General features: G+C 72.1%; 57 protein-coding genes and 1 pseudogene. 29 read left to right on the plus strand and 29 right to left on the minus strand.

Features of this window, described 5'->3' with window-relative positions:
* The first annotated feature begins 114 nt into the window (after positions 1-114).
* Positions 115-1,272 carry a lactate 2-monooxygenase gene (locus tag AB0O28_RS15795; RefSeq protein WP_363640559.1) on the plus strand — a complete coding sequence of 386 codons (1,158 nt, stop codon included), beginning with the start codon at positions 115-117 and terminating at the stop codon, positions 1,270-1,272.
* A gap of 175 nt (positions 1,273-1,447) precedes the next feature.
* Here AB0O28_RS15795 and AB0O28_RS15800 read toward each other — a convergent pair whose 3' ends face one another.
* The 4 genes from AB0O28_RS15800 to AB0O28_RS15815 form a co-directional block, all read right to left on the minus strand.
* The gene (locus AB0O28_RS15800) at positions 1,448-1,852 is read right to left on the minus strand and encodes an STAS domain-containing protein (RefSeq protein ID WP_363640561.1); all 405 of its coding nucleotides are present in this window, start codon (positions 1,850-1,852) and stop codon (positions 1,448-1,450) included.
* A gap of 199 nt (positions 1,853-2,051) precedes the next feature.
* The gene (locus AB0O28_RS15805; RefSeq protein ID WP_363640563.1) at positions 2,052-3,329 is read right to left on the minus strand and encodes an MFS transporter; all 1,278 of its coding nucleotides are present in this window, start codon (positions 3,327-3,329) and stop codon (positions 2,052-2,054) included.
* Between the two features lie 39 nt (positions 3,330-3,368).
* A complete protein-coding gene (locus tag AB0O28_RS15810) occupies positions 3,369-3,830 on the minus strand; it encodes a MarR family winged helix-turn-helix transcriptional regulator (protein ID WP_363640565.1) in 462 nt (153 codons plus the stop codon).
* 161 nt (positions 3,831-3,991) lie between these two features.
* Positions 3,992-4,417 carry a nuclear transport factor 2 family protein gene (locus tag AB0O28_RS15815; RefSeq protein ID WP_363640567.1) on the minus strand — a complete coding sequence of 142 codons (426 nt, stop codon included), beginning with the start codon at positions 4,415-4,417 and terminating at the stop codon, positions 3,992-3,994.
* A 144-nt stretch (positions 4,418-4,561) separates the two neighbouring features.
* On the opposite strand from AB0O28_RS15815, the gene AB0O28_RS15820 reads away from it, so the two are divergent.
* A complete protein-coding gene (locus AB0O28_RS15820) occupies positions 4,562-5,668 on the plus strand; it encodes a hypothetical protein (RefSeq protein ID WP_363640569.1) in 1,107 nt (368 codons plus the stop codon).
* 91 nt (positions 5,669-5,759) lie between these two features.
* Here AB0O28_RS15820 and AB0O28_RS15825 read toward each other — a convergent pair whose 3' ends face one another.
* Both AB0O28_RS15825 and AB0O28_RS15830 read right to left on the minus strand, forming a co-directional pair.
* The gene (locus AB0O28_RS15825; protein WP_363640571.1) at positions 5,760-6,062 is read right to left on the minus strand and encodes a DUF6401 family natural product biosynthesis protein; all 303 of its coding nucleotides are present in this window, start codon (positions 6,060-6,062) and stop codon (positions 5,760-5,762) included.
* Between the two features lie 374 nt (positions 6,063-6,436).
* Positions 6,437-7,456, minus strand: a complete 1,020-nt coding sequence (locus AB0O28_RS15830; RefSeq protein WP_363640573.1) for a LacI family DNA-binding transcriptional regulator — start codon at positions 7,454-7,456, stop codon at positions 6,437-6,439.
* A gap of 398 nt (positions 7,457-7,854) precedes the next feature.
* Here AB0O28_RS15830 and AB0O28_RS15835 point away from each other — a divergent pair, with 398 nt between their 5' ends.
* The gene (locus AB0O28_RS15835; RefSeq protein ID WP_363640575.1) at positions 7,855-9,327 is read left to right on the plus strand and encodes a GH1 family beta-glucosidase; all 1,473 of its coding nucleotides are present in this window, start codon (positions 7,855-7,857) and stop codon (positions 9,325-9,327) included.
* Positions 9,328-9,466: 139 nt separating this feature from the next.
* Entirely contained in the window at positions 9,467-10,270 is an 804-nt protein-coding gene (locus AB0O28_RS15840) for an SAM-dependent methyltransferase (RefSeq protein ID WP_363640577.1), read from the plus strand.
* Positions 10,271-10,331: 61 nt separating this feature from the next.
* Here the strand turns inward: AB0O28_RS15840 and AB0O28_RS15845 are convergent, their stop codons facing one another.
* The gene (locus AB0O28_RS15845) at positions 10,332-11,516 is read right to left on the minus strand and encodes a globin domain-containing protein (protein WP_363640579.1); all 1,185 of its coding nucleotides are present in this window, start codon (positions 11,514-11,516) and stop codon (positions 10,332-10,334) included.
* Between the two features lie 73 nt (positions 11,517-11,589).
* The gene (locus tag AB0O28_RS15850) at positions 11,590-12,018 is read right to left on the minus strand and encodes an Rrf2 family transcriptional regulator (RefSeq protein WP_363640581.1); all 429 of its coding nucleotides are present in this window, start codon (positions 12,016-12,018) and stop codon (positions 11,590-11,592) included.
* Positions 12,019-12,142: 124 nt separating this feature from the next.
* On the opposite strand from AB0O28_RS15850, the gene AB0O28_RS15855 reads away from it, so the two are divergent.
* A complete protein-coding gene (locus AB0O28_RS15855; RefSeq protein ID WP_363640583.1) occupies positions 12,143-12,709 on the plus strand; it encodes a cysteine hydrolase family protein in 567 nt (188 codons plus the stop codon).
* A 93-nt stretch (positions 12,710-12,802) separates the two neighbouring features.
* Complete coding sequence (locus AB0O28_RS15860; protein ID WP_363640585.1) at positions 12,803-13,450, plus strand: protein-L-isoaspartate(D-aspartate) O-methyltransferase; 648 nt, start codon at positions 12,803-12,805, stop codon at positions 13,448-13,450.
* Between the two features lie 96 nt (positions 13,451-13,546).
* On the opposite strand, the gene AB0O28_RS15865 is transcribed toward AB0O28_RS15860, so the two are convergent.
* The gene (locus AB0O28_RS15865; RefSeq protein WP_363640967.1) at positions 13,547-15,145 is read right to left on the minus strand and encodes a fatty acyl-CoA synthetase; all 1,599 of its coding nucleotides are present in this window, start codon (positions 15,143-15,145) and stop codon (positions 13,547-13,549) included.
* A 71-nt stretch (positions 15,146-15,216) separates the two neighbouring features.
* On the opposite strand from AB0O28_RS15865, the gene AB0O28_RS15870 reads away from it, so the two are divergent.
* Entirely contained in the window at positions 15,217-16,011 is a 795-nt protein-coding gene (locus AB0O28_RS15870) for an inositol monophosphatase family protein (protein ID WP_363640586.1), read from the plus strand.
* A gap of 221 nt (positions 16,012-16,232) precedes the next feature.
* Here the strand turns inward: AB0O28_RS15870 and AB0O28_RS15875 are convergent, their stop codons facing one another.
* The gene (locus tag AB0O28_RS15875; protein ID WP_363640588.1) at positions 16,233-16,376 is read right to left on the minus strand and encodes a hypothetical protein; all 144 of its coding nucleotides are present in this window, start codon (positions 16,374-16,376) and stop codon (positions 16,233-16,235) included.
* Between the two features lie 242 nt (positions 16,377-16,618).
* Here AB0O28_RS15875 and AB0O28_RS15880 point away from each other — a divergent pair, with 242 nt between their 5' ends.
* Complete coding sequence (locus AB0O28_RS15880) at positions 16,619-17,482, plus strand: aldo/keto reductase (RefSeq protein WP_363640590.1); 864 nt, start codon at positions 16,619-16,621, stop codon at positions 17,480-17,482.
* 7 nt (positions 17,483-17,489) lie between these two features.
* Here AB0O28_RS15880 and AB0O28_RS15885 read toward each other — a convergent pair whose 3' ends face one another.
* The gene (locus tag AB0O28_RS15885) at positions 17,490-18,389 is read right to left on the minus strand and encodes a hypothetical protein (protein WP_363640592.1); all 900 of its coding nucleotides are present in this window, start codon (positions 18,387-18,389) and stop codon (positions 17,490-17,492) included.
* 100 nt (positions 18,390-18,489) lie between these two features.
* A complete protein-coding gene (locus AB0O28_RS15890; protein WP_363640594.1) occupies positions 18,490-18,879 on the minus strand; it encodes a VOC family protein in 390 nt (129 codons plus the stop codon).
* 117 nt (positions 18,880-18,996) lie between these two features.
* Here AB0O28_RS15890 and AB0O28_RS15895 point away from each other — a divergent pair.
* Positions 18,997-19,356, plus strand: a pseudogene (locus AB0O28_RS15895) (SAM-dependent methyltransferase); the annotation flags it as partial.
* A gap of 120 nt (positions 19,357-19,476) precedes the next feature.
* Here AB0O28_RS15895 and AB0O28_RS15900 read toward each other — a convergent pair.
* From AB0O28_RS15900 to AB0O28_RS15930, 7 genes are all read right to left on the minus strand, one after another.
* Positions 19,477-20,280, minus strand: coding sequence for an ABC transporter permease (locus AB0O28_RS15900; protein ID WP_363640597.1), 804 nt, complete (start codon positions 20,278-20,280; stop codon positions 19,477-19,479).
* A complete protein-coding gene (locus AB0O28_RS15905; protein WP_363640599.1) occupies positions 20,277-21,251 on the minus strand; it encodes an ATP-binding cassette domain-containing protein in 975 nt (324 codons plus the stop codon). Before AB0O28_RS15905 ends, AB0O28_RS15900 begins: the two co-directional genes overlap by 4 nt.
* Positions 21,252-21,278: 27 nt before the next feature.
* Positions 21,279-22,124: a DUF4097 family beta strand repeat-containing protein gene (locus tag AB0O28_RS15910; protein WP_363640601.1), complete on the minus strand. Its 846-nt coding sequence runs from the start codon at positions 22,122-22,124 to the stop codon at positions 21,279-21,281.
* A 91-nt stretch (positions 22,125-22,215) separates the two neighbouring features.
* Entirely contained in the window at positions 22,216-22,773 is a 558-nt protein-coding gene (locus AB0O28_RS15915) for a toxin-antitoxin system HicB family antitoxin (RefSeq protein ID WP_363640603.1), read from the minus strand.
* A gap of 198 nt (positions 22,774-22,971) precedes the next feature.
* Positions 22,972-23,595 carry a helix-turn-helix domain-containing protein gene (locus AB0O28_RS15920; protein WP_363640605.1) on the minus strand — a complete coding sequence of 208 codons (624 nt, stop codon included), beginning with the start codon at positions 23,593-23,595 and terminating at the stop codon, positions 22,972-22,974.
* Positions 23,596-23,612: 17 nt separating this feature from the next.
* On the minus strand, positions 23,613-25,229 hold the full coding sequence (locus AB0O28_RS15925) for an MFS transporter (protein WP_363640607.1): 1,617 nt from the start codon (positions 25,227-25,229) through the stop codon (positions 23,613-23,615).
* Positions 25,230-25,299: 70 nt separating this feature from the next.
* Entirely contained in the window at positions 25,300-26,253 is a 954-nt protein-coding gene (locus AB0O28_RS15930; protein ID WP_363640609.1) for an ATP-dependent DNA ligase, read from the minus strand.
* Positions 26,254-26,372: 119 nt separating this feature from the next.
* Between AB0O28_RS15930 and AB0O28_RS15935 the strand changes: the two genes are divergently transcribed.
* The 4 genes from AB0O28_RS15935 (at position 26,373) to AB0O28_RS15950 (ending at position 29,746) form a co-directional block, all read left to right on the plus strand.
* Positions 26,373-27,185 (plus strand): methyltransferase domain-containing protein, encoded by an 813-nt coding sequence (locus tag AB0O28_RS15935; protein WP_363640611.1) that lies wholly within the window; start codon positions 26,373-26,375, stop codon positions 27,183-27,185.
* Positions 27,186-27,276: 91 nt separating this feature from the next.
* Entirely contained in the window at positions 27,277-28,020 is a 744-nt protein-coding gene (locus tag AB0O28_RS15940; RefSeq protein ID WP_363640613.1) for a hypothetical protein, read from the plus strand.
* A complete protein-coding gene (locus AB0O28_RS15945; RefSeq protein ID WP_363640615.1) occupies positions 27,993-29,129 on the plus strand; it encodes a CapA family protein in 1,137 nt (378 codons plus the stop codon). The genes AB0O28_RS15940 and AB0O28_RS15945 overlap by 28 nt, the downstream gene beginning before the upstream one ends.
* Before the next feature lie 11 nt (positions 29,130-29,140).
* Complete coding sequence (locus AB0O28_RS15950) at positions 29,141-29,746, plus strand: CBS domain-containing protein (RefSeq protein WP_363640617.1); 606 nt, start codon at positions 29,141-29,143, stop codon at positions 29,744-29,746.
* Between the two features lie 129 nt (positions 29,747-29,875).
* On the opposite strand, the gene AB0O28_RS15955 is transcribed toward AB0O28_RS15950, so the two are convergent.
* A complete protein-coding gene (locus AB0O28_RS15955; protein ID WP_363640619.1) occupies positions 29,876-30,367 on the minus strand; it encodes a cupin domain-containing protein in 492 nt (163 codons plus the stop codon).
* A 133-nt stretch (positions 30,368-30,500) separates the two neighbouring features.
* Complete coding sequence (locus AB0O28_RS15960) at positions 30,501-30,953, minus strand: MarR family transcriptional regulator (protein WP_363640621.1); 453 nt, start codon at positions 30,951-30,953, stop codon at positions 30,501-30,503.
* A gap of 96 nt (positions 30,954-31,049) precedes the next feature.
* Between AB0O28_RS15960 and AB0O28_RS15965 the strand changes: the two genes are divergently transcribed.
* The 3 genes from AB0O28_RS15965 to AB0O28_RS15975 are packed head-to-tail and all read left to right on the plus strand — an operon-like array spanning position 31,050 to position 33,168.
* On the plus strand, positions 31,050-31,820 hold the full coding sequence (locus AB0O28_RS15965) for a pirin family protein (protein ID WP_363640623.1): 771 nt from the start codon (positions 31,050-31,052) through the stop codon (positions 31,818-31,820).
* Between the two features lie 20 nt (positions 31,821-31,840).
* Entirely contained in the window at positions 31,841-32,176 is a 336-nt protein-coding gene (locus AB0O28_RS15970) for a GNAT family N-acetyltransferase (RefSeq protein WP_363640625.1), read from the plus strand.
* On the plus strand, positions 32,173-33,168 hold the full coding sequence (locus tag AB0O28_RS15975; protein WP_363640627.1) for a pirin family protein: 996 nt from the start codon (positions 32,173-32,175) through the stop codon (positions 33,166-33,168). Before AB0O28_RS15970 ends, AB0O28_RS15975 begins: the two co-directional genes overlap by 4 nt.
* A 118-nt stretch (positions 33,169-33,286) precedes the next feature.
* On the opposite strand, the gene AB0O28_RS15980 is transcribed toward AB0O28_RS15975, so the two are convergent.
* The 3 genes from AB0O28_RS15980 to AB0O28_RS15990 all read right to left on the minus strand — a co-directional run bounded on the left by AB0O28_RS15980 (position 33,287) and on the right by AB0O28_RS15990 (position 34,660).
* On the minus strand, positions 33,287-33,700 hold the full coding sequence (locus AB0O28_RS15980; RefSeq protein ID WP_363640629.1) for a Uma2 family endonuclease: 414 nt from the start codon (positions 33,698-33,700) through the stop codon (positions 33,287-33,289).
* A complete protein-coding gene (locus tag AB0O28_RS15985; RefSeq protein WP_363640631.1) occupies positions 33,697-33,912 on the minus strand; it encodes a hypothetical protein in 216 nt (71 codons plus the stop codon). Before AB0O28_RS15985 ends, AB0O28_RS15980 begins: the two co-directional genes overlap by 4 nt.
* Positions 33,913-34,024: 112 nt before the next feature.
* Positions 34,025-34,660 carry a TetR/AcrR family transcriptional regulator gene (locus AB0O28_RS15990; RefSeq protein WP_363640633.1) on the minus strand — a complete coding sequence of 212 codons (636 nt, stop codon included), beginning with the start codon at positions 34,658-34,660 and terminating at the stop codon, positions 34,025-34,027.
* A 74-nt stretch (positions 34,661-34,734) separates the two neighbouring features.
* Between AB0O28_RS15990 and AB0O28_RS15995 the strand changes: the two genes are divergently transcribed.
* The 11 genes from AB0O28_RS15995 to AB0O28_RS16045 all read left to right on the plus strand — a co-directional run bounded on the left by AB0O28_RS15995 (position 34,735) and on the right by AB0O28_RS16045 (position 47,332).
* The gene (locus tag AB0O28_RS15995; protein ID WP_363640635.1) at positions 34,735-35,718 is read left to right on the plus strand and encodes an ATP-binding cassette domain-containing protein; all 984 of its coding nucleotides are present in this window, start codon (positions 34,735-34,737) and stop codon (positions 35,716-35,718) included.
* On the plus strand, positions 35,715-36,578 hold the full coding sequence (locus tag AB0O28_RS16000; protein ID WP_363640637.1) for an ABC transporter permease: 864 nt from the start codon (positions 35,715-35,717) through the stop codon (positions 36,576-36,578). Before AB0O28_RS15995 ends, AB0O28_RS16000 begins: the two co-directional genes overlap by 4 nt.
* Before the next feature lie 277 nt (positions 36,579-36,855).
* Positions 36,856-38,061, plus strand: a complete 1,206-nt coding sequence (locus AB0O28_RS16005; RefSeq protein ID WP_363640639.1) for a Cmx/CmrA family chloramphenicol efflux MFS transporter — start codon at positions 36,856-36,858, stop codon at positions 38,059-38,061.
* Positions 38,062-38,173: 112 nt separating this feature from the next.
* The gene (locus AB0O28_RS16010) at positions 38,174-39,250 is read left to right on the plus strand and encodes a polyprenyl synthetase family protein (RefSeq protein WP_363640641.1); all 1,077 of its coding nucleotides are present in this window, start codon (positions 38,174-38,176) and stop codon (positions 39,248-39,250) included.
* A 252-nt stretch (positions 39,251-39,502) separates the two neighbouring features.
* Positions 39,503-40,891 (plus strand): family 2B encapsulin nanocompartment shell protein, encoded by a 1,389-nt coding sequence (locus tag AB0O28_RS16015; protein ID WP_363640643.1) that lies wholly within the window; start codon positions 39,503-39,505, stop codon positions 40,889-40,891.
* Positions 40,891-43,194, plus strand: coding sequence for a germacradienol/geosmin synthase (locus AB0O28_RS16020; protein WP_363640645.1), 2,304 nt, complete (start codon positions 40,891-40,893; stop codon positions 43,192-43,194). The genes AB0O28_RS16015 and AB0O28_RS16020 overlap by 1 nt, the downstream gene beginning before the upstream one ends.
* Positions 43,191-44,543, plus strand: coding sequence for a family 2B encapsulin nanocompartment shell protein (locus AB0O28_RS16025; protein WP_363640647.1), 1,353 nt, complete (start codon positions 43,191-43,193; stop codon positions 44,541-44,543). Before AB0O28_RS16020 ends, AB0O28_RS16025 begins: the two co-directional genes overlap by 4 nt.
* A 121-nt stretch (positions 44,544-44,664) precedes the next feature.
* The gene (locus AB0O28_RS16030; protein ID WP_363640649.1) at positions 44,665-44,805 is read left to right on the plus strand and encodes a hypothetical protein; all 141 of its coding nucleotides are present in this window, start codon (positions 44,665-44,667) and stop codon (positions 44,803-44,805) included.
* Positions 44,806-44,986: 181 nt separating this feature from the next.
* On the plus strand, positions 44,987-45,778 hold the full coding sequence (locus AB0O28_RS16035) for an IclR family transcriptional regulator (RefSeq protein WP_363640651.1): 792 nt from the start codon (positions 44,987-44,989) through the stop codon (positions 45,776-45,778).
* Between the two features lie 127 nt (positions 45,779-45,905).
* Entirely contained in the window at positions 45,906-46,457 is a 552-nt protein-coding gene (locus AB0O28_RS16040; RefSeq protein ID WP_363640653.1) for a hypothetical protein, read from the plus strand.
* 20 nt (positions 46,458-46,477) lie between these two features.
* Positions 46,478-47,332, plus strand: a complete 855-nt coding sequence (locus AB0O28_RS16045; protein WP_363640655.1) for a LysR family transcriptional regulator — start codon at positions 46,478-46,480, stop codon at positions 47,330-47,332.
* 140 nt (positions 47,333-47,472) lie between these two features.
* On the opposite strand, the gene AB0O28_RS16050 is transcribed toward AB0O28_RS16045, so the two are convergent.
* Entirely contained in the window at positions 47,473-47,751 is a 279-nt protein-coding gene (locus tag AB0O28_RS16050; RefSeq protein WP_363640657.1) for a hypothetical protein, read from the minus strand.
* Positions 47,752-47,839: 88 nt separating this feature from the next.
* Here AB0O28_RS16050 and AB0O28_RS16055 point away from each other — a divergent pair, with 88 nt between their 5' ends.
* A complete protein-coding gene (locus AB0O28_RS16055; RefSeq protein WP_363640659.1) occupies positions 47,840-48,133 on the plus strand; it encodes a LysE family transporter in 294 nt (97 codons plus the stop codon).
* Here the strand turns inward: AB0O28_RS16055 and AB0O28_RS16060 are convergent.
* The 4 genes from AB0O28_RS16060 to AB0O28_RS16075 all read right to left on the minus strand — a co-directional run bounded on the left by AB0O28_RS16060 (position 48,128) and on the right by AB0O28_RS16075 (position 53,208).
* A complete protein-coding gene (locus AB0O28_RS16060) occupies positions 48,128-49,501 on the minus strand; it encodes a condensation domain-containing protein (protein WP_363640661.1) in 1,374 nt (457 codons plus the stop codon). The genes AB0O28_RS16055 and AB0O28_RS16060 overlap by 6 nt on opposite strands.
* On the minus strand, positions 49,495-49,800 hold the full coding sequence (locus tag AB0O28_RS16065) for an acyl carrier protein (RefSeq protein ID WP_363640663.1): 306 nt from the start codon (positions 49,798-49,800) through the stop codon (positions 49,495-49,497). The genes AB0O28_RS16060 and AB0O28_RS16065 overlap by 7 nt, the downstream gene beginning before the upstream one ends.
* Entirely contained in the window at positions 49,797-52,616 is a 2,820-nt protein-coding gene (locus AB0O28_RS16070) for an AMP-binding protein (protein ID WP_363640665.1), read from the minus strand. Before AB0O28_RS16070 ends, AB0O28_RS16065 begins: the two co-directional genes overlap by 4 nt.
* 322 nt (positions 52,617-52,938) lie before the next feature.
* The gene (locus tag AB0O28_RS16075) at positions 52,939-53,208 is read right to left on the minus strand and encodes a DUF6191 domain-containing protein (RefSeq protein ID WP_363640667.1); all 270 of its coding nucleotides are present in this window, start codon (positions 53,206-53,208) and stop codon (positions 52,939-52,941) included.
* A 124-nt stretch (positions 53,209-53,332) separates the two neighbouring features.
* Here AB0O28_RS16075 and AB0O28_RS16080 point away from each other — a divergent pair, with 124 nt between their 5' ends.
* Entirely contained in the window at positions 53,333-54,247 is a 915-nt protein-coding gene (locus tag AB0O28_RS16080) for a hypothetical protein (protein WP_363640669.1), read from the plus strand.
* Positions 54,248-54,312: the final 65 nt, after the last annotated feature.

Genomic DNA, 54,312 nt, shown 5'->3' on the forward strand with positions numbered 1-54,312 from the left:
GGCCGAAGTCGTGGGAGGAACGGCGCGCGAGGTCCGGTGATCGGTTCCCGATAATGTGTTCGCCAGGAGCCGCCGGGGCTGTGGCCGGGTGGAAGCGGAGCGAGGGCGAGCGCGATGAGCTGGGCGGACTTCCAGTACGAGATCTATCTCAACGGCATGACGGGGACCGTGCCCCGGTTGCCGACCGACCTGACCCGGCTTGAGGAGATGGCCGAGCGGAGGCTCGGCCCGGGCGCGGTGGGCTACGTCGCCGGGAGCGCGGGCAGCGGGCGCACCGAGCGCGCCAACCGTGAGGCGCTCGACCGCTGGCGGATCGTGCCGCGCATGCTCCGCGACGTGCGCGAACGTGACATGTCGGTGACCGTGCTCGGCAGAAGGCTGCCCGCGCCGCTGGCGCTGGCGCCGATCGGCGTGTTGTCGATCATGCATCCCGAGGCCGAGCGGGCCGCCGCCCGGGCGGCGGCCGCGGTGGGCGTGCCCTTCGCCTTGTCGTCGGCGTCCAGCACGCCGATGGAGGACGTGGCGGCGGCCATGGGGGAGGGCGAGCGCTGGTTCCAGCTCTACTGGGGCAAGGACCGCGAGGTCACTCTCAGCTTTCTCGCGCGGGCCAAGGCGGCGGGGTTCACCGTGCTCGTCGTCACCCTCGACACCCCGCTGCTGGCCTGGCGGCCCCGCGACCTCGACCAGGCGTATCTGCCGTTCCTGCGCGGTGTCGGCACCGCCAACTACTTCACCGACCCGGCGTTCCAGGCCGGGCTCGCCCGGCCCGTGCACGAGGACCCGAACGCCGCCGTCCTGCACTTCGTGGGGATGTTCGGCGACCCGGGCAAGACGTGGCCCGACCTCGCGCTGCTCCGCGAGCACTGGGACGGCCCGATCGTGTTGAAAGGCGTCCTGCACCCCGACGACGCCCGCCTGGCCGCCGACGCGGGAATGGACGGCGTCGTCGTCTCCAACCACGGCGGACGCCAGGTCAACGGCTCGATCGGGGCGGCCGACGCCCTGCCGGCCGTGGCCGACGCCGTGGCCGACCGGCTGACCGTGCTGTTCGACGGCGGCGTCCGCACCGGGGACGACGTCGTCAAGGCGCTCGCGCTCGGCGCGAGGACCGTGCTGCTCGGGCGTCCGTACGCGTACGGACTGGGCCTGGACGGCCAGGCGGGGGTGGAGCACGTGATCCGCTGCCTCCTGGCGGAAACCGATCTCACCCTGGCGCTGTCCGGGTGCGCCGGCGTCGCCGCGCTCACCCCCGACCTGCTCACCCGGCTCTGACGCGGCCCTCGCGCGACCGAGCCCCATGGTGCCCGGAAATTCCGCTGCCCCGGCGCTCCCCGTCAGAGCATGACGGCGTCATGATGCGGGCAACCAAACTGGTGGAGGTCGCCGAGTATCTGGTCGACACCGGGGAGCTGCGTACGCGTGGAGACCGGTGACCGGGGCCCGACGGTCAGCGGTGACAGCGGGGCGAGTCCGGCGGCGCCGCGGCCAGGCCGAAGGTCTCGAGCAGGCCGACGATCTCCAGGATTCTGCGGGCCATGCGGCCCGGCTCGACCACCGTGAGCCGGCATCCCACCTTGGCCGCGGCGGCCCGGCTCTTGAGCAGCGCGCGTACGCCGGACGCGTCGAGGAAGGTGACTCCCGCGAGGTCGATCTCGATGCGGTCCGGCCGCTGCCGCCGCAGGACGTCGAGAACGCCTCCGTGGAGGCGGCCGGCCGTGCACATGTCGATCTCCCCGCACGCGATGATCCGCGTCAGTCCGGTCCACGGGCTCGCGGCGGCTCCGCCGTGGGGTGCTTCCTGCCGGGGTGGCTCGTGCCCGGACGCGAAGGCGGGGGGAACTTCGGGACCCATTCGGTAGTCCCGTCGTTGCGGCCGACCGCATCCCCTCACTTCTGAAGGCCACGACCAGCCCAGACATGAGTAACCACAACCGGGCGGGCCAAGCCATTCCCGCGCCGGCGGCAAAACGATCGGGAGATCCGCACGGGTGGTGCCCGCGCGCCGGAAGCGGCGACGGGGGCCGCCGCCGCTTCCGCGTCCGGCGCGTCGATCAGGTGGCCGAGCCGATGTCCTCGGCCAGGGCCTCCTCCTCCAGTTCCTCCCGCCGCGCCGTGGCCGGGTCGGCGGCGGCCATCTCGGCCGCCTGCGCGCGCTCGGCCTCGCCGAGCTGCCGGTGCGCGGCGGTGAGGATCACCGCGCCGAGGAGCACGGCGGCGGCCCCCATGTAGAAAGGCGCGTGCTGACTGTCGAAGTGCTCGGCGAGCTTGCCCGCGACGAAGGGCGCGAGGCCGCCGCCGATGAAGCGGATGAAGCCGTACGCCGCGGAGGCGACCGGCCGCTCCACGGGGGAGACGGTCATGACCGCCTGAGTGGTGACGGTGTTGTTGACGCCGATGAAGATCCCCGCCACGATCACGCCGCAGATCACGACGACCCGGTTGTCGGTGAACAACGCGATCATCAGGATGTCGAGGCTGAACAGCACCAGGTTGGCGTACAGCGTGCGGGCGATGCCGAAACGGGCCTGCAACCGCGGGGCGCCGAAGACCGAGAAGATCGCGACGAGGATTCCCCAGGCGGTGAAGACGAGGCCGAGCTGGTGCTCGTCGAGCTCCATCGGGTACGGCGCGTAGCCCAGCACGGTGAAGAAGCCCCAGTTGTAGCAGAGCGCGGTCAGGCCCAGGATGAGCAGACCGCGGTGGCGCAGGGCCTTGATCGGGTCGGCGACGCTGGTCCTCCTCGCCGGCGTGGGCAGGGGACGGACCAGGACCACGGTGGCGATCAGGGCGATCGCCATCAGGACGGCCACGCCGTAGAACGGGCCGCGCCAGCTGATGCCGCCGAGGGTGCCGCCGAGCAGCGGGCCGACCGCGATGCCGACGCCGAGCGCGGTCTCGTACAGGATGATCGCCCCGGCGAAGCCGCCGCTGCTGGACGCGACGATGACGGCGAGTGAGGTGGCGATGAACAAGGCGTTGCCGAGGCCCCAGCCGGCCCGGAAGCCGACGATGCCGCCGATCCCGCCGGACGCACCGGCCAGCGCGGCGAACACCACGATCAGGGCGAGACCCGCGATGAGCGTGCGCTTGGCGCCGATCCGGCTGGAGACCCAGCCGGTGATCAGCATGGCCACCGCGGTGACGACCAGGTAGCTCGTGAACAGCAGCGACACCTGGCTGGGCGTGGCGTGCAGCTTCTCGCTGAGGGCCGGCAGGATCGGGTCCACCAGCCCGATCCCCATGAAGGAGATCACGCAGGCGAAGGCGACGGCCCAGACCGCCTTCGGCTGCTTGAAGGGATTGGAGACGGGGGCATGAGCAGAGCTCACCGGACCTCCTGGTAGTAGCGAGGGGGAGCCGACCGGCCCCTACTCCTGGGGCGCGCTCTGGAGGAGACGCCGGAGCAGGGGGAGGAACTCGCCGGCGACCCGCGTCAGCTCGCGCAGTTCGCCGGGGGGCAGCGTGCCGAGCATCTCGTCGAGCCGCTCTCTGCGCCGGCGGCGCCGTTCGGCCAGCAGCGCGCGGCCCGCGTCGGTGACGCCGACCAGCACCGCCCGGCCGTCCTGAGCGTCGACGCCGCGGCTCACCAGCCCTTCGCGTTCCAGGCGCTGCACGAGCTGGGTCATCGACGGCTGGGTGACGCCCTGCTCCGCGGCGAGCGCGCTGAGCCGTGCCGGGCCGTTCCGGTCCAGGTACGACAGGGTCGTCGCGGCCGTGAGGCTGATCTCACGCGTGGACAGCCGTCGTACGGCGAGCACCGCGAGGTCGTCCAGGACGGCCGAGACCGCGTGCGAATCCTCGGAGTGATCGGCGCTCGGGGTGACGGACACAGGTGTTCCTCCGGACGGGACCGAATTTACATAGGAAGCCTATACAACTTCCCGGAACGCGGTACATCGCCCCCCTCGAACGTGACGAGTGCCCCCGGGGACGCCGCCCGCCCGGCGCGGGCGGGGGTCCTCACTACCGAACCGGTGAACGGCCCTCGGCGTCAGCCGCGCGTGGCCCGCGGCCAGCCGTGGCCCCAGCCGCCCTGTGCCATCGTCTGGAACGCCCACCCCTCCGGGGTGCGTACCAGTAGATCGCCGTAGTGCATGCTCTCCCTCCGGCCCTCGACCGTCATCGTCGCCACGGTCTCCACGAACACGAGGTTGGGGCTGAGAAAGTGCGGCGTCCGCACCGATTCCATGCCGAGCCCCGCCGTGCCGCCGCCCATGGCCTCCCGCATCGCCTCGACGTACTCCTCGCGCGTCCACTGCCGAACGGCGGCGAAGCCGCCCGGCACGTCGGTGGCGAGGTTCATCGGGAAGACCGCGAGGCCGGCCAGCTTCTCGATCTCGCCCCGCTCGGCGAGCGCGTCGTACTGGGCGAACCAGTCCTCGACGCTCTTCAGTTCCTCGTCGCTCGGCTTGTACACGAATACGCCCTCTCGTTGTCGTATTTCGTACCGTACATCATACGGAAGTCACGTGATCCGGATTTGTTCTCGGGGGCATGGGGCGTGGATCACCGGGTAGCCGTGGGTCCTGTACGTCGTGGAAGGCTCTGAACAGGAGGACCCATGGCCGCTCCGGTCGACTGGGGAAGAGGAGCGGCTGACGCCTGGTCGTCGGTCGCCACGTTCGTCCCCAAATTCCTCGCATTCGTCGTCGTCCTCGCGGTGGGCTGGCTGGTCGCCAAGGCGCTGCGCAAGGCGGTCGACGCCGTGCTCGACCGCGTCGGGTTCGACCGGTGGGCCGAGCGCGGCTGGGCGGGGCGGGCGCTGGCACGCGGCAAGTACGACGCGTCCGGCCTGCTCGCGACACTGGTCTACTACGGGATCCTGCTGATCACGCTGCAGATCGCCTTCTCCGTCTTCGGGCCCAACCCCGTCAGCGACCTGCTCGCCGGAGTGGTGGCGTGGCTGCCCAAGGCCGCCGTGGCGATCGTCATCATCGTGGTCGCCACCGCCATCGCCAGGGCCGTCAAGGACATCGTCACCGCCGCTCTGGGCTCCCTGTCGTACGGCCGGGCGCTGGCCACGATCGCGTCGGTGTTCATCGTCGGCCTCGGCGTCATCGCCGCGCTCAACCAGATCGAGGTCGCGACCACCGTCACCACTCCGGTGCTGATCGCGATCCTGGCCACCCTGGCCGGCATCCTCATCGTGGGCGTCGGCGGCGGCCTGGTCCGGCCGATGCAGCAGCGCTGGGAGCACTGGCTGAATCGGGCGGAGGCCGAGACCGACACCATCCGCGCCCAGGCCGCGGCCTACAGCAGGGGCCGCGCCGACGCGATGGAGACGGTCGACGTACGGCGTGCCGAGCAGCCCCGGCAGCAGCGGGTGGGAGCCTTCGCCCAGCCGCCCTCCACGGCGTACCCGCAGGGCGCCGCCCAGCCGCACAACGCCGGGGGCGCACAGAACATCGCAGGCGAGCAGAACATCGGGGGCGAGCCGGTGGCCCGGCCCGCGTATCCCGAGAGCACCCCGCCGGCCGCTCCGGGCGCCCCGACGACCCCCGTACCTCCGGCGGGCGCGGTCCCTCCGGCGGGCGCGGTCCCTCCGGCAAGCGCGGCCCCTCCGGCGGGAGCGGGTGACCGGATGCCGCAGGACGCGCCGGATGAGGTGGCGCGGCCCACCTCCTCCCGGCCGAATCCCCCGGAGGAGCCTCCGTCGCCGCGCCGGTGAGTCCGCCGCTGTTCGTCACAGTTCGCCGCGGGGCGTCCCCCTCTTGGGAGGGGCGCCCCGCCGCTGTGCCGGAAGGGAAGCGGCGCGGAGGTCAGACGGCTTCGGCGACGTCGAGCATCAGGCAGACGGCGCTCATGCGCAGGGCGGCGAAGTCGAGCGGCTGGTCCGGCCCGGGCGCCCGCCAGCCCTTCTCGCGGGCGCCGTCCCAGTAGCCGATCAGGTAGGCGAGCAGGGAGGCGGGCCCGACACGCTCGCCCAGCTCCGCGATGGCGTGCTTGACGGCGGTCATGTGCTGGTCCAGCGAGGCGAGAACCCCGGGATGCTGGTGCCGCAGGTCCAGCACGCGCTGCGCGAAGTCGGCGCGAATGCGGACAGGCCAGGACTGCTCGGACACAGAAGTCCCCCGGGGGATCAAGGGTGATGGGTGCCCCATCACGATAAGCGCCTCCGGGAGCACGGCGCTGCACAACGCGGTGCTCCGAACACCGTGCTCCACAACGAGGACGGATCGTCGGGCGAGCTCATGCCCGGAGCGGCCCGGCGGGCAGAGCCGCTGGAGTGAGCAGCATCACATCCGGGCGGGCAGCACCAGGACCGGCGGCCCCTGGCTCTCGCCGGAACCTCGAAAACGCCAAGCGTGGCGGTGAGCGGGTGGACGGGAACGCGTATCCCGGGCCGTTCCCCTTCAGGGCGGCACCGGTGTCGCCTCCCGCCCCGATTCGGGGAGCGCGAGCCTGCGGCGGCTACCCGAACGGCGCTCGCATCCGATCAGAGTTCGGGTGACGTGGTGCTGGAGCCGCGGACGACGAGCGTGGTCGGCAGGATCCGGGGCGGCGGGGCGTCCGCGCCGTCGATCATGGAGACCACCGCCTCCGCGGCGGCGGTGCCGAACCCGGCCATGTCCTGGGCGACGGTGGTCAGCCCCGGCGGCACGAGCGCGGCCACCTCGATGTCGTCGAACCCGACCAGGGCGATGTCCTCGGGCACCTTGAGGCCGGCCTCGCCGATCGCGCGCAGCGCGCCGACGGCCATCTCGTCGCCCGCGACGAACACGGCGTCGGGCCGCTCGTCCGCCTCCAGCAGGCGGCGCATGGCGGCGTGGCCGCCCGACAGGTAGAAGTCGCCCTCGACCACGAACTCGGGCCGGTACGGCAGCCCCAGCCGGGTCAGTTCGTCCTGGTAGCCCTGCAGGCGCTCGGCGCCCGGCCGCGTGTGCGCCGGGCCGGTGATCGTGGCGATCGCCCGCCGTCCCCGCTCGTGCAGGTGCCGTACGGCCAGGCGGGCGCCGCCGACGTTGTCCGAGGTCACGTAGGTGGTGCGGGGGCCCTGTACCGGACGGTCGAGGCTGACGCAGGGGACGCCCGATTCGGCCAGCCGGCGCAGGGAGGGATCCCAGGTTCCACTGTCGATCATGACGACGCCGTCGAGGTTGTGCCTGCGCACGGCGCGCACGTGGGCGTCGTCGGTCCCCTCTCCGCTCGTGGCCAGCATGAGCAGGTGATATCCGCGCCCGCTGAGCGCCGTCTTCAGGCCGATGAGGATCTCCTGGAAGAACGGGTGCCGCCAGCCGGGACGGCGGTGGTCGGTGTCCCACACCAGGCCGACCATGAAGGACTTCTTGGTGGCCAGGGTGCGGGCGGACTCGTTGGGCAGGTAGCCGATCTGGCGCGCCGTCCGCAGGACCTGCTCCCTGGTCTTCGCGTTCACAACCTCCGGGTTGTTGAACGCGCGGGAGACGGTCGCGGGAGACACGCCGCACAGGCGCGCCAGCTCTCTGATCGTTGCCACGGATCAAACGCTATCGCATCTCGCTGTAACCGGTTTCATGTAACCGGTTTCTCCAAAATAGGCAACCCCTATCGGTGTCGTCAACCAATAATCGGAATTTCCTCCGGTGACGTTTCCGTGACTTGACAACAACCCGCCTCCTTCTGTGTGATTACGGGCACCGGCCGGCGCTTTCTCGTTGCCACGGGCTCGGCCGCCGTCGTGTCTCGCAGCCGCTTCCCTTTTCTCCTGCGAGGGAGTTCAGGTGTCCGCTGCGGAACTCCGTCTGCCCGCGTGTGTGCCCGCCGTACGGCTCGGCGGGTCCCGCGGCTGCCGGGGGACGGCCCATCGCCCGTACGGCCTGCCGCCGTGTCCGGGCTGTTCATCCGAGCGGGCACGGAACCTGGAGTGAACAGGGAATGACGGCGACCGACGAACGCCTCGCGATGCCGCGGACCTTCCCCGCCGGCTTCGTGTGGGGCACGGCCACCGCGGCGTACCAGATCGAGGGGGCCGTCGACATCGACGGCCGGGGGCCCTCGATTTGGGACACCTTCTGCCGGGTGCCCGGCGCGGTGGCACGGGGCGAGTCGGGCGAGTTCGCCTGCGACCACTATCACCGCTGGCAAGGGGATGTCGATCTCATGAAGGACCTGGGGGCGGGGGCCTACCGATTCTCTGTGGCATGGCCCAGGGTGCTGCCCGACGGCCGCGGACCGGTGAACCGGCGCGGGCTGGACTTCTACCGGCGGCTCGTGGACGCCCTGCGCGAGGGCGGCATAGAGCCCTATGTGACCCTCTATCACTGGGACCTGCCCCAGGCGCTGGAGGACCGCGGGGGCTGGCGGGTCCGCGACACCGCCGAGCGCTTCGCCGACTACGCCGAGGTGATGTACGACGCCCTCGGCGAGTCGGTCTCGAACTGGATCACGCTGAACGAGCCGTACTGCTCGGCCATCGTCGGCTACGGCGAGGGGCGGCACGCGCCGGGCGCCACGGAGGGGCACGGTGCGCTGGCCGCGGCGCACCACCTGCTGCTCGGTCACGGCCTGGCCGTCGCGCGTCTGCGCGAGATGGCCAGGCCGGGTCAGCAGGTCGGGGTGACGCTCAACATGTCGCCGACGGTGCCGGTGACCGCCGTGCCTCAGGACGTCCAGGCCGCACGCCGGATGGACCTGCTGGTCAACCGGCAGTTCACCGAGCCGCTCTTCGGCGGGGGCTACGCCGCCGACATGGCCGAGACGTTCGGCCGGATCACCGACTTCTCCTTCCGCCGGGACGGCGACCTGGAGATCATCGGCACGCCGGTGGACTTCCTCGGGGTGAACTACTACTACCGCCTGCACGTGGAGGCGGCGCCGTACGACGAGCCCGACCCGTCCCGGCGCTCGGCGTTCGACCTGGGCGCGCGGACCGTGACGCCGGAGCACGCGCGCACCAGCGGGCTGGGCTGGGTGGTGGAGCCGGAGGGGCTGTACGAGACCCTGGTCGGGCTGACCTCCCGCTATCCGGACCTGCCGCCCGTCTACATCACGGAGAACGGGTACGGCGACGACGGCGCGCTCGAGGACGCCGGGCGCGTCGACTACCTGCGCGACCACCTGGCCGCGACCCACGACGCGATGACGGCGGGCGCGGACGTGCGGGGCTACTTCTGCTGGTCGCTGATGGACAACTTCGAGTGGGCGCGGGGCTACTCCGCCAGGTTCGGCCTGGTGCACGTGGACTACGCCACCCAGGAGCGCACGCCGAAGGCCAGCTTCCACTGGATGCGCGACTTCATCGCCGATCCGGTCGTCACGGCCCCTGTCACCGCCAGTCCCGTCACCACCGAGCCGGTCGACATCCTGGTCGCCGGCACTCCCAGGGGTGATCGTCCGGCGGGAGACTGAGGGCCGGAACCGACGCGGTGACCGAGTTGACCGGTGTGCGTGGAGTATGCCGGTCAATTCCCCCTTTGGTGCGCCGAATCCCGATTAATCAGCTACGTTGTGATCAACGTACGAGCGCACCAGGGCAGGACAGATGAACATGGAGCAGGGTCCGCCGGGAATCGATGTGACGGTTCCGAGCGTCGCCCGGATCTACGACTACCTCCTCGGCGGCAAGGACAACTTCGCCGTCGACCGGGCGGCGGCCGAGAAGCTCATCGAGCTGACTCCGAACGCGCGAGAGGGTGTGCAGACCAACAGGCGCTTCATCCGCCGGGCGGTCACCCTCATGGCCCGGGAGGGCATCCGCCAGTTCCTCGACATCGGCGCCGGGCTGCCGACGCAGGAGAACGTCCACCAGGTCGCGCTCCGCGAAGCTCCGGACTCGCGGGTCGTCTACGTCGACAACGACCCGATCGTGCTCGCCCACGGCAGGGCCCTGCTGGCCGACAACGGGCAGACGATCGTCGTGGACGGCGACCTGCGCGAGCCCGAGGCGATCCTCGACGACCCCCGGATCAACGAGCACATCGACTTCGGCAAGCCGGTGGGCCTGCTCATGGTGGCCGTGCTGCACTTCGTCCCCGGCACCGAGGACGCCGAGCGCGTCGTCGCCGCGCTGCGCGACCGGCTGGCCCCCGGCAGCGCGATGGCCATCAGCCACCTGTCGTACGGCGACCTCGACGAGGAGAAGATCCGCGAGGGACGCGAGCTGTACAAGAACACCTCCGCCGGGGCGGTCACCCCGCGGACCCACGCCGAACTGCTGCGGTTCTTCGACGGGTTCGAGCTGGTGAAGCCGGGCCTGGTCGTGACCGAGGAGTGGCGTCCCGAGCCCGACGAGCCGAAGCTGCCGAGGATTCCCGGCGTGGACGGCTACGCCGGCGTCGGCCTGCTGCGCTGACCGGGCCGCGCCGGGCGGCGCAGACGGCCCGCCGCGGGCGAGCGGCGGGCCGGTCGCCCGATCAGGCGGCCGCGATCCACAGGTCGGGGCCGAACACCTCGTAGTGGACGCCGGAGGCGGGCACACCGCGCTCGACCAGCTGCGCGCGTACGGCCCGCATGAACGGCAGCGGCCCGCAGAGGCAGGCCACGACGTCGCCGGGCAGGTCGATCGCCGACAGATCGGCCCGGCCCGCGGCGACGGCCGGGTCGTCAGCGAGCCGCGCGGGCAGCTCCTCGTACCACCGGTGCAGGGTGGCGCCGGGCAGCGCCGCGACCAGGTCCGCGAGTTCCTCGCGGTGCACGTGGGCCTCGGGGGAGCGGTCGGCGTGCACGACCACCACTCGCCGGTCCGACCCGGTGGCGGCGAGGTGATCGAGCATCGACAGCACCGGGGTGACCCCGATCCCCGCCGAGGCGAGCAGCAGCGGGCCGTCGCCTCCGGGCAGGGTCAGGTCGCCGAAGGGCGCGGAGACCGCGAGCACGTCACCGGCCCGGACATGGTCGTGCAGCCAGGCGGAGACCTCGCCCTCGGGGGCGCCCTCGCCGCGCACCCGCTTCACCGTGATCCGCCAGTCGCCGCGCTCCGGGGCGTTCGACAGGCTGTACTGCCGGATCTGCCGCGCCCCGTCGGGCAGCGTCACCTGGACGCTGACGTACTGCCCCGGCAGGAAGGACATCGGGGTGTACGGGCGCAGGAGGAGGGAGACCACCTCCGCCGTCTCGTCGCGCCGCTCGATCACCGTGGCGCGGGTCCAGCCCTGGCCCGCCTCGCGGTAGAGGTCGCGCTCCAGGCCGATCAGCGTCTCGGCCATGAGCCAGTAGACCTCGTCCCACGCCTGGCCGACCTCGGGCGTGACGGCGTCGCCCAGCACCTCGCCGATCGCGCCGAACAGATACTTGTGCACCACGGCGTACTGCTCCTCGGTGACGCCGAGGGAGGCGTGCTTGTTGGCGATCCTGGACAGCATCGTGCCGGGCAGCTCGCCGGGGCGCTCCACCAGCGCGGTCGCGAACGCGGCGATCGAGCCCGCCAGCGCCACGCGCTGCTCGCCGTTGGCCTGGTTACCCCGGTTGAACAGGTCGCGCAGCAGCTCGGGGTTGTCGGCGAACAACGTGTCGTAGAAGCGGGCGGTGATGTCCGTGATCGCGCCCGCGATCACGGGCAGGGTGGCGCGGACGGTCGTGGCCGACTCCGGGGAGAGCACAGGATCCTCCAAATTGGTATCTATGATGCGAATTTAACGCCGTGGACGTGGCGTCTTCTCCTGGTTGCGACGTTCAGATGAGAGTGAGCAGCACCGGCCTCGACGGCGAGGAGACCAGCTGGTCCACGGTGATCGGGTCGAGGGAGGCGTAGAAGGCCTGCTGCGCCGCACGCAGCGCGCCGCGAAGGCTGCAGGCGGCCCGCAACGGGCAGGGGGTCTCCCCCTCGCAGGTCACGACCTCCTCCTCTCCTTCCAGCTCGCGGACCAGCCAGCCGATCGAGGCCGTACGGCCGAACCCGGTCAGCTCCAGGCCGCCCCCGCGCCCCCGGCGGGCCTCCACGACGCCGAGATGCTGCAGGCGGGCGATGGCCTTGGCGGTGTGGTTGTAGGGGATCGCCATCGCCTCGGCCACCTGGCGGGTGGTGAGCGACGCCCCCGGTTCCAGGACCGCCAGGCGCATGGTGACACGGAGGGCCAGGTCCGTGAACTTCGTCAACCGCACACATCGACGCTAGCAAATCGGTATTTGTCACTCCAATTTGGGGTGCTCGTACGCGGGCCGAAGTTTGTCGGTGGGCGGTTCTAGGGTGGGGCGGCACAGGATCCGCGACGAGAACGGGAACGCCATGACGACCCTTACCGATCGTCCGAACACCGCCCTGCTGGTCATCGACGTGCAGAACGGAGTGATGGCGGGCGCCCTCAGCCGCGACGCGGTGATCGCGAACATCGACACCCTGGTCGGCAAGGCGCGCGCGGAGGACGTGCCGGTGATCTGGGTGCAGCACTCCGACGACCACGAGCTCAAGCGGGACAGCGAGAACTGGCAGTACGTGCCGGAGCTGGTCCGTCGCGGCGCGGAGCCGCTCGTCCACAAGAGGTACGGCGACTCGTTCGAGGACACCGAGCTGGAGGCGCTGCTCGCCGAGCGCGGGGTGGGCAGGCTCGTCGTCACCGGCGCCCAGACGGACGCGTGCGTTCGCTCGACCCTCCACGGAGCCTTCGTCCGCGGGTACGACGTGACGCTGGTCGGCGACGCGCACACCACCGAGGACCTCACCGCATACGGAGCGCCGGCCCCGGAACAGGTGATCGCGCACACGAACCTCTACTGGCAGTGGCAGAGCGCCCCAGGCCGCCGTGCGGGGACCGTCCCCACGGCCGAGGTGACCTTCGCGGCCGACGCGGACTGAGCCGTCGCCGAGGTTCCGGCGCGGCTGAGGGGGCATCACCCGGGGTGAGCGGGCCGCCTGCGGGGGACGGCGCCGCCGTCGAACGTGAGTGTGGTGAACGTGACCGCAGCCGCCTGTCCCGAGGACCTCGTCCGGGCCGTCCGGGCGGCGGGCGTCCGCGACGAGCGGCTGGTCCAGGCCGTGCGCTCGACCCCGCGGGCCGGTTTCGTCCCCGTCGAGCACGTCGCCCACGCGTACGAGGACGTGCCGATCCCCATCGCGCACGGGCAGGTGACCACCCAGCCGTCGCTGTCGGCGACGATGATCGAGGGACTGGGACTCACCGGCCGGGAACACGTGCTGGAGGTCGGCAGCGGCCTCGGGTACCAGACCGCGCTGCTCGCCCGCATGGCCGCCGACGTGGTCAGCGTCGAGCTGTGGCCCGACCTCGTGCGGGGGGCCCGGCGCAACCTCGCCAGGCAGGGAATCCGCAACGCGGAAGTGCGCGTCGGCGACGGCGGCCAGGGGGTGGCCGAGCACGCGCCCTACGACGCCGTCATCGTCTCGGCCGCCTTCCCCACGGTCCCCGCGCCCCTGGTCGAGCAGTTGCGGCTCGGCGGCCGTCTCGTGCAGCCGATCGGCAGCGGCGGACGGGAGGAGGTCGTGCTGTTCGAGCGCACCGTCATCGGACTCGAACCGCGCCAGGTCCTCACGCTGGCCCGCTTCGTCCGCCTCCACGGCCGCTACGGCTACCCCTCCTGACCGTACGGCCGATCTCCCGCGACGGTTCGACAGGGCGCGGTCACACGGCCCGTTCACACGGCCCCTTCACAGGGCCCGTCCACAGGGCGCGACGGCTCAGCGGGTGCCGGGGATACGGTCGGCGAGGGCGGCGTGGCGGTCCCGGAGCTCACGCTTGAGGATCTTGCCGCTCGGGTTCTTCGGCAGCGCGTCCACGAACGCGACGGCCTTGGGCACCTTGAACGCGGCGAGCCGCGCCCGGACGTGGGCCCGCAGCTCCTCCTCGGTGACGCTCACGCCCGGCTTGGTCACCACGATCGCGACGACGGCCTCGATCCAGCTCGGGTGGCGGACCCCGACGACGGCCACCTCCGCGACCGCGGGGTGCTCGTAGACGACCTCCTCCACCTCGCGGCCGGCGACGTTCTCCCCACCGGTTTTGATCATGTCCTTGATCCGGTCGACGACCGTCAGGTAGCCCTCCTCGTCCATCACCCCGAGGTCGCCGGAGTGGAACCAGCCGCCGCGGAACGCCTCGGCGGTCTTCTCGGGGTCGTCCAGATAACCGAGGATCGCGTGCGGGCTGCGGTGCACGATCTCGCCGATCTCCCCGGCAGGGACGTCGTCGCCGTCGGCGTCCACGACCCGGGTCTCGACGTTCAGGGCGGCCCGGCCTGCCGAGCCCGCCTTGCGGATCTGGTCCTCCGGCTGGAGCATCACCGCGACCGGCGCCATCTCGGTCTGGCCGTAGAAGTTCCACAGGCGCACGTCCGGCAGCCGCTCGCCGATCTCCCTCAGCACCTCGACCGGCATGATCGCCGCGCCGTAGTAGCCCTTGCGCAGCGAGGACAGGTCGCGCCGGTCGAAGTCCGGGTGGCGCAGCAGCGAGATCCAGACCGTGGGCGGCGCGAAGAACTTGGTCACCCCGTGGCGCTCGATCGCCTCCAGCACGGCGGCGGGGTCGGCCCCGGGGAGGATGTGGCTGGAGGCGCCGAGCTGGATGTCCGGCACCAGGAAGCAGTGCTGCTGGGCGCAGTGGAACAACGGCATCGCGTGCAGCTCGACGTCGTCGCGGGTCATGCCGCCGTCGATGACGCAGCTCGCGTACTGCGCGATCAGTGCGGCGTGGGACAGCACGGCGCCCTTCGGGCGTGACTCCGTGCCCGAGGTGTAGAGGATCTGCGCGGGATCATCGGGCCCGATCGGCACGACCGGCTCGGCCACGTCCTCCTGAAGCAGGGCGTCGAACGGCTCCCAGCCCTCCCGCGGTGCCGGGCCGTACACCATGCGCAGCCGCAGCCCGCCGGCCTGCTCGGCCGCGTCCCGCGCCACCGGCAGCAGCGCGTCCTGAGCGATCAGCGCGACCGCGCCGGAGTGGGACAGCACGTAGGCGATCTCGTCGGCCCCGAGCATGAAGTTGACCGGCACGAGGACGGCCCCGGCGCGGGCCACGCCGAAGATGGTCCGCACGTAGTCCACGCTGTTGCGCGACAGCACCGCCACGCGGTCTCCGGGACGCACTCCGCGGGCGGCCAGCGCGCCCGCCACCCGTGTCACGTCCTCGTCGAGCCCGCCATACGTACGGGACCGGGCCGTTCGGGATTGGGCCGCGTCCGCCACGGCCAGGCGGCCGGGGTGGCGCCGGGCCGAGCGCCGGAGCAGGTCCGCGAGTGAGTGACGGCGGGCGAGTGCGACATCCGGCGAGGCGGGGGACATGAGCGGCTCCAGCACCAGAACAGAGGAAACTTCTGGATCAGCCTAGTCGGGGGCGTGATAGTCGTGTTCGCATGTCGATCACGGATGAGGAACTGGCCCTGACGGCGGCGCAGGCCGGAGCCGCCGTCGTGCGCGCCATGTACGGAGCGTCGCTGACCCGCGTCGCGAAGTCCGCGGGCGACTTCGCCACGGCCGCGGACATCGAAGCGGAGAAGGCCATCCTCGACGTCATCCGCGCGGCGCGTCCGGACGACGCCGTGACGGGGGAGGAGAGCGGACGCACCGGGCGGAACGGCGCGGAGCGGATGTGGCTGGTCGATCCCCTGTGCGGCACGCTGAACTACGCCGCCCGCAGCATGCTCGTCGCGGTGAACGTCGCCCTGCGCATCGGCCCGGCGGTCACGGCGGCGGCCTGCGCCGATCCGTTCGCCGATGAGGTGTTCTGGACGGACGGCGTTCACACGTACGTCCGCCGCGAAGGCGTGGACGAACGGCTCACGCCGTCGGCGGACTCGCGACTGGTGGACGTCAACCTCGATCCGCCGTTTCCGAACGCGCCGGCTTTCCGGGCCGCCCGCCTCCTCGCCGACCCGGGTTTCGCCGAGCGCTTCCGCCCGCGAGTCGTCTCCACCACTCTCGCGGTGACGTGGGTCGCCGCCGGACGTCGCGCCGCGTACGTCACCGACGGTCATCTGCGCGACAGCGTGCACTTCGCGAGCGGGATCGCGCTGTGCGAGGCCGCCGGGTGTGTGGTGACCGGCATCCGGGGCGAGCCGCTGCACACCGGCGCGGGCGGACTGGTCGTGGCGGCCGACCGGCGGACGCACACCGCTTTGCTGGAAATCATCGCCCGCGGCGGTCGGTGAGCACGTCTTTCAAGCGGTCATCGTCCGCGGTGGTCGGTGAGTACGCCTTCAGGCGGTCGTCGCCCGCGCTGGTCGGTGTGAAGCGGAACATCGGCACGGCCACCCGTGTCAGTGCCATGACCGCGCCCGCCGGCAGCGCCGCCCAGACGGGGAAGCTTCGGGGAGCCCGAGCCGCCCGTGTCCCGAGCCGCCCGGATGCGGGCGGCCGGTGTCCGGGTGGGTCAGATGCTCTCGGGCTCGCCCTCGTCCACCCGGTAGGTCGTCTCCCAGGAGGCGCCGCAGTGGCAGCTGCTCAGCTCCAGCAACTGCCCGTCCTCGCTGACGGCGTAACCGTCGTTGAGGCGGACGTGGACGTGAACGCTCATGGGGCCGCCTTTGCCGTCGATGGTTTCCGAGTAGCCCGGGCACCAGAGGGCCGATAGGGCGTACAGAGAACTATGTAATGATTTGACTGATTTGGGCAAGACGAAGACGCCCTGGGTTCGTAGCGGCCGGGCTGGAGGGGCCGCGGCATCCCGCACGGCGCGATCCTCTGTTGGACGGCATGACGTCGGGCCCGCAGGATAGGACAAAGACTCTGATCCGTGTACTCGAAGGAGGACTTTCCATGCGGACTCGCCGCATCGGCGACGTGCAGGTCGGCGCGATCGGTCTCGGGGGCATGCCGATGTCCATCGAGGGGCGGCCCGACGAGCAGCGCTCCATCGCGACCATCCACGCGGCGCTGGACGCCGGGGTGACGCTGATCGACACGGCCGACGCCTATCACCTGCACGCTGACGAGGTGGGCCACAACGAGTCGCTGATCGCCAAGGCCCTGGCGAGCTACGGCGGGGACGCCTCGGACGTGCTGGTCGCCACCAAGGGCGGGCACCTGCGCCCGGGTGACGGCTCGTGGACGCTCGACGGCTCGCCCGACCACCTCAAGCAGGCCTGCGAAGCCTCGCTCAAGCGGCTCGGCGTCGACGCGATCGGCCTCTACCAGTTCCACCGGCCCGACCCGCGGGTGCCGTACGAGGACTCGGTCGGGGCGATCCGCGACCTGCTGGACGCGGGCAAGATCCGCTACGCCGGCATCTCGAACGCGAACCCCGAGCAGATCCGCCAGGCGGGCGACATCCTCGGCGGCCGCCTGGTCAGCGTGCAGAACCAGTTCTCCCCGGCCTTCCGCTCCAGCGAGCCGGAGCTCGAGCTGTGCGCGGAGCTGGGCATCGCGTTCCTGCCCTGGAGCCCGCTCGGCGGCATCTCCAAGGCAGGCGAACTGGGCTCGCGCTTCGCGCCCTTCGCGGAGGTGGCGCGGGCCCACAACGTGAGCCCGCAGCAGGTGTGCCTGGCCTGGATGCTGGCCAAGGCGCCGGTGGTCATCCCCATCCCCGGCTCGTCGCGGCCGGAGACGATCCTCGACTCGGTCAAGGCGGTCGACCTGGAGCTGTCGCCCGAGGAGCTCACCCGGCTGGAGACCGCGGGCTGAGGATCGATCACTCGTCCGCCCACTGCCGATGCCGGGCCGCCGCCGCCAGGGCGGCGGCCCGGGCCGTCTCGGTCGGCGTGAACGGCAGGCCGGGCCGCCGCGCCACCAGGACACCCCCGGTGTCCACGGCAACGGTCATCACGGTCGGTCCTCCCTCGGGGTCCGGCTCGCCGGGGCCGCGCCACCGGACCTCGGCCGTGCGCAGCAGCTCGGTCATGGCGGCGACCAGCTCGCCCGGGTCGTCGCGTACGCGCTGAGCCAGCAGCAGCGCCTGGATGCCGGGATCGATGAGGTCCCTGACCTGGGCGGGGACGATCACGGCGTCCGCTCCGCCCGCCCGGTCGACCGCGCGCCACAGGTCGAGGGGCGTGAGCGTGGCCGGGGCCTCGACGATGAACTCGTCCAGGGCGTCGGAGCCTCCCGGTGTCATCGCCGCGCTGCCCGCGGGCGCGATCTGCAGGGCGAGGATGTTGCAGCGCAGCCGGGCGAAGGCCCCCGCGAGCGCGGCGAGACGGCCGGGGCGCTCGGCGACCCTGGCCCGCACCCGCCACAGGCTCGTGGGCTGCCCGGCCCCGGCGTGGACGCGCGGCCTCAGGCCTCCCGACGACGACAGCCGCCTGTGCGCGGCCGAGCCGAGGATCAGCGCCAGGCCGAGGCCGACGAGGACCACCGGGCCGGGGTCCCGGTGGCCGAGCAGGGTGGTGAGCACGTGGGCGAGGCCGACGGCGAGGAAGAGCGCGGCCAGCTCCGCGATCTCCCGCCGCCACGATCGGACGCCGTGGTGGTGCGGATGCGGGTGGCCGGGATGCGGGTGACGGGGATCCGGGTGCCGGGAATCCGGCCGGCGGGGACGCGGGCCGGGAGACGCGTGCCCGCCCCCGTCGGCGGCATTTCTCGGTTCGCTCATACCCGGAAGTCTGACCAGACGTTGTTACGTGGTCACCGTCCGTGGAATGTCGCCCACATTAATCCGCTTTCACATGGCCGCCGTTTTCACGGCCAGATCATCAGCGTGCCGGTAAGCCCGTTCTGACCCACAGGCAGAACGGGTGCCCCGCCGGGTCGAGGTAGACCCGCACGTCGTCCTGCGGCTGGTAGCCGGCGAGGGTCGCGCCCGCCTCGACGGCGTGGGCTCCGGCCGTGTCGAGGTCGTCCACCTCGATGTCCAGGTGGAGCATCATCTGCTGTTCCCCGGGCTTCGCGGGCCATGCGGGCCGCTCGTACAGCTTCTCCGTCTGGAACGACAGGCCCGTGCCGCCACCGGGTTCACGCAACGTCACCCAGCCGGGCTCGTCGTCGTCGATCGGCCAGCCCATCAGCCGCTGGTAGAAGAGCGCCAGCTCGCGTGCGTCGGGTGCGTTGAGCACCGCCGCTGTCAGGGTCATGCGTGGCGTCATGCGTCCTCCTGGAATCTCCTCAGGGTGCCGCTGCCCCATTGCCCGCGGGGGAATCGCAGGACATGATCTTCACGCCATGAATCCGCGGGAGTGATCCCATCGGCGAGGAGCGGGCATATGGACGATCGCGAACAGTTGCCGGCGGGAATCGATCCCACCGTCCCCAGCATCGCCCGGATGTACGACTACTACCTGGGCGGCACGGACAACTTCCCGGCCGACCGCGAGGCCGCCGAGAAGATGCTCGCCTTCGGCCGCCAGATGGGCAACGACGGGCGGGAGATCGCGCGGGAGAACCGCGGCTTCCTCCGCCGTGCCGTACGGCACCTGGCCCGGTCGGGCGTCACCCAGTTCATCGACATCGGCGCCGGGCTGCCCACGCAGGAGAACGTCCATCAGGTCGCGCAGCGGCACGCCCCGGGATCGCGGGTGGTGTACGTCGACAACGATCCCGCCGTCCTCGTCCACGCGCGGGCGTGGCGGCCCGACGTCCCCTGGGACGTGCCGACGGACCCGGGCGACTCCGGCATCCTGGGAGCCGTCGGCCGCAAGCCCTGACCGGGCGCCGGATCCGTCGCCGATCGACGCCGCGGACGATCAGGCGCTGATCGCCTTCTTGTAGAGGCGGGTCGCCAGCGGGATGAACACGACCAGGATGACGGTGATCCAGAGCAGCGATGCCGGGACGGCGTGCTGGAGAGGCCAGGCGTCCGAGGTCTTCATGGCGGTGCTGGTGTTGCCGAAGAGCTCGCGTGCGGCCTGGGTGATGGTGGAGACCGGGTTCCACTCGGCGACGACGCGGAGCGGCGTGGGCAGCGCGGAGCTGTCGAGGAAGGCGTTGGAGACGAACATCAGCGGAAAGGAGACCGTGGACGCGATGTTGTTGAAGCTCTCCGGGGTGCGCAGGGTCAGCGCGACGGCCGCGGTGAACCAGGAGAACGCGTAGGCGAACAGCAGCAGCAGCCCGAAACCGAGGACGGCCTCGTGGGGCGGGGTGTGCACCCGCCAGCCGACGATCAGTCCCATCACCGCCATGACGACCAGGCTGGCGAGGTTCATCAGCAGGTCGCTGACGGTCTGGCCGATCAGCACCGCGGACGGGGCCATGGGCAGCGAGCGGAACCGGTCGAAGATGCCCTTCTGCAGGTCCAGGGTCAGCGTGTAGCCGGTGATCTGCGCGCTCACGATCACTGCCTGGACGAAGATGCCGGGGAGCAGGAACTCCCGATATGACATTCCCGGAACGTCGATGACGCTGCCGAAGACGTAGGCGAACAGCAGCACGAGCACGATCGGAAGCGTGATGACGCTACCGAGCAGGTCCGGCGAGCGCCTGATCTTCAGGGTGTTGCGCCTGGCGATGGTCCAGCCGTCGGCGAAGGACATGGTGAGCGCGTTCATCGGATGGCCTCCCGGGCCTGGGGGTCGGTGCCGGACGCCTGGTGCCCGGTCAGGGTGAGGTAGACGTCGTCGAGGGTGGGCCGTCGCAGGCCGGCGTCGCGCACTCGGACCCCGGCGTCGGCGAGCCGGCCGAGGACCTGGCGGAGCGACTCGGGGCCGTCGGCGACCGGGGCGGTGATCTGGAGCGATTCCGGCACGGTCCGCACGGCGCCCACGGCGAACGGGGCGAGGGTCCGCCGGGCGGTCTCCAGCTCGGCGGCGTCGGTCACGGTCAGTTCGATGCGGTTGCCGCCGACCTGGTCTTTGAGTTCGTCGGCGGTGCCGCGGGCGATGGCGCGGCCGTGGTCCACCACCATGATCTGGTCGGCGAGGTGGTCGGCCTCCTCCATGTACTGGGTGGTGAGCAGCAGCGTGCTGCCGCCCGCGACGAGTTCGGAGATGGTGTCCCACAGCGCGGCGCGGGCGCGGGGGTCGAGGCCCGTGGTGGGCTCGTCCAGGAACAGCACCGGCGGGTCGGCGACCAGGGCGCCGGCGAGGTCGATGCGGCGGCGCATGCCGCCCGAGTAGCCCTTCACCGGACGGTCCGCGGCGTCGGTGAGATCGAAGCGTTCGAGCAGCTCACGGGCGCGGGCCTTGCTGCGCCTCGCGCCGAGGTGGTACAGCCGCCCGATCATCTCCAGGTTCTCGGCGCCGGTGAGGTGCTCGTCGACGGCGGCGTACTGGCCGGACAGCCCGATCGACGAGCGCAGGCGCCGGGCGTCGCCGACGACGTCGCATCCGGCGACGGTGGCGCGGCCGCCGTCGGGGCGCAGCAGCGTGGTCAGGACCCGCACCGTCGTGGTCTTGCCGGCGCCGTTCGGGCCGAGCAGGGCGAGCACCGTCCCTCGCGGGACGGAGAAGCTGAGCCCGTCCAGGGCCTTCACCTCGCCGTATCTCTTGACCAGTCCTTCGGCGGTGATCGCGTCGCTCATGGGGGCTCCTTGTCGGTTGTTCGGTGGTCAGGACCGGTGGATCTCGATGTCGCCCCAGTTGGTGTTCACGTGCACCTCGACGACCGTGTCGGTGGTCTCGGGGCCCTCGGCGGCGTCCAGGCTGTTGCGCACCACGCCGTTCTTGGAATGCACGTCCAGCCAGGCGGCCGTGCCCTCGGCGATGCCGACGCCGATCTTGCCGTAGCCGGTCTCCAGGTGGACGGTCCCGTTCACCGCCGCCTCGATCCGGATCGCGCCGTGCGCGGTCTTGGCGGTGAGGCCGGCCGGCACGCGGGAGACGGTGATGTCGCCGTGGGCGGTCTTCAGTTGCACGTCGCCGGTCGCCTCGCCGAGGGTGATGGCGCCGTTGGAGGTCTTGAGCGTGGCGGGACCGTCGATGGTTCCGATCCGGATCGCCCCGTTGGAGGTGGTCGCCTCGGCGGGTCCGGTCACCCGGTCGACGGAGAGGTCGCCGTTGGACGTCCTGGCGTCCAGGAGGCTGGTCTCCTCCAGGCGCACATCGCCGTACGAACTCTGCAGGACGGTCTGGCCGAGCGGCCCGGTGGCGATGAGCTCCGCGGCGCCCTGGGTCTCGACGCGGGACCCGGCCGGCAACTCGATGGTCACGTCGACGGAGCCGCGCCAGGGCAGCAGATACCTCAGGGCCTTGGGCTTGGGGTCCTTGACCAGCAGCCGTCCGCCGGAGAACTCGACGATCGTCCGCGCGGCGGCCTGCACGCTCGCCTCGCTGGAGGGGTCGCTGGGGCGCACCTCCACCACGGTGTCGGCGCGGTCGCTCGCGTGGATGCGGACCTGGCCGAGGTAGATCTGGATGTCGGCGACGATCGGCTCGGGGGTCTCGAAAGCAGGCATGGCGGAGCCCTCCTCATGGGTCCGGTGCACTGTCCCGGCCTCGGGGCCGGGCGATGGGGTGGTGACGAGTGGATGGAGCCGGTTGGGGCCGCTAACGCACCCAGCCGGTGTAGCTGCGCCCGCCGCGGGGCTGCTGCGACCGGTCGGCGGGACCGCTCCCGGCGCCCGGTTCGCACGCGGCGGAGACGGCGCGGACCAGCCAGGCGTTGACCGAGATCCCCTGCCGGGCGGCCGCCTCCTCCACGCGCGCCTTGAGTGGCTCGGGCAGCCGCAGGGTCACCCGCGCGGTGCCGCCCTCCTCGCCGGACGGCGGCCCGGCGGGCGGGAGGGCCTCCGGCGCTGTCGGGGGCGCTGTCGGCGGCGCGGTCTCGGGTCCGCCGGCAGCGCCCCCCGAAGACGGCGCCGGCTGCGGTGGCGTCACCACGAACGCCGGGTCGCCGCCGCGGAGCCGCACGTCGACAGAACCCGGTGCGAGATCACGGGTGATCTCGTCCGCCGCCGCCGACAGCGCCTCCAGCAGGGTGAGCCTGGTGGCCGATTCGAGGGCTCCGGTGAGCCGCTCGGCCAGCGCGCGGGCATCCGGGCCGCCCGCCTCGGCGGCGACGGCGAGCTGACGGCGAAGGTTCTCGACGTACGGCATCAGATCCATGACTCAACTATGACGTCACTTTGGCGTCACGTCAATCAATAATGACGTCATCCTGCGTCGGGCTGATGTCATGCGCGGGAGGCGGTGCCCGAAGAGCGACGAGCCGGGCGGCGACGACGCCGACGATCGGCTCGACTCCGGCCTTGTGCGCCGGGCCGGCGCTCACGTCCGCCGGCGATGTGCGGCGAGAAGGGCGCCTCAGCGCAGGGCGCGGGTGAGCACGTCGAGGGTGACCTCGATGATCTCGTCCGCGTCCGCCGTCACCGTCGCCGGGTCCTGCGCCTCCGGGTCCTGTGCCGCCGCGTCCGGCATGAGACGGCGGGCCCCCGCCCGCAGCACTCCCCACGCCAGCTCGGCCCGCAGCGCGGGATGGTCGGCCCCGGCCTCGCGCAGCGCGTCGGCGAGCGGTGCGATCAGCTCGCCGTGCAGCTCGTCCACCCGGACCCGGCACTCGCCCGGCAGCCCGATCGCCTGCAGTGCCGGGATCAGCGCGTAGTCGGGGCTGCCGACGAAGTCGAGCGCGGCCCTGCCGTACGCCCGGATCCTGCCGGGGAGCGAGCCGTCGGCGGCGGGTGCGATGGCGGCGCGCAGACGGGCCGACCAGCGGGGAAACGCGTCCTCCACGAGCTGGGCCAGGATGTCCGCCGTGGAGGCGAAATAGCGGTAGACGCTGGAGCGGGCCAGGCCGATCCGGGCGCCGACGGCCGCCGGAGTGAGCGCGTGCACGCCCTCGGCGGCCAGGATCTCCCGCGCCGCCTCCAGCAGGGCGGCGTGCTGGTTGGCCCGGTGATCCGCGACGGTCGCCGCGCTGATCCTCGGCATTACCCCCTCCAGGGTCGCTACATGTCCAGGTCGCGACCTCCAGTATCCGGCCCGCCCGCCGCGACCCGCTCCGGTGACTCCTCCCGCACGACCGGCGTACGGGGGAGCAGGAGGGTGGCGCCGACTCCGGCCAGCAGCGCCAGCGCCGTGATGAAGGTGACTCTGCGGGTCGCCTCGGCCGCGGACTCCACCGCGACCGCGTGGATCGCCGGGTCGCGGAGCCCGGGGAGGGCGGCGCCGGCGCTCTCCTCGACGGCGCGCGCCACGCTCGTGCGGACCTGTGCGGGCCGGTCGGCGAGCCCACGCTCGACGGCCGAGCCGAGCCCGGCCACCAGCACCCCGCCCAGGACCGCGACTCCCAGCGCCGCCCCGAGCTGGCGGATCGTGCTCTGGAGCGCGGACGCGCCGCCGGACAGACGCTCCGGCACGTCGGCCATGAGGACGCCGGTGAGCTGCGCGGTGGCGAAGCCGATGCCCGCGCCGTAGAGGAGCAGCCACGGCACGGGCCGCCAGGCGCCCATGTCCGGCGCGAGGGACAGGCCGATGCCGGTCGCGCCGACGGCCTCCATGCCGAGGCCGATCCGCACGATGGTCCGCGGGGACAACGTCTTCGACAGCGGGGGGACCAGCCCGCCCGCGACGAAGGTGCCGAGGGCCAGCGCGGCGATGACGAGGCCGGCCCGGAAGGCGGTGTAGCCGAGCGCGGACTGCAGGAAGAGCGGCAGCACGAGGATCATGCCGAACTCGCCGAGCGCCACGATCACCGCCGCGATCGCGCCGTAGCGGAAGCTCGGCAGCTCGAACAGCGTCAGGTCGACGAGCACGGGCCGTCCGGCGCGCCCGCGCCGCCGTTCGCGCACGACGAGGGCGACCAGCGCGAGGATGCCGATGCCGAAGGCGAACGGCACGGGGGAGACGCTCTCGAACCGCAGGCCGAACAGGTCCGCGGTGCGCCGCGGCTCCAGCCAGCCGTACTTCTGACCCTCGATCAGTGCGAAGACGACGCCGGTCGTGCCGAGTACGGCGAGGACGAGTCCGGCCAGGTCGCCGCCCGTCGCGTGGCCGTCCCGCGACTCGGGCACCCGCAGCGAGCCGAGCAGGAGCAACGCGCCGATGGGCAGGTTCACCCAGAACGCGGCCCGCCAGCCGTGCTCGGTGACGAGCCAGCCCCCGGCCAGCGGGCCGACGGCGGCCATGCCGCCGATGATGGAGCCCCACACCGCGAAGGCGATCACCCGCTGACGGCCCACGTAGACGCGGTTGATGATCGCGAGGGTCATCGGCACGGCCATCGCCGCCCCCACGCCCTGCACGGCCCGTACGCCGATGAGCATGGGCCCGTTCACCGACGTCGCCGCCAGCACGCTCGCCAGCAGGAAGACCGAGACGCCCAGGGCGAACAGGCGCCGCCTGCCGTAGAGGTCGCCGACCCGGCCGAACGGAACGAGCAGCGCCGCGAACATCAGCGAGTAGATCGAGTTGATCCACTCCACGTCGGTGGCGCCGAGACGCAGGTCGGCGAGGATCGCCGGCACCGCCACGTTCACGATCGTGGCGTCGATGACGACCATCGACACGCCGGTGGCGAGCACGACGAGGGGGAGCCAGCTTTGACGCGATGATGGCGACGGCATGTCGCGAACTATAGCAACACGCTGTCGCCAACCTGTCCGGCCGTCAGGGGGTGCGGCGCGGTGCGTGTCGTCACGAGGTGGATCGGCGAGCGCGGGCGCGGCGCTTGCCCTCGTGCATGGCCTGGACGCGGGCGACCGGGATCGTGTGGCCCTCCTCGATCAGGTCGCGGGGGAGCCGCTGGGGCTTCGGCATGAGCGCGGCCCACGGGTCGTCGTTCCGCAGCAGGTCCGCCGCCGTGTGCACGGTGAAGTCGCCGGGGGTGATCCGGTCCAGGTCGTCCCACGCCACCGGGAACGACACGGGGACGCCGGGCCGTACGCGCGGGCTGTAGGCCGCGACGACGGTCGCCCCGCCCGACCGGGTCGAGTCGATGAACACCCTGTCTCCGCGGTCCTCCCGGATGAACGCCGTCGTGGCGAGGGCGGGGTCGAGGCGTTCGGCGTGTACGCCGAGCGCGCGGGTCGCCGCGGCGACGTCCTCCGTCGTGTGCGCCTCCAGCGGCACGAACACGTGCAGGCCCTTGGCGCCGCTGGTCTTCACCGCACCCGACAGGCCGGCGTCGGCAAGCGCCCGGCCGACCAGCCGGGCGGCGGCCACGGCCTGCGGGAACGCCTCGGCGGACGGCGGATCGATGTCGAGCACGAGATGGGTGGGGCGGTCCCACTCGCCGGCGTGAACGAGGGCGGGGTGATACTCCACCGCCCTCTGGTTGGCGAGCCACAACAGCGTGCGCCGGTCGTCGCACAGGGCGTACGACACCCGCCGCTGTGACGACTCGGCCCATACGGTGACCGTCCGCACGAAGTCCGGGGCGTAGGAGGGCACGTTCTTCTGCATGAACGGCGCCTGGCCCTGCCGCACCCGCACGACGGACAGCGGGCGCTCACGCAGCACCGGGAGGACGCGGTCGCGGACCGCGTCGAGATAGTCGACCAGGTCGCGCTTGGTCGCGCCCGCGCCGTCGAACAACGGCTGGCCGAGGTTGGTCAGCGTGACTCCGTCGCGAACCTCATCGCTGGTCATGTGATCACCATGCCCGCGACCGGCCCCCGGAATCAACGTCCCCGGTCGGCGGCCCGCCGTTATATCAATATCCGAGACAAATTTGCTCAAATTGCGAGACGCATGGGATCGTAACCGGCATGGCGAACGAAACGGCCGTCTACACACACGGCTTTCACGACTCCGTTCTGCGCTCCCACCGCTGGCGTACGGCGGCCAACTCGGCGGCGTACCTGCTGGGCGCGCTGAAGCCGCACATGCGGATCCTGGACGTCGGCTGCGGCCCGGGCACGATCACCGCGGACCTGGCCGAACGGGTGCCGCAGGGCGAGGTCATCGGTCTCGACACCGAGACCGGCGTCCTGGAGCAGGCGCGCCGCGAGGCGGAGGGGCGCGGCCTGGGCAATGTGAGCTTCACGACCGGCGACGTGCACGCGCTCGATCACCCCGACGCCGCCTTCTGCGTGGTGCACGCCCACCAGGTGCTGCAGCACGTCGGCGACCCGGTGGGCGGGCTGCGCGAGATGCGGCGAGTGACCAAGCCGGGCGGGATCGTCGCGGCGCGCGACTCCGACTACGCCGCCTTCGCGTGGTATCCGCAGATCCCGGCCCTGGACGACTGGCTGGATCTCTACCGCCGGGTGGCCCGCGCGAACGGCGGCGAGCCCGACGCCGGACGCCGCCTGCGCGCCTGGGCCAGGGAGGCCGGCTTCACCGACATCACCTCGTCGTCGTCCACCTGGTGCTACTCGACCCGGGAGGAGCGGGAGTGGTGGGGCGGTCTGTGGGCCGACCGCACGGTCCGGTCCTCCTACGCCGGGCGCGCCGTGGAGGGTGGTCACGCCACCGAGGACGACCTGCGGCGCATCGCCGACGGCTGGCGGGAGTGGGCCGCGAGCGAGGACGCCTGGTTCAGCGTCCTGCACGGCGAGATCCTCTGCCGCCTGACCTGACGAGCACTCCCGGGGCGACCTCCGGACCTGCCGGCCGGCGCCTGAGACGCCCCCCGACGGCGCCGCCGCGCCCGCGGAGGAGGATGGAGGTGTGACGACCAGGACACGTGGCCGCACGGCGGGGGCCAGGGATCTGACCCGCCTGGCGGACCGCGCGTGCCGTCTCGTCGAGGCCCTGGGCGGCCGGTTCTCCCGGGAGACGGGCATCGACGTCGACCGGGGTGACCGCGAGGTCGAGCGGTGGCTGCTCGCGGCGACGCTGTTCGGCACCCGCATCTCCTCCGGGATCGCCGTGCGGACCTACCGGGCGATGGCCGAGGCGGGGGTGCGGACGCTCTCCGACGCGGAGGGCCGCACCTGGGAGGAACTGGTCGAGATCCTCGATCGCGGGGGTTACGCCCGCTACGACTATCGGACGGCCACGCGCCTGCTTCGCCTGGCCGAGGCGGTGGGCGGCGGGGTCGGCGCCCTGCGTGGGGCAGACCTGGACGAGACCCGCGCCGCGCTCGGCGCGCTGCCAGGATGGGGCCCGGTGACGGTCGCGCTGTTCCTGCGGGAACTGCGCGGCGTCTGGCCCGGGGTGGACCCGCCCCCGGACGACCGGGCCGTGGAGGCCGGGCGGCACGCCGGGCTCCTCGGCGGGGAACACCACCCCCTGCGGCGGTTGCGGGAGATCGCCGGCGACGCGGGGCTGGACGTGCGCGACCTCGAGACCGCCCTCGTCCGCCTGTGGCTGGCCCACCACAGGGGCTTCCCCCCACTGTCCGGGCGGCGCCCGCTGCGCGGTGGTGACGGGGGAGGGGTGAGATGCGGTCGGCGGCGGGGGACCCGGTGACGCTGTTCCTGTGCGGCGACGTCATGCTGGGCCGGGGCGTCGACCAGATCCTCGCGCACCCCGGCGACCCGGCGCTGGAGGAGTCATGCGTCCGGGACGCCCGGGAGTACGTCGAACTGGCGGAGGCGGCCAACGGCCCGATTCCCCGCCCGGCCGGCTACTCGTGGCCCTGGGGCGACGCCCTGGAGGTGCTCGACGAGGCCGCCCCCGACGTACGCGTGCTGAACCTGGAGACGAGCGTCACCGGCAGCCGCGACTTCGCGCCGGGCAAGGCCGTGCACTACCGGATGAACCCGGCCAACCTCCCCGCTCTGGCCGTGGCCCGGCCCGATGTGTGCGTGCTGGCGAACAACCACGTGCTGGACTTCGGCGTACGCGGGCTGACGGAGACGCTGCACGCGCTGGCGGGGGCGGGGCTGGACGAGGCGGGCGCGGGGCTGGACGAGGAGGAGGCGCGGCGGGCCGCGGTCGTGGCCCTGCCGGGAGGCGGGCGGGTGCTGGTGTTCGCGGCCGGGATGCCGTCCGGCGGCGTCCCCGACGGGTGGGCGGCGGTCCGGGACCGGCCCGGCGTGGCCTTCCTGCCCGGGCCGTCCCGCGACGCCGCGGCGGAGACGGTCCGGCGCGTACGGCGGGTCAAGCGGCCGGGGGACATCGCGATCGTCTCCGTCCACTGGGGGTCGAACTGGGGCTACGAGGTCGGGGACGACCAGGTCGAGTTCGCGCACGCGCTGGTCGAGGGCGGCGTCGATCTCGTGCACGGCCACTCCTCCCACCATCCCCGTCCGATCGAGGTGTACCGGGACCGGCTCATCCTCTACGGCTGTGGTGACTTCATCGACGACTACGAGGGCATCACCGGTTACGAGGAGTACCGCGACGACCTGCGGCTGCTGTACTTCGTCACCGTCGAGGCGACGCCCGAGGCCGAGTCGGGGCGGCTGCTGGAGCTGCGGATGGCGCCGATGCGGGCCGTACGCATGCGGCTGCGGCACGCCCGTGGTGAGGACCTCGAGTGGCTGCGGGCGACGCTCGACCGCATCAGCCGGGAGTTCGGCGCGCGGATCGGACCGGCGCCCGGCGGCACGCTCGTCCTCGCGCCGGCCGCGTAGGAGGTGGTCACATGCTGGTTCACGAGATCATGACGACGCCGGTGGTGACGGTCAGGCGTACGGCGACGATCAAGCAGGCCGTCCGCCTGCTGTACGAGCAGGACATCACGGCCGCGCCGGTGGTCGACGCGGCGGGGCGGATGGTCGGCATCGTCAGCGAGATGGACCTGTTGCGCGGCGAGTTCGGAACCAGTCCCCGGGCCTTCCTGCGCCCCGAGGCCCCGCGCGCCGGAAGGCCCACCGCGCTCGTCGAGGAGGTCATGACGCCGCGCGTGGCCACGGTCGGGGACGGCGCCGACACCACGGACCTGATCGAGCTGATGATCACGACGGGCGTGAAGAGCGTTCCCGTCGTGCGCGACGACGAACTCGTGGGCATCGTCAGCCGGCGCGACCTGATGGGACTGCTCGCCCAGGGGGACGAGCGCATCCGCGACGACGTGCTCGCGGCGCTGCGCGACTGCGCCGACACGGCGTCGTTCGGCGCGGCGGTGCGGGACGGCGTCGTCGAACTGTACGGCCCGGGCGACGAGCGGTCGGCCCGCATCGCCGAGCTGGTCGCCCGTACCGTTCCCGGGGTCGCCGACGTCGTCTTCCCCGAAGGGCTGCTCAGCTAGTGCCCCTCCCGCCGATCTTCGCCCCAACCTTGTCGGTCACGGCATCAGGTCGTGGACGCCGGCCCGCCCGCCGGACGCCACGGCCCGCCGGCGAGCTCCCGGCCCCGGCGCGCCGGCGTCCGGGCCCGGTCAGACCATGTACTGGTCGTGGCGACGGTAGAGGTCGGTCCATTCCTCCTCGGTGAGCTGCCGTCCGCTCGCCACGATCTCCGCCAGCTCCTCGAAGTAGGCCTCACGCGGTGCGCCGGGGGCGAACAGGACCAGCATCGAGGCGGGCCCCTCCGGGTTGTTGAACGCGTGGATCCCGCCCGGCGGGACGAAGAGGTAGTCGCCGGGAGTGGCGTTGACCAGCCGGTCGCCGTCGTAGAGCCCGACCGTGCCGGACAGGACGAAGAACGACTCCGACATCGTCTTGTGGAAGTGCGCGCCCAGGCCGCTGGACGGCCCTCGCATGTCCCACAGGTAGAGCCCGTACTGCCCGCCGGTGGACTCGCCCGTGGCGAGGTAGTGCACGTGCGTGGGGCGGCCGCCGATCACCAGGTCGGGCGTGGAGCCGCCCTTCCGGAAATTGCCGCTGATCTCTCCCTTGTCCCCGTGGAAGAGCTCCTTCGGGTACGACATGCCGACCTCCTCGTCACTCGCTCCTACCGGCTCGCGCCCCCGGCGACGCGCCGTCGGGTGGACCCCTGCCGATCATGGTCTCAGGTGGACGGCTCTCGCATCCACCGGCCGGGCCGGAGGGCGTGGCAGCCCCTCAGCCGAGGCGGCCGAGCACGTCCGTGGCGAGTCGTTCGAGCGCGGCGACCTGGTCGGGGGTGAGCCCGTCGAAGAACAGGCGCCGCACGGTCTCCACATGTCCCGGGGCCGCGGCGGTGATGGCCCGGCGGCCCTCCTCCGTGATCACGACGAACGCGCCGCGGCCGTCGTCCGCGCACTCCTCCCGCCTGACGAGCCCCCGGCGCTGCATCCGGGTCAGATGGTGGGACAGGCGGCTCTGTTCCCACTGGAGATCGCGCTGCAGCTCGTACGGCCGCAGCCGCCCCTCCTGCCTGTCGGTGAGGTGCACCAGGACCTCGTAGTCCGCCAGCGAAAGGCCCGAGTCGGCCTGCAGCTGCCGGTTGAGCCGGGCCGTGAGGCGGCCCTGCATGCGCAGGTACGCCCGCCAGGCGCGCTGCTCGTCCGCGTCGAGCCAGCGTGGGCTGTTCATGCTTCCAAGGCTAGCCGGAATGAATGACTCGTCATGTATGTTGAGGGGCACCAGTAGATGACGCATCATCTACATGGCGACGAGGAAAGGGCACTCATGAGCACGACCAGGCTGACCCCTCGCGTGGACGTCCGCCGGGCGGCCGAGCGTTTCGCCACCCGCATCTCCTGGCTGGATTCCAAGCACTCGTTCTCGTTCGGCGGTCACTACGACGCCGGCAACACCCACCACGGGCTGCTGCTGGTCAACAACGACGACGTCGTGCACCCGGGCACCGGGTTCGAGACCCACCCGCACCGCGACATGGAGATCGTCACCTGGGTGCTGCAGGGCTCCCTGGTCCATCAGGACTCCGAGGGCCATTCCGGCGTCATCTACCCGGGCCTGGCGCAGCGCATGAGCGCCGGCACCGGCATCCTGCACTCGGAGAAGAACGACTCCTGGCGGATGACCGGCGGCGACACCCACGACAAGCCCGTGCATTTCGTCCAGATGTGGGTGGTCCCCGACGAGCCCGGCATCACGCCCGGCTACGAGCAGCTCGAAATCGAGAACGAGCTGCTGGCCGGCGGCCTGGTGCCGGTCGCCAGCGGCATGGACAAGCACGCGGGCGAGGCCGCCATCCGCATCAAGAACCGGTACGCCGCGCTGTACGCCGCCCGCCTTCAGCCGGGTCAGAGCGTCGAGCTGCCCGAGGCGCCGTTCCTGCACCTGTTCGTGCCCCGGGGGACCGTCACGCTGGAGGGGGCGGGCACCCTGGAGACCGGCGACGCGGTACGGTTCACCGCCACCGGCGGGCAGAAGGTCACCGCGACGGAGCCCGCCGAGATCCTCGTGTGGGAGATGCACGCGACGATCGCCGCCTGACGATCGGAAAGGACAGCCTCATGGAACAGACGGAAGTCCGGGTCGCCGACGACCCGGCCGCGAGCCGCTTCGAGATCACCGTCGACGGCGCCCTCGCCGGCTTCGCCGAATACCGGCTCAAGGGGCCGGAGATCTCCTTCACCCACACCGTGATCGATCCGGCCTTCGAAGGCCGGGGCCTCGGCTCGACGCTGGTCCGCGCGGCGCTCGACGCCGCCAGGGACGCCGGGCTGTCGGTCCTGCCGTTCTGCCCGTTCGTGCAGCGGTACATCCAACGGCACCAGGAATACCTCGACCTGGTGTCGGCCGATCGGCGGGCTCGGTTCTCCCTCGACGGCGGGGAGGCGGCCGAGTGACCGGCCGGTCGCTCAGCCACGGCGAGCCCGCGCTGCACGGCCGCACGGATCTGTACGGCCACGCGGTCGCCGGCGAAGCGGTGCCGGAGAGCGTGCTTCTGCCCGGCCACGACGTACCGCTCGGCCGGTACACGACCGTGCGCCGGCTGCTCCCGCAGCGCCCGCGCCGGATGGTCGGCGCGTGGTGCTTCGTCGACCACTTCGGACCCGACGACGTGACCGGCAGGCCGGGCATGCGGGTGCCGCCCCACCCGCACACCGGCCTGCAGACGGTCACGTGGCTCGCCGAAGGGGAGATCGTGCACCGTGACAGCCTCGGCAACGTCCAGCCGATCGTGCCGGGACAGCTCAACCTGATGACCGCCGCCCACGGCATCGCCCATTCCGAGCAGTCGCCGCCGGAGCACCCGCCGGGCATGCACGGGCTGCAGCTGTGGGTCGCGCTGCCTGAGGAGGCCCGGCACCGCGAGGCGCGGTTCGAGCACCACGCCGCGCTGCCCGTGCTGCGCGACGGGGACGTCACGGTGACGGTCGTGGTGGGCGAGTCGGGGCCGCTGCGCTCGCCCGCCCGCACGCACACCCCGCTGCTCGGCGCCGAGGTGCTCTTCTCCGGCCCCGGGCGGCACCGGCTGCCGCTCGACCCGTCGTACGAGACGGCCGTGCTGGTCATGTCGGGCACGGCTGACGTGGCCGGGGTCGCGCTGACGCCGGGCTCGCTGCTCTACCTCGGCCAGGGCCGTACGGAGGTGCCGATGACGGCGGCAGAACCGGCCCGGCTGTTCGTGCTGGGCGGCACGCCGTTCGAGGAGCCCCTGGTGATGTGGTGGAACTTCGTCGGCCGTTCCCACGAGGAGATCGCGCGGGCCCGCGACGACTGGATGCGGGGTGACCGCTTCGGCGTCGTCCCCGGCGGGGAGCGCCCGCTGCCCGCGCCCGAGATGCCCACCGTGCGGCTGAAGGCCCGCGACCGCCACGGCCGCGTCCTCAGCTGACGCCCGCTCGTCGGTGAGCGGATACGCGAAATGCGGGAACCGCCGGTCTTCCGTCGGCTGGAGCGCTGTCGCCCATGGACACGACGGTGTTCGATCGCGTTGCGGTGAGCGAGCCGGTTCAGAACTGCAGGTCGGTCCAGTCGATGGTGATGGGGATCGGGTTGCCGACGGCGGGAGCCTCACCCGGCTCGTCCTTCATGAAGGTGCCGATGTGCTTGTAGAGCATCGACGCTCTGTCCAGCCGGTGGCGTTCGATGGCCGACACGCCGGTGCGGTCGAGCCGGACGATCCAGTAGTGCGCAATACCGGCCTTGGCGTATTCACCGAGCTTGTCGGTCGTGTCCTGGGTTTCCGACCCCAGAGACACGATCTCCACGACGAGCAGCGCGTGCTCGGCACGGAGACGTTCGCCCCGCTCGCGGTCCAGGCACCGGTAGAGCGCGACGTCGGGCCTGCGGCTGAGCAGAGGCAGGTCTCTCAGGCGCAGATCCACGTCGTTGTCGACCGTGAGGCACCCATGCCCCTCGCTCATCGCGGCGCGGGCACACCGCTCCAGCAGGTTGGCCAGTCGCCGCCGGCGGTTCGGTGATCAGGCGTGGGAGCCGCGCAGTAGACGACGTAGCCGTCGACGATCTCGATGGCTCTGGCGATCTCCTCGGGCAGCGCGTCGTACTCCTCGGCGGTGACGAGGGCGGGCTGCGGACGGATGCTGAGCAGCCAGCTGTCATCCGGCAGAGCGGTCATCCGGCGTCCTCCTCACCGTCCACGGTCGAGCAAAGCCTACGGTCTGTCTCACGGAAGCGCCGGACTGACGGAGCCGGAGTTCCGCCTCCCTCGGTGGGCAGGTGAGGAGAAGTCAGGCGGGCGGGTAGCCGCTCAGGCCCGTGCCGAGCAGGCCGAAGACCCGTTCGACGTCCGCGTGATGGGCGCGCTCGATCTCCTCGTCGGGCCCGCCCTCCCGGACCCGCTGCCGCAGCCGCCGGTACAGCGCCCGCTGCGCGCCGACCAGCGTCGAGGCGACGATGCGGGGCAGCGGATCGCCGGGCTCCGCGCCCGCCTCGGCCGCCAGCGCGTCGGCGAGCACCCGGACGATCCGCTCGTTGACCTCGTGCATCTTCCGCTGCAGGGAGGGGTTGTCGCTGACGAGGTCGAAGAAGCTGCGCGGGTGGACGAGGTCGCGCCGCATGTTCGGGACGAACCTGGTCTGCGCCAGGCACAGCGTGCGGAAGGAGTCGAGGATGGAGACCCCGGCAGGACGGTCGGTGACCGCCGCCAGCGACACGGCCTCCCGGTCCTCGGCCCGGTAGAAGACCAGGTCTTCCTTGGTCGGGAAGTGGTTGAACACCGTCTTCTTCGACACCTGGGCGGCCGTCGCGATCTCGTCCACCGTGACCTCGTCGAACCCCCGGGCCCGGAAGAGCGCGTTCGCGGTGTCGGCGATGAGCTGCCGGGTCCGGTTCTTCTTCAGCTCCCGCAGTCCGCCCGCACTCATGGGCACAGCGTATCGGCCCCCTTGATTACACTTGGTGTACCATTACACTAAGTGTAACCAATTGAGGAGGCGGGATGGCGGATGCGGCGGTGGTCACCACCGGCCTGGCCAAGAGCTATGGCGACGTCGAGGCCGTACGCGGCATCGACCTGACCGTGCGCAGGGGGGAGATCTTCGGCTTCCTCGGCCCGAACGGCGCGGGCAAGTCCACGACGATCGGCATGCTCTGCACCCTGACGACGCCCACGGGCGGCGAGGCGCGCGTGGCCGGGTACGACGTGGTGCGCGAACGCGACGACGTACGGCGCTCGATCGGGCTGGTGTTCCAGGACCCGACGCTGGACGGCTACCTGACGGCCGAGCGCAACCTGCGCTTCCACGCCGAGCTGTACGGCGTGCCCCGCGCCGACATCGGTCCGCGGCTGCGGGGAGTGCTCGAGATGGTGGGGCTGTGGGACAGGCGGGCAGTTAAGGTCGGCACGTTCTCCGGAGGCATGAGACGACGACTGGAGATCGCCCGCGGCCTGCTGCACTCGCCGCGGGTGCTGTTCCTCGACGAGCCCACCGTGGGCCTGGACCCGCAGACCAGGAGCTCGATCTGGTCCTACATACGGGAACTGAAGGAGGCCGAGGACATCACGGTCTTCCTCACCACGCACTACATGGACGAGGCCGAGCACTGCGACCGCATCGCCATCATGGACGGCGGCCGGATCATCGCGCTCGACACCCCCGCCGCGCTGAAGGCCGGCGTCGGCAAGGACCGCGTCCAGATCCTGACCGGCGACGGCGAGGCGGCCGTCGCCGCCCTGGACGAGCGGTTCGGCATCCGGGCCGTCGCGTCCGGGGACGAGGTCGTCTTCCACGTGGACGAGGGGGAGCGGTTCGTGCCGGAGCTGTTCTCCCGGTCGGGGCTGTCGATCCGGGCCGTCAGCGTGGCCCGGCCCAGTCTCGACGACGTTTTCATGTCGTACACCGGCCGGTCCATCCGCGACGCGCAGACGGCCGGCGCGCGCGGCCCGGGCGCGCTCGCGGCGGCGCGGGGAGGCCGGCGATGACGACGAGGGCCCTGCCCATAACCGCGGTCCGCGTGCCGGGACGCAGCGTGGCGAGCGAACTGCGGGCCGTCAAGGTGGTCTGGCAGCGTGAGCTCATCCGGTTCTTCAACGGCCCGCTGCGCATCCTCACCTCGCTCGTGCAGCCGTTCCTCTTCCTGTTCGTGCTCGGCACCGGCCTGTCCCAGCTCACCTCGGGCGGCACCGGCGGGCTCGGCCTGCGCACCTTCCTCTATCCGGGCATCCTCGCCATGGCCGTCCTGTTCACCGCCATGTCCTCGGCCGCCTCCATCGTCTGGGACCGCGAGTTCGGCTTCCTGCGCGAGATGCTGGTCGCGCCGGTGTCGCGCGGGTCCATCGTCCTCGGCAAATGCCTGGGCGGGGCCACCGTGGCGGCCTTCCAGGGCCTCGTCGTCATCTGCATCGCCGGGCCCGCGGGCGTGCCGTACGCGCCGGACCTGATGCTCGGCGTGTTCGGCATCCAGGTGCTGCTGGCCTTCACCATCACGGCCTTCGGGGTCGCGATGTCCGTACGGGTCAGGCAGATGCAGTCGTTCATGGCGCTCAACCAGCTGCTGATCATGCCGCTGTACTTCATGTCGGGCGCGATGTTCCCCGCGTCGAACCTCCCCGCATGGCTGACCGTGCTCAACCGGATCGATCCGCTGTCGTACGCCGTGGATCCCATCCGGCGACTGGTCTTCGCCCATCTGGACCTGGCTCCGGCCGTACGGGCCCGGCTCGCGCCGGGACTGACGTGGGGTGGCTGGCACGTGCCCATCCCCGTCGAGGTGGCCGTGCTCGCGGTCCTCGGGCTCGCCCTGCTCGCGACCGCGATCGCACAATTCGGCAGAGCCGATTGAGACAGCGGTTCGGCAGAGCGGACTGAGCGCTCGACGGCACGGTCCGGCGTGAAACCGATGGACGTCGACGGGCATCGGTTGGATATCGTGTGGGCCATGTCGAGCCCTGAGGCATCCACGAAGGGGGCTTTCGGTCACGCCGTCAGCCCCCTGAACCACTGAGTCCCTGACTTCGTCGTCCCGCCGCGCTCCGCGGCCGGACGAGCGCGCTCCCGGGTGCTGACCGCGGTGACGAGACGTCCCCTTCTCGTGCTTCTCATCGCCTCGGAGCCACTCGATGCCTCTTCCTCTGTACTCGCTTGCCGTGGCGGTCTTCGCCATGGGTACCTCGGAGTTCATGCTCGCCGGCCTCCTGCCGGACATCGCCTCGGACCTCGGCGTGACCGTCGGAACAGCGGGCACGCTCACCTCGGCCTTCGCGATCGGAATGATCGCCGGTGCTCCGCTCATGGCCGCGCTCGCCCGCACCCGGCCTCCCCGGTCCAGCCTCCTCGGCTTCGTCCTCGTCTTCGTGGCGGCCCACATCGCGGGCGCGGCCACATCGAGCTTCCCCGTCCTGTTCGCGACCCGGATCGTCGCCGCGCTCGCGAACGCGGGGTTCCTCGCGGTGGCCATGACGACGGCCGCCACGCTCGTCCCCGCGAACCGCAAGGGGCGGGCTCTCGCCGTGCTGCTGTCCGGAACGACGGTGGCGACCGTCGCCGGGGTCCCGGGAGGAGCGGTCCTCGGCACACTGTCCGGGTGGCGGGTCACGTTCTGGGCCGTCGCCGTCCTCTGCGTGCCCGCGGCCGCCGGCATCCTCCGCGGAATCCCGGCGCGTTCCGCGGGCGAGACCGGCGTGCGGGTCCTGCGATCGGAACTCGCCCAGCTCAGGAACCGGCGCCTGATCCTGGTCATGCTGCTCGGCGCACTGGTGAACGCGGCGACCTTCGCGAGCCTCACCTTCCTCGCCCCCGTCGTGACCGGCGCCGCAGGGCTGGATCCGCTGTGGGTCCCGGTCGTCCTGGTGCTCTTCGGTGTGGGCGCGTTCGCGGGTGTCACCGTCGCCGGACGGCTGTCCGACCGGCACCCCGGGCTGGTTCTCACCGTCGGCGGTCCGCTGCTGCTCGCCGGCTGGCCGGCGCTGGCCGTTCTGGCCGGAAATCCGGTTGTTCTGCTCCTCCTGGTGTTCGTCCAGGGCGCGCTGTCGTTCGCCCTGGGCGGCACCCTGATCACGCGGGTCCTCTACGAGGCGGCGGGGGCGCCGACCATGGCCGGCTCGTACGCGACCGCGGCGCTCAACGTCGGCGCCGCCGCCGGGCCGCTCGCCGCCGCGGCCACCCTCGGGACGGCCACCCCCGGCACGGGGGCCCGAGTCCTCGGCCCGTTGTGGGTGAGCGGACTTCTCGTCGCGATCGCCCTGCTCGTCGCCTTTTCCTCCGCCGTGTTCCGGCGTCCCGGCCCTCGTGGACGCGGTCCGGTGCGGCGGGCCGAACCGAACTGAGCCGCGCGGATCGGCGAGAAGTTCCGATTATCGGAACGAGTGGTTCTACTTTGCGTGTTCATTAAGTAACTTTCCGCAAGGGATACCGGCGCGCCGAGCGAGGAGACCGACCATGACGGCGGGAATCGTGGACACGTCCATCACCGGCATGACCGGCCGGGTACGGAGACGGGTCGACGAGCTGCTCGGCGGTTTCCTCGACGCGCAGCGTCCACCGGTCGGCGATCCCGACGTCGCCGAGGGCTACCGGCTGCTGCGGGAGTTCGTCGTCGAGGGCGGCAAACGCATCCGGCCGCTGCTGTGCTACTGGGGCTGGCGGGGCGCCGGCGGCCAGGAGCCGCACGAGGATCGGGCCGTCGCCACCGGCGCGGCGCTGGAGCTCTACCATGCCGGCCTGCTGATCCACGACGACGTCATGGACGGCAGCGAGCTGCGCCGTGGGCGTCCGACCATCCACAGGGGGCTCGCCCGGGCCCCGCGATGGGCGGGCGCGGAGACCTTCGGCCGGTCCGCCGCCATCCTGCTCGGAGTGCTCGCGCAGGCATGGGCGGACGAACTTCTCGCGGACGCCGTCGGCGGCGACGGGCGCGGGCGGGCCGCGCGTGAACTGTTCAACCGCATGCGCACGGAGGTCGTCACCGGTCAGTACCTCGACATCCTGGCGCATACGCGCGCGGACGCGGACGTCGACCAGGCATTGACGGTGATCCGCTACAAGACCGCCCGCTACACCGTGGAGCGGCCGCTGCAGATCGGCGGCGCGCTCGCCGGGGCCCCGCCCGCCCTGCTGGAGGCGTACTCCCGGTTCGGTCTGCCGCTGGGGGAGGCGTTCCAGCTGCGCGACGACGTCCTCGGCGTCTTCGGCGATCCCGCCGTCACCGGCAAGCCGGTCCTCGACGACCTGCGTGAGGGAAAGCGGACCGTGCTCATGGCCTACGCGTACGCGCGGGCGCGGGGACCGGAACGGGACCTGCTGCGAACCTGGCACGGCGCCCCCGGTCTGGACGAGCGGCGGGCCGCCGAGCTCCGGCAGATCATCGTGGACACCGGCGCTCTCAGTGAGGTCGAGAACCTCATCGCGCTGCGGGCCGGGCAGGCGCTCGAGGCGCTGGGCGAGTGCGCGATCGCCCCGGAGGCGGCGCGGGCGCTCGCGGTGCTCACCGAGCGGCTCACCCGCCGCGTCCGGTGAGGCGCGCGATCGGTCCGCCCACCTCTTCCGCGCCGCCTCTTTCACGACCACCCGGCCGGAACCACTCCGGCCGGGTCCACGCCCGCCCGTATGCGCCCGCGGAGTACCCGGCGCGGCCCTGACCGCCCGGGCACGATCCCGACCGTCCGGGCGCGACCCCGACCCTTTTCTTCCCCTCCGCCGCTCGGCGACGAGCGTGACCAGTCACCGAAAAACCGGCCGCCGTGCCGATCACAGATGGGGTGATGTGCTGTGACCGAAAACACCATGCCGACCGACAACAGGCTCAGCCTCAGCACCAGGGCCGCGCGCAACCTGGCGACGACGACCAAGACGCCGCCGCAGATGCAGGAGATCACCTCCCGCCATCTGCTGCGCGTGCTGCCCTGGGTCGAGGCGGTGGGCGGCGCCTACCGGGTCAACCGGCGGCTGACCTACCAGATGGCCGACGGGCGGGTGACGTTCGTCTCGACCGGGGCCGACGTACGGGTCATCTCCGCCGAGTTGTGCGAGCTTCCCGCGCTGCGCGGCTTCGGCGACGCCGACGTGCTGGCCGCCATGGCGGACCTGTTCACGCAGCGGGAGTACGAGGCCGGCCAGGTCATCGCCCAGGCCGGCGCCCCGATGGACGAGGTCGTGCTGCTGGCCCACGGCAAGGTCGACAGGCTGGGCGAGGGCGCGTACGGCAACGAGACGCGGCTCGGGGTGCTCGCCGACGGCGAGTACGTCGGCGAGCAGATGCTGGTGAACGCTGACGCGCGATGGGAGTGGACGGTCAAGGCCGTGACGTCGTGCACCGTGCTCACCCTCGGCAGGGAGGAGTTCGAGCGGCTGCTCGCCCTGTCGGACAGCCTGCGTGAGCACGTGCAGGCCTACCACGAGAACCCGGACCGGCCGGTGAACCGGTACGGCGAGGCGGAGATCGCGTTGGCGGCGGGGCATGAGGGTGAGGCGACGCTGCCGGGGACGTTCGTGGACTACGAGCTGGGGCCGCGTGAGTACGAGCTGAGTGTGGCGCAGACGATTTTGCGGGTGCATTCGCGGGTGGCCGATCTGTACAACGAGCCGATGAACCAGACCGAGCAGCAGTTGCGGCTGACGATCGAGGCGTTGCGGGAGCGTCAGGAGCACGAGCTGGTCAACAACCGCGACTTCGGGCTGTTGCACAACGCCGACCTCAAGCAGCGCCTCCACACCCGGTCGGGCCCGCCCACCCCGGACGACCTCGACGAGCTGCTCGCCACTGTCTGGAAGAACCCGAGCGTCATGTTCGCCCACCCCAAGGCGATCGCGGCCTTCGCCCGTCAGTGCAACGCCCGGGGCATCTACCCCCAGACGGTGGAGTTCAACGGCCAGAAGGCCCCGGCCTGGCGCGGGGTGCCGATGCTGCCGTGCAACAAGATCCCGGTGAACGACAAGGGCATCAGCTCGATCATGGTGATGCGCCTGGGAGAGAAGGACCAGGGCGTCGTCGGCCTGCGCCGCACCGGACTGGTGGACGAGTACGAGCCCGGTCTGTCGGTGCGCTTCATGAGCATCGACGACAAGGCGATCATCTCCTACCTGGTCACCACCTACTACTCGGCGGCCGTCCTGGTCCCCGACGCCCTCGGCATCCTGGAGAGCGTCGAGGTCCTGTGATGTCCTCCTACCGGCTGCCGGACTTCTACCTCCCCTATCCGCCCCGGCTGAACCCGCATGTGGAGACCGCCCGGGCGCACACGCGGGGGTGGGCGGCGGACATGGGCATGCTCGACGACCCGGACATCTGGACCGAGGAGTCGCTCGAGGCCATGGACTACGGCCTGATGTGCGCCTACACCCATCCCGACTGCTCCGCCCCCGAGCTGGACCTGGTCACGGACTGGTACGTGTGGGTCTTCTTCTTCGACGACCACTTCCTGGAGACCTTCAAACGCGGCAGGGACCTGGACGGAGCCCAGGACTACCTGGACCGGCTCGACGCGTTCATGACGGACGACCCGCCCGAGCCGACGAACCCGGTCGAGCGGGGCCTGGCCGACCTGTGGCCCAGGACCGTGCCCGCCATGTCGGAGGCGTGGCGGCGCCGGTTCGTCCGGGTCACCCGCGACCTCCTGCAGGAGTCGATGTGGGAGCTGTTCCACATCGAGCGGGAGGCCGTCTCCAACCCGATCGAGTACATCGAGGAACGCAGGAAGGTCGGCGGCGCCCCGTGGTCGGCCGCGCTGGTGGAGCACGCGGCCGGCGCGGAGCTGCCGGCCAGGCTCGCCGAATCCCGGCCGATCCGGGTGCTGACGGAGTCGTTCGCCGACGCCGTGCACCTGCGCAACGACCTGTTCTCCTACCAGCGGGAGGTGCAGCAGGAGGGTGAGCTGTCCAACTGCGTCCTGGTCTGCGAGCGTTTCTTCGACTGCGGCACCGGGCGGGCCGTGGAGATCACCAATGACCTGCTCACCTCCCGGCTGCACCAGTTCGAGCACACCGCGCTGACCGAGCTGCCGGCGCTGTTCGCGGACGAAGGGGTCCTGCCGCCCGAACAGGCCCCGGTCCTGAGCTACGTCAAGGGACTGCAGGACTGGCAGGCGGGCGGGCACGCCTGGCACACCGCCTCCAGCCGCTACACCAAATCCGGCGATCTCCCCGGACCGCTGGGCATGAACGTCTCCCGCGCCCACCTCACGGGCGCGGGCGGCCTGCGCAACCACACCCATCGGCCCTTCTCGGAGGCGGCGGTGCGGCTGCCGCGGCCGTACATGCCGTTCGAGGTGCGCGACAACCCGCACCTGGACACGGCGCGAGCGGCGGACGTCGAGTGGTGTGCCGCCATGGGCTTCTTCGACGGGGTCCCCGGCCTCCCGGCGACCGCCGTGTGGAGCGAATCGCTACTCGTCGGCTTCGACCTCGCCCTGTGCGCGTCCGGCATCAACCCGGACGCCACGGCCGGCGAACTGATCCTGGCCACCAACTGGCTGGCCTGGGGGACGTACGGCGACGACTACTATCCCCGGGTCTACGGGGCGGCGCGCGACCTGGTCGGCGCGAAGCTCGGCAACCGGCGGCTCAAGGAGTTCATGCCGCTGGACCTCGTCCCGCGACTGACCCCGATGACAGGGCTGGAACGCGGGCTGGCCGACCTGTGGCCGCGCACCGCGGGGCCGCTGCCGGAGGAATCCCGCCGGGCCTTCCGCACCGCCGTCGAGGAGATGATCGACAGCTGGGTGTGGGAGCTGGCCAACCAGGCCCAGCACCGCGTGCCCGACCCGATCGACTACCTCGAGATGCGGCGCAGGACGTTCGGCTCGCAGATGACGATGAGCCTGGCCAGGCTGACGCCGGGCCGGGTCATCCCCGTGGAGATCCACCGCACCCGCGAGTTCCTCGGCATGACCGACGCCGCGCAGGACTACGCGTGTCTGCTGAACGACCTGTTCTCCTACCGGAAGGAGATCCAGTTCGAGGGGGAGCTGCACAACGCCGTCGTGGTGCTGGGCACCTTCCTCGACTGCGCGCCCGACGAGGCGGCGACCGTGGTGGACGGGCTCATGACCAGCAGGATGAGGCAGTTCGAGCACATCACCACCGTCGACCTGCCCGCCCTGCTCGATCGCATCGAGGCGGGGGAGGGCGTGCGGGAGTCGGTCGGGGGATACGTGTCCGACCTGCGCAACTGGATGGCGGCGATCCTGCGCTGGCACCAGCGGTCCCGGCGCTACTTCGAGGAGGAGCTGCGCAGGGGTCCGGCGGCCCGGTGGTCCCAGGGACCGACGGGCCTCGGCACGGCCACCGCACGCATCCTCTCCCTGGCGCCGCCGGCGGCCCACGGGTCGCCGGTGTCCACGGCGTCGTCCACGGCGTCGTCCGTGACGGCGCCCGCTCTGCCGCCGTTCGATGTGGCACCGTCTAGTGTGGCGCCGTCCGCTCTCGCGGCACCGGCTCATCCGCTTCCGGTGGGGGCGCCATGACCGCGTCGCGCGAGCTTCCGGGCGCGTCGCGCCTGACCCTGAGCACGGCCGCCGCGCGGAATCTGGCGACCACCACCAAGACGCCGCCGCAGATGCGGGAGATCACCCCGCGGCACCTGCTGCGGGTGCTCCCGTGGACGGAGGTCCAGGGCGGCGTCTACCGGGTCAACCGCCGGCTCACCTGCACGGTGGGGGACGGGCGGGTGAGCTTCGTCTCCACCGGGGCGAGAGTCCGGGTCATCCCGGCCGAGCTGTGCGAGTTGCCGTCCCTGCACGGCTACGGCGACCTGGACAGCCTCGGGGCGCTGGCGGACCGGTTCGTCCAGCACGACCTGCGCCCGGGCGAGCCGGTGCCGCCGGGCCAGGTGGTGCTCGTCGCCCACGGCAAGATCGCACGCGTCGGCGCCGGCGCGTACGGCGGCGAGGCCCTGCTCCAGGTCCTGGCCGACGGAGACCACCTGGGGGACTTGACCGGTCCGGGGGCGGCGCCCGCCAAGGCCATCACCTCCTGCATCGTCCTCGTCCTCGACCGGCCGGCGCTGGACAACCTGACCGCGCTCGCCGGCGGCCTGCGCGAGCATCTCGACCGTCCCCCCACGGTGCGGCCGGTGAACCGGTACGGCGAGGCGGAGATCGCGTTGGCGGCGGGGCATGAGGGTGAGGCGACGCTGCCGGGGACGTTCGTGGACTACGAGCTGGGGCCGCGTGAGTACGAGCTGAGTGTGGCGCAGACGATTTTGCGGGTGCATTCGCGGGTGGCCGATCTGTACAACGAGCCGATGAACCAGACCGAGCAGCAGTTGCGGCTGACGATCGAGGCGTTGCGGGAGCGTCAGGAGCACGAGCTGGTCAACAACCGCGACTTCGGGCTGTTGCACAACGCCGACCTCAAGCAGCGCCTCCACACCCGGTCGGGCCCGCCCACCCCCGACGACCTCGACGAGCTGCTCGCCCGCCGGCGCAGCTCGCACTACTTCCTCGCGCATCCCCGCGCCATCGCCGCCTTCGGGCGGCAGTGCACCAGACGCAAGCTGTATCCGGACGTCACCGAGGTGAACGGCGCGACGGTCATGGCGTGGCGGGGCGTGCCGATCCTGCCCTGCGACAAGATCCCGATCACGGGAGACGGTCTCAGCTCGATCCTGGTGATGCGTACCGGCGCCGAGAAACAGGGCGTCGTCGGCCTGCGCCGCACCGGGCTGGCGGACGAGTACGAGCCCGGCCTGTCGGTGCGCTTCATGAGCGTCGACGACAAGGCGATCATCTCCTACCTGGTCACCACCTACTACTCGGCGGCCGTCCTGGTCCCCGACGCCCTCGGCGTGTTGGAGAGCGTCGAGGTGAACTGAGGCCCGGCGCCGGCCGGGGGCTCGATGAAGCTCCCGGCCGGCGTTGCGGTCAGGTGAGCTCCAGACCGCCGTCGAGGGTGAGGACCTGGCCGGTGAGCCAGGTCGCGATGGGATCGGCGAGATGGAGAATCCAGTGCTGCGCCGGGACGACCTGGAGACCCGGTTCCCCGGTCTGCCGGCTCCCGTGCTGGCGGTCGCGGAGTGCGAAGGGGTGGGCCGGCAGGTCGGGCCGGCGACATCAGGCCACGCACCACAGGGCTGAGGGGGCGCAGGGCTGAGGAGCCGTGGACCCATCCCGCCGTTCGCCCCTCACTCGCGGTAAGGCGCGGCTAGGGTGACCGCTGGCCGGTCAGCATCTGGTTCGCGAGCGTCGCGGGGTGAGGGTGTTCGTACCGTTGGATCGTGTCCGCCGGGCGGAAGTGGATCGTGCCCGCCGGGCGGAGGTGGATCGCGCTCGCCGGGCGGAGGCGGCCTCCGCGGCGGCCTCCGCCCTGGGCAGCCTGGAACGCGGGATAGAGATCCTCCTGTGCCTGGCCGCGGGCATGAGGCCGATGAACCTCACTCAGGTGCACCGGTCCACCGGATTCTCCAAGACCACCACCCACCGCCTGCTGGGGACCCTGCAGCGGCGGGGCCTGGTCACCCGCACGGGCGGCGACTACACGGTCGGCGGGCGCCTCGCCGACCTCGTGGCGCCACGCGGCTGGGTGGTCCAGGGCCGCCGGCTCCCCGGCTCCCGCAGGGCGGTCCTGCCGCACCTGCTCCAGCTGTACGAGGCCACCCGGCAGACGGTCAACCTGGCCGTGGCGGACGGGTTCGAGGTCGCGTACGTCGAGCGGTTGTACGGGCACAACCGGGTCAGGTCGCCGTCGGACGGCGTGGACCGGGCGCCGCTGCACTGCACGGCCACCGGGAAGGTGCTGCTCGCCTACGACGCCGGTCTGCGCGCCGCGTTCCTCGCCTCCCCGGCCCTGCGGCGGATGACCGGCCGTACGGTGACCGCGCCGGCCGCGCTGGAACGCGAACTCGCCGCCATCCGCGTCGAGGGCGTCGCGTACGCGCGGGAGGAGTTCGCCGAGGGGGTGTGTTGCGCCGCCGCGCCGGTCTTCGGCCCGGACGGCGGGGCGTGCATGGCCGTCGCGGTCGCCGCGCCGGTGGGGGCCGCGGCGCTGCCGCGCCTGAGCGGGGCCGTGCGCAGGACCGCCCATCAGATCACCGGCGCCCTTCTCCTGTGACCCCCGTTCATCGGGTTGGGGCCGCCGGGGCCGGGGAAGGCTCGAACGAGTCGAGCGGCGGGGGCCTGGCCGCTCCGGCCGCCGGTGCCGTGAACCGGTGCAGCCGTCGTGGTCCCGGGGGAGAGTCATGCGTCGAGGACCGTACGCGTCCCGCTTGATCGGCCGGGCCGGTCTCGTCGCCGTACCGGTGACCGTGCTGCTCACGGCGTGCGGGGCCCCGGAGCCGCAGATGCGGCCGAGGACCGCGGCCACGGGCGGCCCGGTGTCCACCTCGATCCCCGCATCCACGGCCCCCGCATCCACGGCCCCCGCGTCGCCCTCGCCCAGCCCGTCGGTCGTCTCGGCCGCGGACCACCCGGAGGCGTGCCTTAACGGCGGCTGCGAGGTGGCGGTCCGACCGGGGGACCGGTTGCGGCTCGGCCGGAAGACCGGCCTCGACGCGATCACGATCGTCTCGCTCGACCGGGGCGAGCTGCGGCTGCGCTTCGAAGCGGGCGGGGGCGCCTTCCACGTCGAGGGCATGAACACCGGCGTCAGCCAGGACTGCGTCAACGGCCGCTGCCGGACGGTGGGCGAGCTGGCACTGGCCCTGGGACGGCCCGGCAGGATCGGCGACATCCGCCTGCGGCTCGCGAGCGTGGCCTCCGACCACGCGGTCCTGGTTCTGTCGCCGGTGTGAGCATGCTCCCACCGGGCTCGATGTCCGCAGTCGTCCGCGCCATCACCGTTCTACACGAGATCGAGACGTTCCTGCCCCTGGCCGAAGAACTCCACTTCACGCGCACCGCCGAACGTCTCCTCATCTCGCCGGGCCGGGTCAGTCAGACGATCAAGAAGCTGGAACGCCGCTTCGGTGGCGCGTTGTTCGGACGCAGCAACCGCCACGTGGCCCTCACCCCGGTCGGACGACAGCTCTACGCCGAACTGCTCCCCGCGTATCAGCAGGTGCGACGCGCCATCGCCAACGCTTCGGCGGCGTTTCAGGGCCTCAGCGGTGTGCTGCGCGTCGGTTTCTCCTCCCCGTGGTGCGGCGACCTCGTCATGCGGGCGGCCGAGGAGGTCCAGGCCCGCCATCCCCAGTGCACCGTCGAGATTCACCGAGTGACGTTCGCCGCCGCCTTCGAGGCGTTGCGGAGGAACGAAATCGACGTCGTGGTCAAAGAGCTTCCCACCGACGGGCCCGACATCATCGCCGGGCCCGTCCTCTTCACCGAAAGGCGCGCCCTCGTGGTGCCCGCCTCCCACCGGCTCGCGGCTCGGGAAACGGTCTCGCTGGAGGATCTCGCCCTCCTGCCACTGATCACGCCCGCCGACGCCTCCCAGGTCTTCCTCGATGCCCACTATCCACGCCGGACACCCGGTGGCCGATCCGTCCCCCAAGGCCCGGCCGCCTTCGGCTGGGAGGAGATGCTGTCGCTGATCGGGGCAGGCGAAGGGGGGCACTCCGGTCGGTGTGAGGGTGGTCGATTACCATGCCCGGCCGGACGTCACGTATGTCCCGATCGACGACGCAGCGCCCGTCGGCTATGCGCCGATGTGGCTGAAGGGCAGTGAGCCCGCCAAGCTCCAGGCCTTCGTGGACATCCTTCTCGAGTTCGCGCCACTCGTGGAGATGGACCCCGGCTGGGAGGTCCGCATAACGGGAACGATCCTCGGCCATGGCGGCGGTCACGGAGGGTGGCCCGCGGCGGGGCTCACGTCTCGGTGTCCCGGTGCCCGCCCCGCGGCAGGGTCAGCGTCGACCCCGCCGTCAGGACGAGCCCGGCCGCCGCGAGCAGCATGCTCCACCGCATTCCGGACAGGAACGTGTCCGCCCCCGCCAGCAGCGCCCCGGAGACCGCCACCGCGATCGCTCCGCCGACCTGGCGGGCGGTGTTGAGCACGGCGGAGGCGGTGCCCGCCCGGTCCGCGGGCACCGCGTCGAGGAGCATCGCCGTCAGCGCCGGCATCGCCTGCTCACCGCCTCCTGACACGCTGGCAGTTGACGCTCGGGCCCGACAACGCCCGATATCTCAAGGCACGTTTAGCGCGGCTAACAGTCTGCGCCCGGGATAGTGGGAAGTGGCCCGTCTCGGCAGCCGGGCGTGGAGGGCGCTTCCGGCGCGGCAGCGGTCAGCCTTCTACGTCGCCATGCTTCCGCAGTTCATGCCCGAAGGCGTGCCGCACGCGGTCATGGGCGTCCTGCTGGCGGGCGTCCACGTGTGCGAGGGGCTGGTGTGGAGCGCCCTGCTCATCGGGTTCACCGGCATGATGCGCGGCTGGCTGCGCAGGCCGCCGGTCGAACGCGTCCTCGACCGGCTCACCGGTCTCGTCGTCATCGGCTTCGGCCTGCGCCTGGCCGTGCAGCGATCATGAGGCATGGAACGCGCCGATGCCGCAGATCCGGGGGACGGCGGCCATCGGGACGTCATCGGTGAGCGCGCGGACCAGCAGGGCCTCGACCCCGCGCAGCATGGCCTCCGCGGTGTCCCTGGGCAGGTAGGCGGTGTCGACGATGAGGCTGAGCTTCCCGGTGTCGGGGGCCGAGACGACCGTGAAGAACGCCTTGAACCGGACGCCGGGCCAGGCGTTCGTGACGTACGTCCGAGTCTTCTCGGTGAGGCGGGCCACCTCCTCGTCGGTGCCGACGGGAGGAAGGCCCGGCCAGGTGCCGACGGTCCGCCTGTCGTTGAAGAACGCGTCGAGGTCCGGCTCCCGGCCGCGGCGACGGCCGATCTCCTCCCGCATGGCCTGCATCTCGAACGGGTCGTAGTGCGCGTTGCGGTACGCCCGCAGCGCCCCGCGGTGCGCCGCCCGGCAGGCGGCCGCGAAGTCCGTGGCGGGCAGGTCGAGCACGAACAGGCCGTCCTGTTCCACGGTGCCGACCATCGCGCGGGCGCGCGCGTCGCGGCGGTTGCTGTGCACGAGCTGCATGACCGCGCGCGGGCGGCCGCTCACCGTGGCCAGCACGGTGGCGCACGCGGCGAGCAGCACGCTGGTCGTGCTCATCGTCCAGCGCTCCGCCAAGCGTTGCGCCGCGGCGGCGAGCGCCGTCGACTCCATGCCGACCTCGATGAACCGCGGGTCGTCCGCCTCGCGCGGCGGATGGTCGAACACGTCGAGCGGCCCGTCCGCCAGCACCGAGTGCCAGAACCGGACGGACTTGGCCGAGCGGGCGGGGTAGGGCTCCTCGCGCTCCGCGGCCGCCTGGTCCATCGGCTGCCAATCGACGGGCGGCAGTTTCTCACCGCGCAGCAGGACCTTCCACTCCTCCGAGAGTGTGTTCAGTGCCTGGAAGTCCACCGCCAGGTGGGAGAAGGCGATCGCCAGTGCCATCGGGCGGCCGCCCTTGACGACGAGGGCGCAGCGCAGCGGCAGGTCCCGTTCGTGGGCGAAGGCCGTCCGGCCCAGCTCGCCCGCGACCCGCTCGGCGACCCGCAGCGCCCGGTCCTGCCCCGCCTCCACCACGTCCACGGTCAGCTCGCCACCCCGTGCGACCCGCTGCACCGGCCCCTCCGGGGTGAGGGCGAAGGTCGTACGCAGGCTCTCGTGGCGTTCGAGCAGCACGCGCAGCGCGTCCATGACGCTGCCGAGGTCACGTCTGCCGTACACCGGGAGCACCCACGGACAGCTCAGGAACGTCTGGCTGTCGCCCATCAGGTGAACCGCCCGCCAGATCAGCCGCTGCCCCCAGGTCAGGGGCGCCTCACCGTCCCGCGTGCCGCTGAACGCCACCGTCACCATGCGCGCGTCGTCCCTCGAACGGGCGTGGCCCGGGCCACCAGGGCGGACACCCTGGTGGCACGGGCCACCAAGGCGGACAGCGTGCCGACGTCCTCGAAGGAGGCCGGCTCGTCGCTCAGGTCCATCTCGACGCCGAAGGCGTCCTCGATCGCGTCGATGAGCCGGATCCGCGCGAGCGAGGTGAGGCCGAGCGCCGACAGCGAGTGACCGGCGGCGAGCACCTCCTCGACGGTGATCTCGTCGTCCGACACCTCTGAGATCAACTGCGCCAGCCGGCGCGTGTACTCCTCGGCCGTCACGCCGCACCCTCCTCCCGTACGAGCCCGCCCTGGCGCAGCCGGACACTGCGAGGCCGCATGTCCGTCCAGACCGCCTCGATGTGGTCCAGGCACTCCTGCCGCGTGCCGGTGGATCCGGCCGCCCGCCAGCCGTCCGGGGGACGCCGGTCGGCCGGCCACAGCGAGTACTGTTCCTCGCCGTTGACGACCACCTGCTGAGGTGTCTCGATCACGTCATCGCCTCCGTCGTCGTGCTGGGGGTGGTTCTGCGCAGGGCCTGGAGGCCGATCGGGTCGTCGGCCTCCGGCGTCTTCCGGTGGAAGCGGGCCGAGGAGCTCGATCTCGCCGTCGGGACGGTGGCGGGCCAGGTCGCCCGTGCGGTGCAGCCGGGACCCCGGCGGGCCGTACGGGTCGGGGACGAAGCGCTCGGCCGTGCGGTCCGGCCTGCCCCGGTAACCGCGCGCCACTCCGGCTCCGCCGACGCACAGCTCGCCCGCGGCGCCCACCGGCACCGGCCGCATCGCCGCGTCGAGCAGGTAGACCTTCGTGTTCGGGAGGGGACGGCCGATCGTGACCGTGTCGTCCGCATCGCTCACGTCGCCCAAGGTGCTCAAGACGGTCGTCTCGGCCGGGCCGTACACGCTGACGACGCGGTCGAAGCGGGCGCGCAGCTCGGCCGCGAGCATGGGCGGGAGGGCCTCGCCTCCCGTCAGAGCGGTCGCCCCGGTGATGCCGCCCGGCAACAGCAGCCGCCATACCGACGGGGTGGCCCGCACGTGCGTGACCCCCTGCTCGGCGGCGAGCCGGGCCAGCGTCTCGGGCCGTCGTACGGCGCCGTGCGGGGCGACGACGACCCGGCCGCCCGTGACCAGGGGCAGGCAGAGCTCCAGGGCACCGATGCCGGACGCCGGCGAGGTCAAGGCGAGCCAGGTGTCGCCGGGACCGGCGCCGAGCCGGTCGCGCATGCCGAGCAGCAGGGTGGCCAGGGTGCGGTGCTCGACCTCGACCCCCTCGAGACGGCCGGTGGGCCCCGAGCTGTAGACCACGTACGCGACCTCGCCCGGAGCGGGCGGCTCCACCGGTTCGGACGGCATGGGCTCGGGATCGGGGGTGTCCACCAGCAGCACCGGCCCCGGCAGGCCCTCGGGCGGGGCGGTCTCCGTCAGCAGCAGCCGGGGTGCGGCGTCGGCCACGATGACGGCGAGCCGCTCCTCCGGGTGGTCCGGGTCGAGCGGCAGGCAGGCGGCCCCGGCCCGATGCACGGCGAGCAGGGCGGCGAGCAGCGTGTCCGATCCGCGCAGACGGACGGCGACCAGGTCACCACGCCGGACGCCGGCCCCGCGCAGCCGGCCCGCGAGCCGCCCGGCCGCCGCGTCCAGCTCCGCGAAGGTGAGCGAGCGGCCCTCGAACGTCACGGCGACGGTGTCCGGGCGCTGCCGTACCTGCTCGGCGAAAAGGCCGGGCAGCGTCGCCTCCGCGGGGTACGCGGCCGCGGTGTCGTTCCACTCGACGAGCACGCGCCGCCGCTCGGCCGGGGGCATGACGTCGAGGTCGGCGAGGCGTACGCCGGGCTCGGCGGCGGCGTGCCGCAGCAGGGTGCGCAGGCCGTCGGCGAACCGGGCGGCGCCGTCCCGGTCGATCGCCGCAGGGTCGAACCTGACGCACATCGCCGGCCCTGCCGGGCCCTCGACCAGTTGTAGGTGCAGCGCGTTGCGCACGCCGCCGCCGAACATCATCCGGTCGACGGTGAGCCGCAGGCCGGGGACGACCGGGTCGTCCTCCCGCCTGCGGTAGCTGATCGACACCGGAGTCGCGGGCGGCAGGCCCCGTGCCTGGGTGAAGGGCACCTCCCGGAACCGGTACAGCTCGCGCAGCTCGGCCCGGACGGCCCGTACGAACTCGCGGAACGGAAGTTCGGGCGCCGGTCGGGACGCCACGGGGAGTTCGTTGACGAACGGGCCGATGTGGTCGCGGGTTCCCGGTCCGCGCGTCGTCACGCCGATCGCCACCGCGGGGGTCCGCACGCCGTACCGGAACAGCAGCGCGTGCACGGCGGCGAGCAGCGCCTCGAACGTGGTCGTCCCGGCCGCCCGCGCCACCCTGGCGGCATCCCAGCCCAGCCCGTGGTCGACGCCGGCGTCGATCTGTTCACCCGGGCCGTACCGCCGGTTGGTGCGCCGCGCGCCGGGCAGGACCTGCTTGCCGAGATCCGTCCGCCGCTCCGCCCAGAACTCCCGGGCGGCGGGCAGAGCGGCGATGATCCGCTCGTGCTCGGCGCGCGCCGCCTCCGCGAACGACAGCGGCCGCACCGGTTCCCGGGGCCCGCCTCCGGTCCGCCCGGCGTAGAAGCGGGCGAGGTCGCGTACGAGGATGTCCTTGGAGACGCCGTCGAAGACCAGGTGGTGGGCGACGAACAGCAGCAGGTGCCGCCCCGGCCCCGCGGGGGCGACGGTGAACCTGGCCAGCGGCCCTCTGTCCAGGTCGAAGGCGCGGGCGGTCTCGTCCCGGATCAGCCGGTCGAGGCCGGCGGAGGAGTAACCGGAGGAGCGGCCGACGGGGTGGCCGGGGGAGTGGCCGGGCGGATCGGCGAGGGTCACGGACGGCTCCGCCGCCGGGACCAGCCGGAGACGGTCGCCGCTCTCCCGCACGGTGGTGGACAGCACCGGATGCCGGACGATCACGTCGCCGCACGCGGCGAGCAGGGCGTTCACGTCGAGGTCGCCGTCGAGCCACAGCGCGAGCGGCAGGTGGTACGCCGGACCGGCGCCCATGCGCTCGCCGATCCACAGGCCCTGCTGGGCGAACGAGGCCGGGACGTCTTCCTGGCGGTGCGTCATGTCCGTTTTTCCTGGTTCATCGGCGTTTCCGCGCCCGGGTGCCCGAGCAGGTCGGGCAGGGTGATCCGGCCTCCTGTCCCTCCGCGTCACCGAAAAGTTTCGATGCGATGCCCGCCCCGTGATCGGCATAAAAATGCCAGTTCGTCCGGTTTTGGGTCACTCCGGAAATCCCATGCAACGGAAGAATAGGGAACAGGGGCAGGAAGGCAACAGTGAAAAATGAAAGTCCCCTTCCGAAAACTATCGGAAGGGGGTCTCGTGAGGCCCCGGCCACCCGGGCCGGCTGGGGTTCTCCGGCTGAGGTCTCAGGCCGGAGAGCGCCTCACCTCTTGTCCGGGACGACGATCGTGATCGTGTTGCGGACCGGGTCGATGCGGTTGGCGGGCGGTGCGCCGTCCGTCTCGTCGTCGCGGAGCATCGACTCGCTCTGGCGCTGCTCCAGCTGCACCCGCTTGCTGGCCAGGAACGCCGCCGTGAACTCGTCGAATCCGACGGCCGAGATCGACCGGCCGGAGTCGCGGACCTTGGCCGCCCACCTCCACAGACGTTCGAGCAGGGCGAAGAGGATCAGTGCGCACGCGACCATCTCCATGATCAGAGCGTACCTTCCGGTTCTTGCCGGTGTCCTCGCTATCGCGGTGCCGGTCCGGCCGGAGGACGGCGGTCACGCCGGCAGGCAAGATCGTCTGTCTGTCCTGCCTCGTACGATGAGGGCCATGACCAGGCACGGTTTCACGCTCACGGCGCAGGGCCCGTTCGACTTCGCCGCCACGTTGCGCTTCGTGGAGGACTGGCCGGCGACCAGCGCGCTGCCCTCCGACGGGCGGGCGCTGCGCTTCGCCTACTGCGCGGAGTCCGACTGGCTGCCGATCGGCGTGACCGTGACGGCCGCCCCGGACGGGGTCGCCGTGGCCACGACACGGGCCGCCGGGCCGGGGATCCGCGACGAGGTGGCGCGCATCCTCTCGCTCGACGTGGACGGCTCCGGATTCGCGAAGGCCGGCGAGGCCGACCCGGTGCTCGGCGACCTGCAGCGCAAAAGCCCCGGCCTGCGGCCGCTGTGCTTCTGGAGCCCCTGGGAGGCGGCCTGCTGGGCGGTCATCGTGCAACGCTCGTCGATGCTCGCCGCCGCCCGGATCAAGCAGCGCATCGCCGAGAGGTACGGCGCGGAGGTCGTCGTGGACGGGGAGACGTACGCCGCCTTCCCTCCGCCGATGACGCTGCTGGATGCCGGCGGCCTCGGCGTGCCCGCGCAGAAGGAGGAGTGGCTGCGCGGGCTGGCCCGCTCGGCGCTCGACGGCGTGCTCACCACCGAGCACCTGCGCGCGCTCGACCCCCGGGAGGCGCTGGCCGAGTTACGTGCCCTGCCCGGCGTGGGGCCGTTCTCCGCGGGCCTGATCCTGATCCGTGGCGCGGGCGCGCCGGACGCGTTCCCCGGTGACGAGCCCCGCCTGTTCTCGATTCTGCGCGCGGCGTACGGCCTGCCGGAGGACGCCCCGCCCGCCGCGTACCGGAAGGTCGCCGAGGCGTGGCGGCCCTACCGTTCCTGGGCCTCCTTCCTGTTCCGCGCGGCCGGCTACGGCGCCATCGACGAACAGCGGCCGCCGAGCCGACCGGTGCGAGGCCGCTGAACGCGCGCCTACGCGGGCCGGCGGGGAGCCGCCGGTGGCGGTGCCGTCGGTCACCACTGTTTTCG

Origin of the sequence: Microbispora sp. NPDC088329 (assembly GCF_040685655.1) — a bacterium.
Lineage (GTDB): Bacteria > Actinomycetota > Actinomycetes > Streptosporangiales > Streptosporangiaceae > Microbispora.

Excerpts from the sequence above, each read along its gene's own strand:
- AB0O28_RS15795 (WP_363640559.1), top strand. The coding sequence starts at position 115 with ATGAGCTGGGCGGACTTCCAGTACGAGATCTATCTCAACGGCATGACG.
- AB0O28_RS15800 (WP_363640561.1), bottom strand. The coding sequence starts at position 1,852 with ATGGGTCCCGAAGTTCCCCCCGCCTTCGCGTCCGGGCACGAGCCACCC.
- AB0O28_RS15820 (WP_363640569.1), top strand. The coding sequence starts at position 4,562 with ATGGCCGCTCCGGTCGACTGGGGAAGAGGAGCGGCTGACGCCTGGTCG.
- AB0O28_RS15835 (WP_363640575.1), top strand. The coding sequence starts at position 7,855 with ATGACGGCGACCGACGAACGCCTCGCGATGCCGCGGACCTTCCCCGCC.
- AB0O28_RS15840 (WP_363640577.1), top strand. The coding sequence starts at position 9,467 with ATGGAGCAGGGTCCGCCGGGAATCGATGTGACGGTTCCGAGCGTCGCC.
- AB0O28_RS15855 (WP_363640583.1), top strand. The coding sequence starts at position 12,143 with ATGACGACCCTTACCGATCGTCCGAACACCGCCCTGCTGGTCATCGAC.
- AB0O28_RS15865 (WP_363640967.1), bottom strand. The coding sequence starts at position 15,145 with ATGTCCCCCGCCTCGCCGGATGTCGCACTCGCCCGCCGTCACTCACTC.
- AB0O28_RS15870 (WP_363640586.1), top strand. The coding sequence starts at position 15,217 with ATGTCGATCACGGATGAGGAACTGGCCCTGACGGCGGCGCAGGCCGGA.
- AB0O28_RS15875 (WP_363640588.1), bottom strand. The coding sequence starts at position 16,376 with ATGAGCGTTCACGTCCACGTCCGCCTCAACGACGGTTACGCCGTCAGC.
- AB0O28_RS15880 (WP_363640590.1), top strand. The coding sequence starts at position 16,619 with ATGCGGACTCGCCGCATCGGCGACGTGCAGGTCGGCGCGATCGGTCTC.
- AB0O28_RS15885 (WP_363640592.1), bottom strand. The coding sequence starts at position 18,389 with ATGAGCGAACCGAGAAATGCCGCCGACGGGGGCGGGCACGCGTCTCCC.
- AB0O28_RS15890 (WP_363640594.1), bottom strand. The coding sequence starts at position 18,879 with ATGACGCCACGCATGACCCTGACAGCGGCGGTGCTCAACGCACCCGAC.
- AB0O28_RS15900 (WP_363640597.1), bottom strand. The coding sequence starts at position 20,280 with ATGAACGCGCTCACCATGTCCTTCGCCGACGGCTGGACCATCGCCAGG.
- AB0O28_RS15905 (WP_363640599.1), bottom strand. The coding sequence starts at position 21,251 with ATGAGCGACGCGATCACCGCCGAAGGACTGGTCAAGAGATACGGCGAG.
- AB0O28_RS15910 (WP_363640601.1), bottom strand. The coding sequence starts at position 22,124 with ATGCCTGCTTTCGAGACCCCCGAGCCGATCGTCGCCGACATCCAGATC.
- AB0O28_RS15915 (WP_363640603.1), bottom strand. The coding sequence starts at position 22,773 with ATGGATCTGATGCCGTACGTCGAGAACCTTCGCCGTCAGCTCGCCGTC.
- AB0O28_RS15920 (WP_363640605.1), bottom strand. The coding sequence starts at position 23,595 with ATGCCGAGGATCAGCGCGGCGACCGTCGCGGATCACCGGGCCAACCAG.
- AB0O28_RS15925 (WP_363640607.1), bottom strand. The coding sequence starts at position 25,229 with ATGCCGTCGCCATCATCGCGTCAAAGCTGGCTCCCCCTCGTCGTGCTC.
- AB0O28_RS15930 (WP_363640609.1), bottom strand. The coding sequence starts at position 26,253 with ATGACCAGCGATGAGGTTCGCGACGGAGTCACGCTGACCAACCTCGGC.
- AB0O28_RS15935 (WP_363640611.1), top strand. The coding sequence starts at position 26,373 with ATGGCGAACGAAACGGCCGTCTACACACACGGCTTTCACGACTCCGTT.
- AB0O28_RS15945 (WP_363640615.1), top strand. The coding sequence starts at position 27,993 with ATGCGGTCGGCGGCGGGGGACCCGGTGACGCTGTTCCTGTGCGGCGAC.
- AB0O28_RS15950 (WP_363640617.1), top strand. The coding sequence starts at position 29,141 with ATGCTGGTTCACGAGATCATGACGACGCCGGTGGTGACGGTCAGGCGT.
- AB0O28_RS15955 (WP_363640619.1), bottom strand. The coding sequence starts at position 30,367 with ATGTCGTACCCGAAGGAGCTCTTCCACGGGGACAAGGGAGAGATCAGC.
- AB0O28_RS15960 (WP_363640621.1), bottom strand. The coding sequence starts at position 30,953 with ATGAACAGCCCACGCTGGCTCGACGCGGACGAGCAGCGCGCCTGGCGG.
- AB0O28_RS15965 (WP_363640623.1), top strand. The coding sequence starts at position 31,050 with ATGAGCACGACCAGGCTGACCCCTCGCGTGGACGTCCGCCGGGCGGCC.
- AB0O28_RS15970 (WP_363640625.1), top strand. The coding sequence starts at position 31,841 with ATGGAACAGACGGAAGTCCGGGTCGCCGACGACCCGGCCGCGAGCCGC.
- AB0O28_RS15980 (WP_363640629.1), bottom strand. The coding sequence starts at position 33,700 with ATGAGCGAGGGGCATGGGTGCCTCACGGTCGACAACGACGTGGATCTG.
- AB0O28_RS15985 (WP_363640631.1), bottom strand. The coding sequence starts at position 33,912 with ATGACCGCTCTGCCGGATGACAGCTGGCTGCTCAGCATCCGTCCGCAG.
- AB0O28_RS15990 (WP_363640633.1), bottom strand. The coding sequence starts at position 34,660 with ATGAGTGCGGGCGGACTGCGGGAGCTGAAGAAGAACCGGACCCGGCAG.
- AB0O28_RS15995 (WP_363640635.1), top strand. The coding sequence starts at position 34,735 with ATGGCGGATGCGGCGGTGGTCACCACCGGCCTGGCCAAGAGCTATGGC.
- AB0O28_RS16000 (WP_363640637.1), top strand. The coding sequence starts at position 35,715 with ATGACGACGAGGGCCCTGCCCATAACCGCGGTCCGCGTGCCGGGACGC.
- AB0O28_RS16005 (WP_363640639.1), top strand. The coding sequence starts at position 36,856 with ATGCCTCTTCCTCTGTACTCGCTTGCCGTGGCGGTCTTCGCCATGGGT.
- AB0O28_RS16010 (WP_363640641.1), top strand. The coding sequence starts at position 38,174 with ATGACGGCGGGAATCGTGGACACGTCCATCACCGGCATGACCGGCCGG.
- AB0O28_RS16020 (WP_363640645.1), top strand. The coding sequence starts at position 40,891 with ATGTCCTCCTACCGGCTGCCGGACTTCTACCTCCCCTATCCGCCCCGG.
- AB0O28_RS16025 (WP_363640647.1), top strand. The coding sequence starts at position 43,191 with ATGACCGCGTCGCGCGAGCTTCCGGGCGCGTCGCGCCTGACCCTGAGC.
- AB0O28_RS16030 (WP_363640649.1), top strand. The coding sequence starts at position 44,665 with ATGGAGAATCCAGTGCTGCGCCGGGACGACCTGGAGACCCGGTTCCCC.
- AB0O28_RS16040 (WP_363640653.1), top strand. The coding sequence starts at position 45,906 with ATGCGTCGAGGACCGTACGCGTCCCGCTTGATCGGCCGGGCCGGTCTC.
- AB0O28_RS16045 (WP_363640655.1), top strand. The coding sequence starts at position 46,478 with ATGTCCGCAGTCGTCCGCGCCATCACCGTTCTACACGAGATCGAGACG.
- AB0O28_RS16060 (WP_363640661.1), bottom strand. The coding sequence starts at position 49,501 with ATGGTGACGGTGGCGTTCAGCGGCACGCGGGACGGTGAGGCGCCCCTG.
- AB0O28_RS16070 (WP_363640665.1), bottom strand. The coding sequence starts at position 52,616 with ATGACGCACCGCCAGGAAGACGTCCCGGCCTCGTTCGCCCAGCAGGGC.
- AB0O28_RS16075 (WP_363640667.1), bottom strand. The coding sequence starts at position 53,208 with ATGGAGATGGTCGCGTGCGCACTGATCCTCTTCGCCCTGCTCGAACGT.
- AB0O28_RS16080 (WP_363640669.1), top strand. The coding sequence starts at position 53,333 with ATGACCAGGCACGGTTTCACGCTCACGGCGCAGGGCCCGTTCGACTTC.